Origin of the sequence: Gordonia soli NBRC 108243 (assembly GCF_000334455.1) — a bacterium.
Taxonomy (GTDB): Bacteria; Actinomycetota; Actinomycetes; order Mycobacteriales; family Mycobacteriaceae; genus Gordonia; species Gordonia soli.
Window position 1 is genome coordinate 1 of sequence record NZ_BANX01000044.1, and the last position, 44,921, is coordinate 44,921.

A 44,921-nucleotide genomic window follows, 5' to 3' on the forward strand; every position below is an offset into this window, starting at 1 on the left:
GCGCGGTCAGTCCTCACCCGATCACGCGGTGGCATACCGAGCCGAACCCGGCTGCGCCCGTCTAGCCGAGCCAGTTCGAGATCAAGGCCGAAGCGATCAATCACTTGCCAGACTGCTGAATCTCGGGTGATCAGTACGCACGTCTCATTATGATGCCGCGCATGCAGAAAGAAGTTGTCGTCGCGATCGTCGCGGCTGCTGCCGCTCTCCTCGCACCCATTGTCGCGTGGCTGCTCAGTCGCCAAGGCCAACGTGACCTGAGGTCGAGCATTCGCCGGGATCTGGACACTCTCAACGAGATGAACCCCCATTCGATGAGCGCTCATGCTCTGGAGTTCACCATCCACACGAACCTCCTGGTCGCTCTGATGAGGGATCAAAGGAGGAGCGTCATCAACGGCGCGATCATCAACTCGATTCTGTGTCTGAGTTTCGTGCTTCCTGGTTGGATCGTCCTACTTCTCTGGCCGGAGTTTCTGCCCGGCGTCTTTCTCTGGATCAATGCCAGCCTGACCGGGGTCTTCTTCGTTGTCTGGCTATCGGCCATGGTGCACACGATCACGTCGTGGTCGAACGTCGAACATGTGGTGACTAAGCTCGACTTCTGGCTGGACCACCACAACGTCGGTGAAGTCTGGACCCGGAACTTCGATGTCCATCCCCCCTTTCATGTGATCGATCGGATCTCGTGCCGCAAATACGAGGTGTCGGTCACGAGGGAGTTCACGCCCGATGCGGCCGACGCTTCGATGACCCACGATCAGAGTGTGACGCGATCCGACGACGAGAGCCCTCCAGGAGCGAGTCCTCGAATCTGAGGGCGCACACTCGCCCTGACATTAGGGACGAGCGTCCCCACCCCCATCCGACCCAGATCTCTGCGAACCTGGAACGGTGCGGTACGACGACGTCATCATCGGAGCGGGCCACAACGGCCTGACCGCAGCCGCCTATCTGGCCCGCGCTGGGCGGTCGGTGCTGGTACTGGAGGCCACTGATCACGTCGGCGGTGCGACCGTATCGGCCACCCCCTTTCCCGGGATGCCGGCGCGGCTGTCCCGCTACTCGTATCTCGTGTCGCTGATGCCGCGTGAGCTGATCGCCGACCTCGAGCTCGACATCGAGTTGGTGCGTCGCCGCTACTCGTCGTACACGCCGGTGCCCGAGAACCCCACGGTCGGCCTGCTGATCGACAACGCGGATGCCGATCGCACCGCCGACTCGTTCCGTCGGGTGACCGGGTCCGACACCGCGGCGACCGAGTGGCAACGCTTCTACGAGCAGATGGCGACCGTGGCCACACGTCTGTTCCCCACGATGACCGAGCCGCTCCGTTCGGCTGAAGATGTCGCCGATCTCGTCGTCGGGGACGACACCGACCTGGCCGCGCTGTGGGACCAATTGACCACGCGGCCGCTCGGGGAGCTGATCGAAGCACGCTTCGACGACGATCTGGTCCGCGGGGTGGTCGCCACCGACGCACTGATCGGCACGTTCGCCGACTTACACGACGACTCGCTACGGCAGAACATCTGCTTCCTCTATCACCTCATCGGCGGCGGCACCGGCGACTGGGATGTTCCCGTCGGCGGTATGGGTGCCGTCTCCGGGGCGCTCTACGAGGCGGCCCGGGCGGCGGGCGCGGAGGTCCGCACCGGCGCGGCGGTACGACACGTCGAGCCGTCCGACGGGACGATCGAACTCGACGGCGAGACGATCACCTCCGACATGATCTCGGCCGCCTGCGCTCCCGCCGTTCTCGACGCCCTCCTCGACGAACCACTCACGACGGAGCCACGGGCGCACGGTGCCCAGCTGAAGATCAATCTTCTACTGGACCGTCTGCCGAGACTCATCGACCGTGCCACGCCGGTCGACGCGGCGTTCGCCGGGACCTTTCACATCAACGAGAGCTACCGGCAACTACGGACAGCGTGGCAGCAGGCTGCACGTGGCGACGTCCCGGACACACCTCCCTGCGAGATCTACTGTCACACCGTGTCGGATCGCTCCATCCTCGGCCCCGAACTCGCCGGGATGCACACGCTCACCCTGTTCGGCCTGCATATGACTCCGTCGGTCCTGAGATCCGACGAGTCGGTGGACCACGCCGTCGCGGCCACCCTCGACTCACTGGATTCCGTACTGGCCGAACCGATCCGATCGGTCATCGCAGACGACGCCAATGCCGATCCGTGTATCGAGGTGAAGACGCCGCACGATCTCGAGGCTGCATTGTCGATGCCGGGCGGCAACATCTTCCACCGACCGTTACAATGGCCGTGGGCACAATCCCCCGACGAGGTCGGCACTTTCGGAGTCGAGACCCGTCACCCGAAGCTCCTTCTCTGTGGAGCAGGCGCCCGCCGCGGAGGCGGCGTCAGCGGCATCCCCGGGCGCAACGCGGCGCGCCGAATTCTCGGCGAATGACCGCCCGGTGGTGACTTTCCCACGAACGGACGATCTCCGGCCGAATCCACCTTCTTCCACCTGAGTGGGTCTACCGTTCGGACGTACAGGCGGTACACGCCTGTACCACCACTGCCCCTCGTCGTGAGATCGACCGCGCCCCAGCGGTACTGAGCGATTCACGCGCGTCGCTTCACCATTCGCGCGTGGCGCGTCGAGTTGTGCCCTGAAGTCGGGAAGTCCATGAACACACGTGTATCGAGCGTCCGGAACCGATTGGAAAGGATCAAGTTCGGCCCCACAAACTTTCGTCGCCCACTGATCGCCGCCGCGAGTGGGGTCGTCGCCGCAACGGCACTGGTCGCGATGCCGGCGACCGCCACAGCCGATCCACCTCAGATGATGCCCGCGCCGTCCTGGCTGCCGCCGGCGGTCGACCGGGCCATCCCGGCGCCGAACGTTCCGAAGTCGAAGACGATCCCGCGATCGGCACTGGCATCCGGATACGACCACCGCACACTGGAATTGCGCGCGGCCATGCTCCCATCGCCGACCGGCGATGTGTTCTTCGACCGATGGCCCGCCGACCTCGGACAACGCGCACCGGGTCAGGTGATCGCCACCCGCGATGTGACGCGAGCAGCGCAGATCGTTGTGACCGCTCCGATCTCGTCCGCCACGCAGGTCAAGTTCGTCAGTCGCGACGCACTCGGCTCGCCCATCTTCGGGACCGCGACCCTGCTGGTCCCACGGCAACCCGCACCGGCCCGTGGGCCGCGACCGATTCTGGTCAACAACGTCCCCATCGACGCACTCGGCGCGCAATGCACCGCTGGATACACGCTGGCGCACGGCTTTCGACTGACCACCGGTGTCACTGATCTCATCCCGCCATCCACCCAGCTCGCACTGGCGCGCGGCTATGCGGTGATCGTCCCCGACCACCAGGGACCGCGGATGTCCTACGCGGAGCCGACCCTGGCCGGCAGGGTCATCCTCGACTCCGTCCGAGCCGCCGCGATCGCCGATCCGACATCGTTCGGGAAGGGCCGCATCGCGATGACCGGCTACTCCGGGGGCGCGATCGCCTCCCACGGCGCGGCGAAGATGCTGTCGGTCTATGCACGCGAGCTCATCCCACGCGTCGCGGGGATTGCCATCGGTGGTGTCCCAGCCGACTTCCGAGTCCTCTCCGGCAGCATGAACGCCACGTTGGCCACCGGCCTCTTCCACGCGGCGATGCTGGGCATCGCCCGCGAGCGTCCCGAGATCCTCACGCTGGCAAACAATCTGGCGCAGCAGATGGCGGTGTCGCCGATGAAGGATCTGTGCACCATCCCGATCGCGCTGATGGGCCAGACGTTCCTGCCGACCCAGGTGTTCTCCAAGGATCCCGATCCGTTCCGGTCACCGGTGGCCAACCGCATCTACACCGAGACCAAGCTCGCGAACATCGGGTCACCGGTACCGCTGTACATCTTCAACGGGACCCAGGAATGGTGGATTCCCGCTGAAGCGGCACGCAACCTGTACCGCGAACAGTGCCGACTCGGCGCCAACGCACGCTACCGGGAGGTGTTCGGCGAACACGGGCTCGCCGCGGTGGTCGGGTACCCGGAAGCGCTGGACTGGCTCGACAAGCGGATGCGAGGCATCCCGTCGAAGAGCGAATGCCGTCGGTGACGGGGAGCGTGATCAGCTGGTGGAGCACTCGCCGACGAGATCGGCATCCGTTCGCACGTCCGGGCTCTCGGTCGATGGTCCAACGTCTCGGGCCGGGGTCGCGCGCTCCACCCGTGCCGAGACCGCGACGACGGCCAGGGCGCCGAGTGCGAGTCCGACCGCAACCCAGGTCGGCGCGACGACCCCGAGTCCGGCCGCGATGACCAGGCCACCCAGCCATGGCCCGAGCGCATTGCCGACGTTGAACGCCGAGACGTTCACCGCGGCAGCGAGAGTCGGTGCATCACCGGCGAAACCGAGCACACGACCGTTGATCGAGGCTGCGATGGAGAACGCCGACACACCCAACAGCACAACGGTGATCACCGCACCCACCGCTGAACCGGACACCAGTATGAGCAACAGCAGACTGGCGACGATGGCGATCAGGCTGACGACGACATTCAGGAGCATGTTGCGGTCGCCGTATCGTCCGCCGATGGTCACACCCGCGAACGCACCGAGGCCGAAGAGCAGCAGCACCACCGGCACCAGCCCCTCCGAGATCCCACTGCGCTCGGTCAACAGCACCGCGAGGTAGGAGAAGGTGCAGAACACGGCGCCCTGGAACAGAGCGGTCGTGGCGAGCGCGAGCCAGACCCGACGGTCGGCGAAGACGCGGATCTCCGTGCGCACGAGCGATGTCATCGAGACATCCGACCGATCGGCGGCGGGGATCCGGACGAAGGTCACCACGAGTGCAGCAGTCACCACTGCGGCGACAGCCACCGCGAGAAACGCCGATTGCCAGCCGAAGGTCTGTCCCAACCAGGTGCCGATCGGTACCCCGAGCACGTTGGAGATGGTCAGTCCGCCGACGATCGCCGCCATCGATCGGGCCAGGCGATCGGGTGGCGCGATCGAGGCGGCCACCACTGCACTCACCGCCCAGTACCCCGCGCAGGCGACTGCGGCGACGACCCGACTGATCAGCGTTGCCTCGTAGGTCGGTATCAGCAATGGGATCAGATGTGCGACACCGAAGATGCCGATGGCGCCCAGGAGGGTCGCCTTGCGCGGCAGTCGGATCGTCAGCAGAGCCGTCACCGGTGCACCGATGAGCATCCCCACCGCGAATGCGGTGATCAGATTTCCCGCCGCGGGGATGGAGATGTCGAGGTCGGTGGCGATCTCGGGCAACAGCCCGGCGAGCATGAATTCCGATGTACCCACGCAGAACACACCGAACGCGAGGACATAGGTCGCCAGCGGCAACCGGTCGCTCCTGCGTGTCTCGGCGACGGTCGTCATCGATTTCCCCCGATTCTGGTCGAATTCTGGACTATTCAATACATAATTCGGTCGTGCCGGAACCCCGCGACGGTGCGGGCGGTCAGGAAGAAGTTGCTTCGGATGGGGCGAGCACAGCGAGCATCGTGTCGACGGACCGCAGTACCTCGTCGCGGCCGGATGCGACACGAGCGGCCACCTGCAATCCGTTGATGACGGCGTGGACGAGTTCGGCGAGCTCTCGCGCCCCCCGGTCGGCTCGGATGGAACCGTCGTCCTGGCCTCGGGTGACGATGTCGGTGAGCATGTCGTCGAAGCCCGTCAGGTTGACCCGGGCGGCAGCAGCCACGCCGTCGTCGCTGGTGCCCATCTCGACGGCGGCGTTGATGACGAGGCAACCGCGACGGTCGGCGGTGTCGAACTGTTCGGTGAGCATGTCCACGGCGACCCGTCGGACGACCTCGAGCCCGGTCCCGGGAGTCGAGACGTACACGTCACGCGAGTCCTGTTTGATCTCGCCGTACCGCGTCAGCGACTCGCGGTAGAGCGCAGCCTTGGACGTGAAGGTGTTGTAGAGACTGCTCCGGGCCAGACCGGTGGCCTCGCATAGCTCTTCCGTGGAAGTCGCCGCATAGGTATGGCTCCAGAAGTGTCCGACGGCAGCATCGAGCGCCGCTTGCCGATCGAAGCTGGGTGGCCGGGGCATGGCAGCATGCTAACCCATTCTGGATGGATCTGTACAGAACCTGACCCCAGGTCGGCTCGGGCCGGGTCCGGGGACGGGTACCCTTTCCATCGATGTCTACAGAAGAGCTCCTGCCGATCACCACGCGCACGCTGGTCGGATGGTCACGGACCACCCCCACCGAGGGACATGTCCTGTCGACCCCCTACCCCGAGGTCATCGCCGAGGCGGTCGCACGCGTGGCCGACGACAACGCCGACAAGCCGGACTACCTCCGCCGCGGTGTGATCGCCCGTGGGCTCGGCCGCTCCTACAACGAGTCGGGACAGAACAGCGGCGGTCTGACCGTCGACATGACCCAGCTCACCCGCATCTACTCGATCGACGCCGACGCGGCGACCGTCGACGTCGACGCCGGCGTCAGCCTGGACACGCTGATGCAGGCGGCGCTGCCCTACGGCCTGTGGGTTCCTGTCCTCCCCGGCACCCGCCAGGTGACGATCGGCGGCGCAATCGCCCACGACATCCACGGCAAGAACCACCACAGCCAGGGCAGCTTCGGCAACCACGTCCTCGAGATGCAGTTGCTGGTGGCCGACGGTCGCATCCTGACGCTGACGCCGACCGGGTCTCCGGACGACACCGACGCGTCCCTCTTCTGGGCGACCGTCGCGGGCATCGGCCTGACCGGCATCGTGCTGCGTGCCAAGATCCAGATGAAGCGCACCGAGAGCGCGTACTTCATCGCCGACACGGCGCGGACGAATTCGCTGCAGGAGACCATCGACCTGCACCTGCAGGACGGGTTCGAGGACGGATACGAGTACGCCTCGGGTTGGTTCGACTCCATCAGCGCGCCGCCGAAACTCGGCCGGGGCACTTTCTCCCGCGGCAACCTCGCCACCCTCGACGAACTCCCGGAGAAGTACCGCAAGGACCCGTTGTCGTTCAACAACAAGCCGCTGGTGTCCTTCCCGGACGTGTTCCCGCGCGGTCTGGCGAACAAGCTCAGCTTCTCGCTGGTCGGTGAGGGCTACTACCGCATCGGACCACCCAGCGAGGGCAAGGTGAAGAACCTCGCCGGCTTCTATCACATGCTCGACGTGTTCGGCGGCTGGAACAACGCCTATGGCCGGGGCGGCGGCTTCGCGCAGTACCAGTTCATCGTGCCGACCGGCAACGAGAGCGAGTTCATCGCTCTCATCGAGCACATCCAGGCCTCCGGACACGTCAGCTTCCTCAACGTGATCAAACTGTTCGGCGACGGCAACAAGGCGCCGCTGAGCTTCCCGTTCAAGGGCTGGAACGTCTGCCTCGACTTCCCGGTGAAGGCGGGCCTGGCCGAGTTCCTCAACGATCTCGACCGCCGGGTCATGGCCATGGGCGGCCGCCTCTACACGGCCAAGGACTCACGGACCTCCGCGCAGAGCTTCCACTCGATGTACCCCCAGATCGACGAGTGGATCGCCACGCGACGTCGGATCGATCCCACCGGGGTCTTCGCCTCCGACATGGGCCGCCGGCTCGAACTGCTCTGACCGCGTCCCCTTCCTCGACCCGCAAGCCTCACTGAAAGCGAGAGCGACACCATGATCAACGCCGTCGGCGTGCCGCAATCCATCCTGGTCCTCGGCGGGAGTTCGGAGATCGGACTCGCCATCACCGCGGAGTACCTCAAGAAGGGACCCGCCCGCGTCGTGCTGGCGACGGTCCCCGGCGATCCCACCGCTGCGGCCGCGGTCGAGCAGGTCCGTGCCGCGGGCGCGAGCAGCGTCGAGCAGATCGATTTCGATGCACTCGCCACCGACAGCCATCCGGCCGTGTTGGACAAGGCCTTCGCGGGCGGCGACATCGACGTGGCGATCGTCGCGTTCGGTGTGCAGTTCGACGACGAAGAGGTCTGGCAGGACCATCGCAAGGCCGTCATCGAGGTCAACATCAACTACACCGCGGCGGTCTCGGTCGGCGTGCTCCTCGGGGAGAAGTTCAAGGCCCAGGGGCACGGCCAGATCATCGCGATGAGCTCGGTCGCCGGTGAGCGCGTCCGTCGCAGCAACTTCCTCTACGGCTCGTCCAAGGCCGGCCTCGACGGCTTCTATCTCGGTCTCGGCGATGCGCTGCGACCGCAGGGCATCGGCGTCCTGGTGGTCCGCCCCGGACAGGTCCGCACCCGCCTGTCGGCGAACGTGGCCGAGGCCCCGCTGACCGTGAACAAGGAAGACGTCGCGCAGCAGGCCGTCGCCGCGGCCATCAATGGCAAAGACATCATCTGGGTCCCCGGGCCGTTCCGATTCATCATGATCGTGCTGCGGCACATCCCGCGCCCGGTGTTCCGGCGGTTGCCCATCTGACCACCGACCCTGCTAGGACTGGACGCGTGAGCAGCACCGAAACCTCCGCATCGGAGACCGCAACGCCGGAGGGCACCCCGCTCGGCAGTCCCGGTGGCCACGGTTCGTCCGGCCGTCTACGTGGCCTGTTCGGCGACGTCGGCAATGTGGTCGCCGCAGTCATCGTCGGCGCGATCGTGGCCGGCGTCGGGCTGCGCGTCATCGACACCGTCGACTGGCCGGCGTTCAACTCGTCGAATGTCACGCGTGCCCTGACCACGGTCGGCCAGGTCGTCGCGATCGTGATCCTGGTGGTGGTCGCGCTGCTGTACCGCCGCGGTCGCGGCGGGATCGTCACCACCCTGGCATCGACGGTCGCCACCGCCGGGTTCGTCACCGTCACGCTGGGGATGCCGCTGGGTGCGACGCGGCTCTACCTGTTCGGTCTGTCGGTGGACCAGGAGTTCCGCACGGAGTACCTGACGCGGCTCACCAACAGTCCGCGCCTGGCGGACATGACCTACATCGACCTGGCGCCGTACTACCCGGCCGGATGGTTCTGGTTCGGCGGGCGCTACGCGACCGCCACCGGTGTGCCCGGCTGGGAGGCGTACAAACCATGGGCCATCCTGTCCATCGCGGTGGCCGCCGCCGTCGGTGTGATCCTGTGGAACCGCATGCTGGGCGCCGATCGCGGTGTCGCCGTGTCCCTCGCGGTCACCACGGTGACGCTGATGTTCGCCTCGCCCGAGCCGTATGCCGCCGTCCTGGTGCTGATCGGTGTCCCGACGATGGTCACGCTGCTCTACGCCTTGCGCGGTCGGTCCAGGGCCGCCGAGGGCGCGATCGGCGGACTGCGGTCGGGCACCAGTTGGCCCGCGGTGATCGCATCCGGTGTGTTCATCGGTCTGAGTGCCACGTTCTACACGCTCTACACCGGCCTGTTCGCCGGGACGGCCGTCCTGATGGCCCTCTACCTCATCGGCCAGGCATGGTGGTCGGCGTCCAACACGGCGGTACCCGACGCGGAGGTGCGTGCCCAGCGCCGCACGGTGATCGTCGCGATCGTGGTGCGGCTGGTGTCCGTCGGCGTCATCGCCGGGATCATGGCCCTCACCGTCTGGGCGCCGTATCTCCTCGCTCGCCTGCGCAGCCAGCCCGCGAGTGGCGGCACCGCCGAGCACTACCTGCCGGAACGCGGTGCGCTGCTACCGCTTCCGATGCTGCACCTCACCTTGGTCGGCCTGCTCACCTTCGCCGGCCTCATCTGGCTGCTGCTGCGCTTCCGTCAGCGCACGATCGCACTGGCGCTCGGCATCGCGGTGGTCGGCGTCTACCTGGTCTGTCTGCTGTCGATGCTCCTGACCGCGGGCGGCACCACACTGTTGTCCTTCCGGCTCGAACCGATCCTGGTGGCCCTGCTCGCCGCCGCCGGGGTCCTCGCTGCCGCGGAACTCGCACGGCGGGCGGTCCGCGCGTTCGGCGACATCCGCTTCGGTGTCGTCGCTCTCGCCGCCATCGCCGCCATCGCGGTGGGACAGGACATCCCGAACTTCCTCGGCACCGAGGTGAGCACCGCCTACACCGACACCGATGGTTACGGCGACCGTGCCGACAAACGTCCGGCGGGTGCGGAGTCGCACTATCCCGAGTTGAACCGACTGGTGACCGAGCAGACAGGGCGACCTGCCGACCAGAACGTGGTCCTCACCGCGGACTACGGCTTCCTGTCGATCTACCCGTACTGGGGATTCCAGGGCCTCACATCGCACTACGCGAATCCGTTGGCGGAGTTCGACAAACGCGCGGCAGCCATCGCCGAGTGGTCGACGTCGACCACCCCGCAGCAACTCGTCGACCGACTCGACTCCTCGCCGTGGAAGGCACCTAACGTCTTCCTGTTCCGCTACGGCGCAGACGGATACACCCTCCGGCTGGCCGAGGACGTCTACCCCAACGACCCGAACGTGAAGCGCTACACGGTGACCTTCGACCGCACACTGTTCGCCGATCCGCGGTTCGAGGTGACCGAGGTGGGTCCGTTCGTCCTCGTGGTGCGAAAGGACGCCCGATGAGCACCTTCCGTGTCGGCGCCGTCGAAGGTGATCACTCGACCGCCCATCTCGTGTACACCGATCACGTCAACTGGATTCTCCTGGAAGAGGGTTCGGATCTGACCCTCGTCGACGGAGGCTATCCGGGCAATGCCGCGGACGTGGTCGATTCGATCCGGCAGATCGGCCGCCGACCCGAGGACGTCCGCGGAGCCCTCCTCACGCACGCCCACGTCGACCATCTCGGCGGGCTGGTGTCACTCAGCGAGAAGTACGGATTCCCGGTCTACGCCGACCCTCGCGAGGTCGCGCACGCGCACCGCGAGGTACTGCATCAGGCCGGCCCTCGAGACATCGCCCCGATGGCCTACCGTCCGGCGGTGCTGCGTTGGCTGGCCGGGATCATCCCGCTGGGTGCGCTGTCGCGCAACGGAATCCCGGATGCCGCGCCCTTCCCGGTCGGCGAGTCGGCCGCGATCGACCTCCCGGGCCGCCCCGTCCCGGTGGCCGCACACGGCCACACCGAGGGCCACAGCGGCTTTCTGGTCGGCGACGGTGCCGTGCTGGTGAGCGGCGATGCCCTCGACACCGCGCACGGCATCTCGAAGCTGTCGGGGCCACAGCTGTTGCCCGCCTGCTTCCATCACGACATCGATGCCAATCGCGCCGCGGTCGAGTCGTTCACCCGCCTCGACGCCACCACGCTCTTCCCCGGTCACGGACCGATGCTCCGGGGATCGGTGGCCGAGGCCGCCCACCGGGCACTCGACCGCGACTGAATCGAGTGGCGTCGGCGAGGTCACGATCGATCCCGTGGCTCCTCGGCCAGCGACTTGATCCGTTCCAGACGACGGTCCCAACCGCCCGCGATGGTCTCGAGCTGCCGTGCGAGGGTGTTCAACCGAGCACCCACCGCCGCGTAGCGGACCTCGCGGCCGACCTTCTCCGCGGAGACCAAGCCCACCTCCTGGAGCACCCTGATGTGCTTGGCGATCGCCTGACGGCTGATCGGCAGCTCATCGGCGAGAGCGGAGGCGGATGCCGGAGAGTGCCCAAGTCGGACCAGGATCTGCCACCGGCTCTCGTCGGCCAGTGCGGCGAACATGTCCGTCGGCGCGGCGAGTTCAGCCACGGGTTGCGGCTCCGGCGAGGTGCCGCTTCGCCAGGTCGAGCTCGATGGTCCAGCCCTCGGCGTTCCCCTCGTACCGGGCGCGACGCTCGGCGGCAGAACCGGGCAGCGATGCGAACCCGCTCTCGGCGACCTTGAGCAGCACTCCGTCGCCGGTCTCGGTGATCCAGAACTCCACCAGGGTCGATGCGCTGTCGGGATCCTCGACGTCGGCCAGCCACCGGAACGAGGCGTAGCGGGGCTCGTCGAGTTCGACGGTCCGGAACGCGAAACGACCATGCTTTGGGTCCGTTACATAGGAGATGTCGCCGTCGCGTTCGATCTCGTGGTCGACGATCTCCTTGTCATTGATGTACCAGCCGGGCTCGGCGACGAGGCTCCAGACCCGCGACGCCGGGGCATCGATGGTGATCTCGCGCTCGATGCGGTCGAGTTCGGTGGTGGCGGTGCTCTCGGTCATCGTCGAAACCTTCCGTTGGTGCAACTGCCCGGTTGCAGTGCAACCCAAGAGTTGCACACGTCAACCGTTGAAGCAACCCCACGGTTGCGGATTACCGATGGGAGATCAGCGAGGCCAGGCGTCGCACCGCGAACTCGTAACCCTGTATGCCGCAGCCCGCGATGACCGCCGACGCGATGGGCGAGACATAGGAGAAGTGGCGGAACGGCTCGCGGGCGGCCACGTTGCTGATGTGCACCTCGACCACCGGCACCTCGGGTACCACCAGGGCGTCGGCGAGCGCCACCGACGTGTGCGTCCAGCCGCCGGGGTTGATGACGATGCCGCTCGCCTGGCCGCGGGCCTCGTGGACCCAGTCGATCATCTGGCCCTCGTGGTTGGTCTGCGCCGCGCGGATGCCCAGGCCGAGGTCGGCGGCTGTACGTTCGGCGAGTTCGACGATGTCGGCCAGCGTGGCCGACCCGTAGACATCCGGTTGTCGGGTGCCGAGCGCGTTCAGGTTCGGTCCGTTGAGCACCAGGATCGGCAACGGTTCACCAGGGTTGTCCGACGGCTCCTGCGACATGCGTTCACCTTAGCGTCGGGCGTCGCAGGTCCCGGGTAGGCCGGTCACCGGACATCGCACCCATAGGTCCAACGGTTACCATCACTCTTTGTGCCAGCGCCGAGTGTCCGACGAGCCAGAACAGTCGCCATCATCACCGGCCTGCTGGGCTTTCTCATGGCACTGGCCACCCCGCTCATGCCGGTCAACCAGACCACCGCCGAGATCTCGTGGCCGCAGGACGGCAAGGTCTCGTCGGTCACCGCCCCGCTGATCAGCTACGTGCCGATCGATCTCGACGTCCGTGTCCCGTGCGCCGCAGTCGACCGCCTCGGCCCTGGCGAGTCGATCCTGCTGTCGACCACGCCGAAGCAGGCCAAGAAATCCACCGAGCGCGGCCTGTTCATCCGCAAGACCGGCTCACCCGGTGACCCGCCGGACCGCCAGACCCTCGAGGTCGTCATCCGCAACGTCCCGCTGGTGTCGGCGACGCTGGCCCAGATCGAGCAGCAGGGATGCCGCGAGATCGTGGTGTCGGCCGACTCCGAGGAGGTGTCGGCCGAGTTCGTCGGGATGGTCGACGACGAGGGCGAACCGCTGACCGGCAGTACGTCGGGACGCGAGTCGGACACCTACGCCGCGGATCAGCGACCCGAGGTCACCGGTATCTACACCGACCTCGACGGGTCCACCGCCGACATCCCCGGGCTCCGCGCACACGCGACCATCGACTCCCGCTACAGCACCGCGCCGACGATCCTCAAGTGGATCGTCCTGGTCGTCGGCATCATCGCCACCCTGCTCTCGCTGGCGACACTGGCCCGGTTGGATGCCACCGACGGTCGGCGTCATCGACGGTTCCTGCCGGCACGATGGTGGCGGCTCAACGCACGTGACTACGTGGTCATCGGTGCGCTGATCCTCTGGCATTTCATCGGCCCCAACACCTCCGACGACGGCTATCTGCTGACGATGTCGAGGGTCGCGCAAAACAGTGAGTACACCGCCAACTACTTCCGGTGGTACGGCGCTCCCGAAGCACCGTTCGGCTGGTACTACCAGGTCTTCGGATTGCTCAGCCACGTGTCGGTGGCCAGCCCGTGGATGCGAATCCCCGCTCTGCTCTGCGGGATCGGGGTGTGGTTGATCATCAGCCACGAGGTCCTCCCCCGGCTCGGGCGCACCGCCATCACCCGCCCGGCGGTCGGCTGGACCGCGGCCTTCGTCTTCCTCGCATCCTGGTTCCCGTTCAACAACGGCCTGCGACCCGAACCGATCATCTGCCTCGGCGCACTGCTCACCTGGTGCTCGGTGGAGCGTTCGATCGCGACCGGCCGAATGCTGCCGGCGGCCGTCGCCTGTCTGATCGGTGCATTCAGTCTCGCCGCCGGTCCGACCGGCCTCCTGGCGGTTGCCGCGCTGATAGCCGGCGCGCGGCCGATGATCCTGGCGCTGATCAAACGTGCGCGGGTACTCGGCGGCGACCGGTGGTCCTACCTCGCCCTGCTCGCCCCGATCCTCGCGGCCGGCACCTTCGTGATCTTCGTGGTGTTCTCGAACCTGACGCTGCGATCGTTCGTCGAGGCATCACAGATGAAGTCCGCTCTGGGACCGTCGATGCACTGGTACAACGAGATCAGCCGCTACTCATCGTTGTTCGCGTACTCCGCCGACGGATCGATCGCCCGACGCTTCGCCGTTCTCGCGATGCTGTTGGCGTTGATCGTCTCGGCGGCACTGCTCATCCGCAAGCAGCGCATCCCCGGCACCGCCGTCGGACCGACCAGTCGGATCGTCGGCATCACCTTCGGTTCACTGGTCTTCCTGATGTTCACGCCGACCAAGTGGACGCATCACTTCGGTGTGTTCGCCGGTCTCGCAGCGGCTCTGGCCGCCATCGCGGCCATCGCGGCCAGTCAGGACGCGATGCACTCCCGACGGAACCGCACCCTGTTCGCGGCACTGGTGCTGTTCGTCTGCGGTCTCGCGTTCACCGCGCCCAACTCGTACTACTACGCCTCGGCGTGGGGCATGCCCTGGGGCGTCACCCAGGTCTCTTTCGGCGCGCAGCTGGGCAGTGTGCTGCTGTACGCGTCGCTGCTCCTGCTGCTGCTCGCCCTGTGGTTCCACTTCCGCGAGCCGTTCACCGGACGCGACCCGCACCCCGACGATCCCGCTGCGCCACCCGGGCGTCGGCGACCGTGGCACGCCGTGACGTCGGCGCCCTTGGCCTGGGCTGCGGCCGCGGTCGTCGTGTTCGAGATCGTCACCGCCGTGTTCGCCGGAATCCAGCAGAGCAGTTCCTATTCCGTGCCGCGGTCCAATCTGGAGGCACTGACCGGCAAGCAGTGCGGCATGGCCGACAAGGTCTGGGTGGAACCGGAACCCAACGCGGACATGCTCTCCCCGGTCGACGGCACCCTCCGCGATCCGCTGGCCGGTGCTCCGACCCGGCCCGACGGGGCATCGCGGCCGGCCACCACCGGCTTCACCGCCAACGGCGTCCCGACGGACCTCGACACACAGGCGTCCGAAGGGTCCCTCGGGGTGTTGTCGCAGAACGTCGCGGCATCACCAGATGTGTTGACGGCCAACACCGGTGGCACCGGCGGCGGATTCACCGGCGAGGCCGGGGTCAACGGGAGCTACGCGAAGCTGCCGTTCTTCCTCGACCCGAAGCGGACCCCGGTGATGGGCAGCTACTCGACCACCGATCAGGTCCCCGCCCGACTCACCTCCGGTTGGTACCGCTTACCCGACGAATGGCGCGACCGCCCGCTGCTGACCTTCTCGGTGGCCGGCGAGTACGACAACCCGAACCTGTTGCTGGAGTACACGACCGACCCGCTCGGGCCGAACACCCGCGATGCCGATCTGTCGGCGACCGGTGACACCGAGATGATCGACCCCGGCCCGCGGCCGTCGTGGCGCAACGTCCGACTGACCACGGATTCGCTGCCGAAGGACGCGACCGCGGTGCGGATCGTCGCCGACGACGACAACCTGTCGTCGGATCGCTTCATCGTCGTCACGCCGCCGCGTGTACCGGCCGTGAAGACCTTGCAGCAGGTCGTCGGCAGCAGCGACCCGGTCCACGTGGACTGGACATCCGGCCTGGTGTTCCCGTGTCAGCGGCCGTTCACCCATCACTACGGTGTCGCGGAGATCCCGAAGTGGCGGATCAAGCCGGGGGCCGACCTCTCGGCGGCGGTGTCGGCGTGGCAGGACTCCTTCGGTGGTGGCCCGCTCGGCTGGCTCGAGGTGTCGCAGGAGCCGAACACCGTGGCCACGTACCTGCAGGGTGACATCGGCCGCGACTGGGGATCGCTGGAGAAGTACGAGCCCTACGGCGACGTCGAGGAGAAGGCGCGCATCCGTACCGGGACCGAGACCCGCAGTGGGCTCTGGAGTCCGGCCCCGATCAGGCACTGAGGGTCTGGGCGGGGGTCGGGTCTGGCCCGCCCGAGTCCCGACCAAAAACTGCCGCCGCCCGACCCAGTTGCGACAAAAACTGCCGCCCAGCCGGGTGCCGCGTGCAATATCCACGCGACCGCCCGCTCAGCAGCAGAATATGGTCACCGAAGCCGCCTGCCGCGCCCGGACTCGCCCCCGACCAACAACTGCGGCCGCCCGCCCGAGTCCCGACCAAAAACTGCCGCCCAGCCGGGTGCCGCGTGCGATATCCACGCGACCGCCCGCTGGACGGCAGATTGTGACTGAGCGTAACCAGTCCCGGCCACGCAGCCCCGACCCTCAGACTGCCGGGCCCGGGTCAGTTCTTGATCGCTCGCATCGGGCCCGGGGTCCAGAGTCCGGAGTGGACGTCGTCGGTCACGGTGATCTCCGCATCGACCTGCGGCTTCAACGGCACCAGCCGCTGCAGGCTGCCCCAGTCCTTGGCCCAGCTGTTGCGTAGGTAGGCCGGGAGGACGATCGGGCGGAGTTCGTTCTCGACGATGCCCAGCGGACCGCCGTAGTCGCCGGCCATCCAGCGACGCGAGTTGACGCGCTCCCCCTCGGCATCGGGGGTGACCCGCCACATCGGGGTCTCGAGCACACCGTTGACCGCAGCCGCCGGACGCTGGCACGGGAAGGCCAGTGCGACCTCCCAGTCGAGCAACGTCGGATCCTCGTTGCCCACCAACGACTCCAGGGTCACCAACGGGGTGACACGCGGCGGGGTCACGGCGAGCCATTGCGCCGAGTTGGTCGACTCGTCGTCGGCGACGACACGCACGACCGATGCACGCGGCGGGGCCTGGTCCCGGGGGAACCGCAGGTTGCGCCACTCCGGTTCGTTGCCGGTGTCCAGCGGCATCATCGAGGCGACCGTGGTGACCCGACCGTCGGGCTCGACACGACCGAACTCCAGTCGGAGCTTCTGCCCGGGATGGACGACGGCGAGCTCGTCGATGTACTCGATCTGTCCGGCCACCGACATCGTGACCAGCGGGGTGTCGGGGCTGCGCGCCGGCAGCTGATACCAGTCGGACGTCAGTTGGCCACGGCCGGTGGGCGATCCGTAGGTGCCGAGCACCGGTACCCGACGCTGGTCGAGTCCGAACGGCAGCCGCACCGACGATCCGTTGACGCCGCGAGTGCTCGTGCGACCGCCCCCGGTGTCGGCTGAGCCCGCGGTACCGGTCGGCTCCGACTGCGCATCGCTGGGGTCGGTCTGGGTCCGGTCGATCTCGGTGGTCGTCGACGCCGAATCCGAGTCGTCGCCACCTCCTTCGGCATCGCTCTCCAGATTGGAGGAGACGCCGTCGGGGGTGAAGCCCTCGAGCGGCCGGACCGATCCGCCGCCGAGGGCAGCTCCCGGTGACGGGTTGCGCTGACCCGCGACATCGGCGGGTGCGAGCAGCCCGCGATTCGGATCCTCCTCGACGAGCACCGCATCGGCGAGCGCACAGGGCTGCCCCTTGAGGGCGGCGATGTTGGAACTCGTCCACGACCACGAACCACGTTGTGTCTGAGCGGCCTTGGCGAAGGACACGAAGGTGAAGAGCAGGATCGCGGCCGAGATGATGGCCAGCGAGTAGGTCGGGAACCGCTGAATGATGCTCCGCGCCCCACGATCGGGGATCTCCACAGCCTCACCACGCTGCGACGCACGATCGTCGCGGTAGTACTGCCACGCTCCGACGACGGTCAGCGCGACCGCGACCACGAAGATCGGCCAGAAGAGCCCGATGCCACGGACGTTCGGGGTGTCGTCGGCCCACGGGATGCCGTAGCTGCCGACATACCACCACTGATTGCGGCCGGCGAAGGCCACGGCGAGCGCGTAGGCACATGCCGCTGCCACGAAGGTGCGGTTGCATCGCCGCCGCATCACCGACGGACTCAGGACCGCAGTGGCGGCTGCCGCGAGAACACCGGTGAGGCAGGCGAATGCGCCCATCTGGTGGGTGGCCTTGGTCGGCACGAACGCCAACACCGCGACGGCACCGGAGGTCACCGCGACGAGTCGCCACAGCGGAGCACTCGCGATGCCCGGTACCCGACGTCGACTCAGCAGTGTCAGGGCGATCAACAGCACCGAGATGATGGTGACGAAGATGCCGACGCGTCGCGCGATGGAGCCGTCTGGGGTCGGATTCAGCAGGATGTAGTACCGCATCGCTTCGGTCCACCACTTGTTGGTGGGCCCGACGATCCCCTGCACCTCGACGCCCTCGAGGATCGATGCCAACGGCTGGTCGGCGAAGATCTCGTACAGGACGGCCAGTCCGGACGCGAGGATCGGCATCAGCAGCGGGAGCAGCCCGTCACGGGATCGGCGCGCGCGCAGGCGCTTCAGCAACGGACGTACGCCCGCGAGCAACACCAGTACGGCGATGGCACCTGCCGGATGGATGGTGAGGGTGAACGCGGCCGCGAGGATACCGAGGGTCAGTGGCACGAAACGCCCGGTGGCGATGGCACGTTCGACGAGTACCCAGGTGAGCAGGATGCCGACGCTCAACGCCGGCTCCACCCGCAGTCCGTTGTTGAACGGCAGCCACACCGCGAGGAAGGCCAATGCGGCGGTCCATCGCGCCGCGGACGATCCACGCACCGCGTCACCGAGACGCGGGATCGCGTAGCGGCTGATGAGGATCCAGCCTGCGAGTGCGAAGAGCAACGGGAGCAGTCGCAACCACGGCGTCGCGGTGCTGACCTGCATCCAGAGCGCAAGGTATTGGTAGTGCCAGCCGAAGGGGTCCTGCGGCACACCGAAGTAGCGGTAGTAGTTGTCGAGGTATCCCGCGCCGGGGGCCACCCGACCGACGGTGACCTGATAGCCGTCGTCTGCGGTGTTGCCACCGACGATCGCCCAGACCAGCAGCACCGCGGTGATGACCGCGTCGAGGAGCGTCGGCCGCCACCTGGCCGACGGACGGAACCTCCGGCGGGCGGGCCGCTCGGTGGCCTCGGACTCGGATTGCACGGTCGACGATTCAGAGCGCACGATCGACGATTCAGAGCGCACGGTCGACGAATCAGAGGGCACGGTCGACGCGTCGGCGGGCTCGTCGACGACCTTGGCGGCGGGTGTCCGACGCAGGCCCGGGATCAGGCGCAGCAGCCACCCGGTACGCCGACCGTCGCGGGCATCGAGCACGGCCAGCGCGATCAGTGACAGCACCGTGGCCAGGACACCGACCACCAGCAGCGTGCCCTTCAGCAACGTCGGGCTGGAGATGAACCGGGTGTCGATGGTCGACCGGAAGGAGAGCGCATCCGCGGGCGTCGTCTTCGGCAGGTCGGTGTAGACGCCGATGATCTGCGGACGCGAGTTCGGGTCGTCGAGCCGGAACGACTGCGGTTCCTTACCCGGCTCGGTGAATCCCTCGATACCGCCACGGGTTCCTGAGGTGTCGGCGTGCACGACGATGCGGCAGGCGTCATCGGACTGAGCGGCAGCACGCGGGACGCTGAGCAGTACCGCGTTGCGCTGGGTGACGAGGATGCGGTCGGTCGTCGCTCGCAGGAACAGCCCGACCTTGCCCGCTTCCGCGCCGTTCTCGGGCACGGTCGACAGCAGTACACCGCCGGCTGCGGGCAGATCGGCTGCCAGCGAGCACGGCACCGACACGTCCATCGACACCGGCACGTAGGAGACGTTCGGCGCGGCCACATTCTGCACCGTGTTCGCCTGTGGCCAGGTGAGTTCGGACTTCGTGAACTGCACCGGGAGGATGGGCGCGAGGATCGCGACTAACACACCGACCGCACCCGCGACGACCGCCACGATCTTCGCGATGCGGATCGTCCGCGGACTCAGGCGGTTGTCGGCGGAGTGCTCGGGGTCCGGCGTCTGATCTGGCTCTGCCGCCTGATTACGTTCAGTCATCCTGCGGCACCACCCTGATCGATCCCGGCCGGTCCCAGCCCCAGCTCGTCGCGTACCCCTTCGTCACCCGTGCGGGCACCGCGTCCGGCACCAGCGGTGTGAGTCGTTGCAGCCCACCCCAATCGCGGTACCAGTCGTTCTCGAGATAGGTGGCCACGGTGTCGGCACTCGTCAGCGATTCGGAGTTCGCGAGGATGCCGCCGTTCACCGAGGCCTGCCACGTCTTCGACTTGGAGTTCGTGGTGGTCTGGTCCGGGACGATGCGCCATCGGGGCACCTCACCGACGCCGTCGTGCGTGGTGATCGAGCGCTGGCACGGGAATTGGCTGCCGACCGAGAGATCCAGCAGTACCGGCGTGCGGTCGCCGACGATCTCCTGCAGCGTCGACACCTGGGGTGCGCGCGGCGGTGTGATGGCCAGCCACTGATCGGGACTGAGGTTGTCGTCGACGGCGACGACGCGCAGTGCAGTCGCCGACGACGGGATCGCCGCCATCGGCACACGGAGGTTGCGCCACGGACGGTTCGGGCGCTCGGGGCCCGGATCGATCGGGACGAACGGCGCGCCGACACGTTCGAACTCGCCTGCGGCGCCGGGCCGCCCGAACTCGACCGTGAGCTTGCGGCCCGGTTGGGGCACGCCGTCCTGGTCGATGGACAGGACGGGACCGGCCGCGGTGATCACCACCAGCGGCGACGACGCCCGGTCCGGCACCTCGTACCAGGACGAGGTGAGCTCTGCGGTGCCGTTGTCGTGGCCGTAGCTGCCCAGTACAGGTGTGCGGGCGGGATCGAGTCCGAACGGCAGGAGCGCTCGAGATCCGTTCACCGTCTCGGGACCGACACCACCGGTGGTACCGGGAGCGCCGCCGGTGACGACGAACGGTCGGGACAGGTCGCCGGAAGTGTTGATCGTGCCTGCGCCGAGGGAGGTCGCCTCCGGTGTGAGGTCGCCCGCGACACCGTCCGGGGTGAAGCCCGTCGACTCGCCGGCGAGGGCGCGGGAGACGTCGCGCGTCCCGATCGGCGTGAGCGCCCCGCGATTCGGGTCGGTCTCGACGAGGACCTGGTCGGCCATGCCGCAGGTGTCGCCGACCAGCGCACGCGCGTTGGCACCGAACGTGGTGTAGGTGTCGGTCCGTCCGGCCGCGGCCTTGGCGAAGAGCGCGAGCTCGGCGACCACCAGCAACGTCGCGATCGCGAGCATCGGCACGGAGGCGATCGCGACCTGGCGGCGGTTGGGGGCCCGGCCGGTGTCGCGATCGACACCGCGTTCGGCATCGACGTCGATGCGCAGGTGGAACCAGACCGCCACCGCCAGCGCGAGGACGGTGAGCACGAGGAAGACCGACGAGAGCGGCGTCCCGGCGAACACCGGCGCCTTGTCGAACCAGGAGATGCCGAAGTCGTAGCCCCAGCCCCAGGCATTCTCGCCGGCGACCGCGACCGCACACGCGAAGAGCAGCACGGCGATGTACATCCACAGGTTGCGCGGCGACCGACGTGCCGACTGCGCGACCGCAACGGTGGCCACCGCCGCCATCGCGGCACCGACCCCGGCGTACACGCCGAACTGGACGGTCCACTTGGTCGGGGTGAACGACAACAACAGGATGGTCAGCAGGATCGCTCCGACGAGACGCCATACGGGGCCGGGATCGACACCGCGGATGTGCTTGCGGCGCAGCATGACCGACAGCGTGACCACGACCGCAGCCAGCAGGAGCAGCAGCGGCACCCGGCGGACCAGCGAGCCGTCCTGGGTGGTGAGCGAGAGGTAGTAGAACCGGAGCAGTTCCTGGTACCAGACGAGTGTCGGGCCGACGGTGTAGCGAACCCGGATCGCCTCGGCCACCGCCGCCAGCGACTGGTCGCGGAAGACCAGGATCACCACGAGCCCGACGGCGGCACCGATCGGCGCGACCAGCGACACGATGCCGTGTTCTGCCCGGCGTGCACGGAGGTTTCGCAGCAGGGGGCGGGAACCAGCGAGCAGGAGGGCGACGGCGATGATCCCGTGCGGCGCCGTCGCGAGCGTCAGCGCGGCGGCGAACGCCGCTCCCGCGGCCGGGAGCATCCGGCGGGTCGCGATGGCCTGCTCGACCCCCCACCAGGTCAGCAGCGATCCCAGCACGATGATGCCCTCGCTGCGCAGACCGCTGCAGAACGGCATCCAGAAGGCGACGAAGACCGCGGCGGCGGTGAACATCGCCCACTGCGAGCGTCGGACCGCTCCGCCGAGTCGCGGCAAGAGGATGCGGCTGAGCACGAACCACGAGACCAGGCCGGCGACGAGTGCGGGCAGGCGCATCCAGACGCCGGCGGCCGACACGTGCGACCACAGAGACAAGAAGCTGTAATACCAGTCGAACGGTGCCTCGGTGATGCCGAAGAACCGGTAGTGGTCGGAGAGGTAGCCGGCGTCTCGAGCGTTGCGGGCCATCGTGAGGATGTAGCCGTCGTCGGAACTGCCTGCCCCGAGGAAGTGCCAGACCACCAGCACCGCGGTCACGGACACATCGGCTGCGCGGGGCATCAGCAAGCGCCGCAGATCGAGTCGGCCGACCCGCCGGTGGTACCCGTTGACCACGTCGAGGGCGGCGATGGCGATCAAGGCGATGAGCGCGGCCAGCACCCCGATGACCATGACCACGACCTTCAGGGCGGTGGGTCCGGTGTCGAAGCGGTTGTCGACCTCGACGTGCACGGCGAGTCCACCGGCGGCTGCGGCCCGCTCCACGGCCGGTCCGTCGAGACCGGTGAAGATGCCTGCCACCTGGGGCCGGTCGTCGGGGTTGCCGACCGCCGCCGGTCCGAGCCCGACGAACCGGGCCTCGACGGCGGTGCCGGAGGTGCGGACCTCGAGCCGTTCGCAGCGGGTCAGGTCGGTGCGCGGGGCCGAGATCAGCTCGGTTCCCCGCAGCGTGACGGCGACCCGATCGGCGGTCGCGGTCACGAACAATGCCTTGTCGGCGGCGTTGCGGCCGGCCGTGGGCATCGTGGAGACCACGACGGTGCGCTCGTCGGTCGGCGTCGCAGCCAGGGTCCGACAGCCGACGGTGACGTCGAGCGACCGCGCGGTCTGCGCGGCCAGCGGCGCGGTGACCGATCCGTTCGACCCGGTGAGCTGCTGCCCCTTCGGCCAGTCGATGGTCGCGGTGTGCCCGCTGACCGGGAGCAACGGCGTGAGGAGCGCAGCGATGATCGCGGCGAGTCCGGCCACGGCGGCAACGGTGGCCCAGACACGCGGGGACACCCGGGAGAACGAAGACATCAGAGGGGAACACTAATCGACGTCGGGTCGTCGACACGATCGGAGGCCGGTGGCCGGGGTGCGAACAGCAGCCCACCTCGCGACTATGACCTCTCAGGGAACTCCCATACCATCTGACATCGTGCCTGTGACTGCCTCGCCCGCCGAGCCCGGAGCCACCGAGCAGACCGATGTGGCGAGGGCGGGCACCGCCCGACTGGTGGCCGTCGTGGCCGGGATCGTCGGCGCAGTGCTGTGTGCCATCACCCCGCTGCTGCCGGTCACCGCCACCGACGCCTCGTTCGACTGGCCGCAGGGACAGTCCCTCACCGATGGGTCCGCATCGATCGTCGCGCCGCTCATCGCGCAGACCCCGCAGGATCTGCAGGCGACGATCCCCTGTCGGGTCCTCGCCGACCTGCCGACGGAGAACAGCCTGGTCTTCGCGACGATGCCGACCAACGCCCCCAAGAGCAAGGCGTCGGCGCTGTACGTCACCGGCAACTCCGAGGGCGTCACCGTCACCTTCCGCAACACCGTCGCGGCGTCGGCGACCGCCGCGCAGCTCGCCTCCCCCGACTGCCGGGAACTGAGGATCTTCGCCGATCCCGCCGGCCCCGGTGCGCAGTTCGTCGGCGTCGGGGACGCCACCGTGCTCGATCCGCAGAAGCGTCCGCAGGTCGACGGCATCTTCACCCCGCTCACCACCGCGCAGGTCTCGACCGCGGCCGGACAGGGCATGCGCGTCTCGGTCCGGATCGACAACCGGTACGTGAGCTCGCCGTCGGTGCTGAAGCTCATCGTGATGATCATCGCGGTCATCGCCGTACTCGTGGCGCTGATCGCGCTCGCCGTCCTCGACCGCGCGTACGGCTACCACCGACGTGTCGGTGCGCGGGTCCGATCACTCTGGCGTGCATTGATCCCGAAGGTCAGCGATCTCGCCGTCACCGGCGTCCTGGTCGTGTGGACCTTCCTCGGGGCGGGCACTCCCGACGACGGCTACATACTCACCATGGGGCGAGCCGCCGACGCATCCGGATACCTGGCGAACTACTACCGGTACTACGGCGCGCCCGAGGCTCCGTTCGACTGGTACTACAGCTTCCTCGCGCACTGGTCGGCGATCTCCCCGTCGATCCTGTGGACCCACCTGCCGTCACTGGCCGCCGGACTCGTCTCGTGGTTCGTCCTGAGCCGCGTGCTGCTGCCCAGGCTCGGAGTAGCGGTCCGGCGCAGCGGCTGGGCGGTGTGGGCTGCGGCTCTCGTGTTCACCGCGTTCTGGCTGCCGTTCTGCAGCGGTCTGCGCAGCGAGTCGATCATCGTGCTCGGATCGATGCTGACCTGGTGGGCCGCCGAGCGCGCGATCGCCACCCGCCGGCTGCTGCCGGCCGCCCTCGGGGCGCTCGCCGCCGGACTCACCCTCGCGCTAGCACCGCACGGCGTGATCGCCGTGGCCATCCTGTTGGTGGCCGCCCGGCCGTTGCTGCGGGTGTTGCTCGAACGTCGACGCGAGGTCGGTGTGACGGCACTGGTCGCACCGATCGCCGCAGCCGGCCTGCTGGTCCTCGTGGTGGTCTTCCGCGATCAGAGCCTGGCCTCGGTCGTGGAGGCCGTCAAGGTGCGCTATCAGGTCGGCCCGACGATCCCCTGGTACCAGGAGTACCTGCGCTACTACTTCATCACCGTCACCACCGACGACGGTGCACTCACCCGCCGCGTCCCGGTCCTGCTGCTGCTCGCCGGCACGCTCGTCACGGTATCGGTGATGCTGCGCCGCAACCGGATCCGGGCAGTCGATCCCGGCCCCACCTGGCGACTCATCGGCGCCATCGGCATCACGCTCGTGCTGCTGGCCTTCACCCCCACCAAGTGGACGATCCAGTTCGGTGTGTTCGCCGGTCTGGGCGCCGCGGTGGCGGCCACCGCAACCCTCGCGGTCGCCGAGTCGGCAGCCCGGTCGGCGCGCAACCTGACGGTCTTCGTCTCCGGACTCTTCTTCGCACTCGCCGCTGCGATGGCGGGCAAGAACGCCTGGCCGTTCGCCTACGACTACGGCATCTCCTGGTTCGACCGCTCCCCCGTGTTGGCCGGCTACCAGGTGTCGACGATCTTCCTGGTCCTCGCGGTGATCACCGCCGCGATCGCGGTCTGGCAGCATCTGCGCCTGGACTACGTGGCCAACAAGGGCCTCTCCCACGTCACCGACGGCCCGGGTGAATCTCGTGCGGATCGTCGACGGCTGTTCTTGGCGTCGTCCCCGATCGCCGTGGTGGCCGCCCTACTGGTCATCTCGGAGGTACTGGTGTTCGCCAAGGCCGCCGCGGCCCGCTACCCGGCCTTCACCGTGCTCAGCTCCAACATCGACACGGTGCGCGGTCAGCCGTGCGCGATGGCGGATCAGATTCTCGTCGAACAGAACCCGAACGCGGGTATGTTGCGTCCCGCCGACGGCCGGTCGGCGTCGGCGACACTGGCCGGCTCCGGTGCGGTCGGGTTCACCCCCGACGGCATCGCAGGCGATCTGACCCCCGAGCCCGGTAGTGCGCGTCCCGGACAGATGAATGTCGCGGCGAGCGTGGCCAAGCCCTTCGCGGTGGTCGGCGGTCAGGGTGCGGGGACCACCGGCGGCACCGGACCGCGAACGGTCAACGGCTCGACGGTGGCCCTGCCGTTCGGACTCGATCCGGCGACGACACCCGTACTCGGCAGCTACGGCTATGTCGGGGAGGCACGTCTGACCACCGGTTGGTACGACCTTCCGGCCCGCGACGCGTCTCCGCTGATCGTCTTCAGCGCGGCGGGTTCGATCGCGACCACCGACGCCAACGGCACTCCGGTCTTCGGCCAGCGGCTCGTCGTCGAGTTCGGTCGCCCCGGCGCCGACGGCGCCTTCGAGCAGATCGGTTCGGACGTGATCCCGATCGACCCCGGTCCGGTCGTGGTGAATCGCCCGTGGCGCAACCTGCGGGTCCCGATGTCGGCCGCACCCCCGGGGGCCAGCGTGGTCCGCTTGGTCGCACTCGACAACAACCTCGGCGACAAGCAGTTCATCGGTCTGACCCCGCCGCGCGCCCCGCAACTGCAGACGCTGCAGCAGGTGGTCGGCTCGCAGACACCGACACTCATCGACTTCCCGGTTGCCGCGCACTTCCCGTGCCAGCAGCCGATGCGGGTGCGCAACGGGGTCGCCGACGTCCCGCAGTGGCGTATCCAACCCGACTTCGTCACCGCCAACTCGCAGTCGAAGACCTGGCAGGCAGGCGTCGACGGCGGACTGCTCGGGGTGTCGGAGGCGGTGACCTCGGCACGGACGGTGCCGACGTACCTGAAGGACGACTGGCATCAGGGATGGGGAGTGTTGGAGAAGCTGACGCCACTGGTGGCGGACGCGGCGACGGTCGACGTCACCACCGCCGACCGGACCCGATGGGGCTGGTCACGCGCCGGATCGATCAGGGTGGAGCCCGATACCGATGACTGAGCCCACTGCATCACCCGAACCAGCAGCATCCGAACCATCTCCATCGCCTGAGGCGGGCGGGCCGGTCGATCCAGGTCGAGGTCGTCGACGTCCGAGTGCACGGGCGGTCAAGATCACCGCGGTGGTCACCGGTCTGCTCGGCTTCCTGCTCGCGATCCTCACCCCGCTGCTCCCGGTCGAGCAGACGACCGCCGAGTTGTCGTGGCCGCAGGCTCAGAAGGTCGACGACGTCGTCGCGCCGCTGGTCTCGTTCGTGCCGATCGACGTCGACGTGTCGGTGCCATGCGCCCGCGCCGCCGATCTACCAGCGTCGGGTGGTGTGCTGCTGTCGACGATGCCGGCAGCGGGCAAGGACGCCAACGCGCGTGCTCTCTTCATCCGCGCCTCGACCGACGCCATCACGGTCACCGATCGCGACGTCGTCATCCTGACCACCGATCGCGCTGCTGCGCAGTCGAACCCGAACTGCCGCATCGTGCTCGACGCCGACGGCACGGGCGTCCGTGCCCGCATCGACGGCACGACCGGCGAAGGACTGCACACCTTCGGCACCGGTGACCCCGACATGCGGCCGCAGATCGTCGGCGTCTACTCGGATCTGCCGGCGAGCGCCTCGATCGAGGGCCTGTCGCTGCGTGCGACCATCGACACCCGCTACGTCAGCACCCCCACGACGCTGAAGCTGATCGCGATCGTCCTCGGTATCGCGATGACGATCGCTTCCCTCGTGGCGCTCGGAATCCTGGATCACCGCGACCGTCGGGGCCATCGTCGTTTCCTGCCTGCGGGCTGGTTCACCATCCGCGGTCCGGACGTCGTGGTCTTCGTGATCCTCGCGATCTGGTGGTTCATGGGTACCAACACCTCCGACGACGGGTACAACTTCACCGTCGGCCGGATCGCCGGCGACGCGGGCTACGCGGACAACTACTTCCGCTACTTCGGTGTCCCGCAGGACCCCTTCGGGTGGCACTTCCAGGTGATCGCAGCGATGAGCCACGTGAGTCTGGCTGCGCCGTGGATGCGTCTGCCCGCCTTCTTGCTCGGGTTGCTTGGCTGGTGGTTGATCAGTCGCGAGGTGATCCCGCGACTCGGTCGCGCGGTGCGCCACAGCACGCCCGCCGTCTGGTCGGCCGCATTCGTGTTCCTCGCGATCTGGTTGCCGTTCAACAACGGTCTACGTCCCGAGCCCGCCGAAGCAGTCGGCGCGCTGCTGACCTGGTGCTGCGTCGAGCGGGCGATCGCCACCCGACGGCTGCTGCCCTACGCCGTCGCGGTGGTCGCGGCGGCCTTCACGCTCGCACTCGCACCGGGCGGCCTGATGGCGGTCGCCGCGCTGCTCGCCGGGGTGCGACCCATCGTCAAGACGCTGGTGACCCGACGCAGACGCGACGGGCTGCTGCCGCTGTTGGCGCCGATCCTGGCCGCGGGCACCGCCGTGCTGTTCCAGATCTTCGCCGATCAACCACTCATGCCGCTGCTCACCGGCAACCAGGTCGCCTCCGACGTCGGCCCGACGCTGGAGTGGTGGCAGGAGCCGGTGCGGTACTACTACCTGATCCTGCCCACCGCCGACGGCACCTTGTCGCGCCGCTTCGGCATCCTGGCGATGATCCTCTGCCTCGCGGTCGTGCTGTTCCGGCTGCTGCGGCGTGAGCATCCGAACGGCATTGCGCGCGCACCGATCTGGCGCCTCATCGCGGTCATCCTCGGAACCATGTTCTTCATCTCGTTCACACCGACCAAGTGGACGCACCACTTCGGTGTGTACGCGGGCATCGCCGCAGGTCTGGCGGCGGCGGCCGGCGCGATGATGGCACCGGCCATCCTCCGTTCGCGGCGCAACCGCACGTTCTTCGCGGCGGCCGTGCTGGCGATCACCGGCATCTCCTTTGCCGGCACCAACGGCTGGTGGTTCGTCGGCAGTTACGGGATCCCGTGGTGGGACCGTCCGCCCGCGGTCGCCGGTATCCAGTTCTCCTGGGTGTTCCTCGCGCTCACCGTGATCACCGCGCTGGTGGGACTCTGGTACCACTTCCGCGACGACCACGTCGACGAGCAGACCAGGACACGCGGGGGCCACAACCTGCTGTCCCGACTGAAGTTCTCGCCCCTTCCGGTGATCTCCGCGTTCGTGGTGCTGTTCATGGTGGCGTCGTTCGCGAAGGCGGCCTACGTCCAACGCGACAGCTGGTCGTGGTTCAACTCCAACGCCCGCGCACTCACCGGCAATTCGTGTGGTCTCGCCAACGACGTCCTGGTCGAGGAGAACCCCAATGTCGGGCTGCTGGCACCAGCCGCCGTCGACGGCCGCCCGGCTCCCGACATCGCCGCCGCACTGGCCGGCCCCGACCCGGTCGGCTTCACACCCAACGGGGTACCGAACCGGCTGTCGGTGGATGCCACCGAGAGTCAGGACACCAACTCCGGCACGTCGACGGCCACCAACACCGCGCAGAGTGGTGCCGGCGCCGACGAGTCGGGGCAGACGAGTGAATCCGCCCAGGGCGGCACGGAGGGCGGGCAGGGCGCCCGGGGCGTCAACGGTTCGACCGTCCGACTGCCGTTCGGGCTGAACCCGGCCAACACCCCCGTGCTCGGCAGCTACGGCGCACCGAGCGGTACCGGCCGGCTCACCACGGACTGGTATCAGCTACCGCCGTCGGATACCGATTCGCCGCTGCTCACCATCGCGGTGGCCGGTTCGGTGCAGGCCGTCGACGGTATCGGCGTGGTGCACGCCGGTCAGCAGGTGACGGTGGAGTTCGGTCGGTCCGGACCCGGTGGCCGTGTGTCGCCCGTCGGATCGATGTCGCCCATCGACATCGGCGAGGTCCCCACGTGGCGCAACCTCCGCTATCCGTTGGCCTCGGCACCTCGTGGTGCCGACGTCGTGCGGGTCGAGGTGCGTGACACCGCGGGCGCCCCGTCGGAGTGGGTGGCCGTCACCCCGCCGCGCGTGACGCCGTTGCGCACGCTCAACGACGTGGTCGGCACCACCGATCCGGTGTTCATCGACTGGCTGCCCGGCATGGTGTTCCCGTGTCAGCAGCCGATGAAGGTCCGCAACGGGGTCCTGGAGGTCCCGGACTGGCGGATCATGCCGGATGCCGAGGCGACCCGGAAGAACAGCCAGACCTGGATGGCCGGCACCGCAGGTGGTCCGCTCGGGATCACCGAGGCGCTGCTCACGCCGACGCTGTTGCCGACCTACCTGCGCAACAACTGGGGTCGGGACTGGGGCGGCCTGCAGCGGTTCACCGAGATAGCGCCGGCACCGCCGGCGCAGCTCCAACTGGGGACCGAACGGAGATCTGGCCTGTTCGACCCCGCGCCGATGCGATCCAGCGGATACTGAGCGTCCCGGCGGCGCGAGCGGTGTCCCAGCCTGCTCGCGCCGTCGGGCTTCGGACCACCTGACGACTCATGTCGGGTTCACATCGTCACGGAGCGACTCACGGAGCGACGTCGGCACGGCTGCTGCGGGGAGCTCTGCGCAGGTTGTCCGCCCTCACGCGAATCGCCGCCTGCACGCCATCGACAGAGTGCGTGGCGAGAATGCTGTGGACCAGGGATTCCGAGTAGATCGCGATCACGTGCCGTTCGGGCAGCAACAGGTCGACCCGGTTGCGGCTCTTGTAATCAGGACTCAGGTGGGCGACGGCGCGAATCCAGCCGTTGTCCAGCATCTCCACGGCGCTGACTGCGATGGAACCAGGAATCGAGTTGTTCTCGACGAGGTATGCGGGCGGTCCGGTCCGCTCGGTGCCCGACTCCTCGGGATCCCATGCAGGCCAGGATTCGAAACGAAGTTTGAGGGCGTCGACTGCCTCGGTGGTCAACACGATCGTCGAGATCGGGTGGTCGTCCTCGTTACTCTGCGGAGCGTATGGGAAATGCACGCTGGCAAATTCTACATAGATAGACATCACCGTCTAGCTTGAGGTTGAGCCACCGCGAGCGGCTCGCCCCTGTGACCGGTCCGTGACCTCGATTGCGGTTCCGTTGCCATCAGCGACGAAGGTGGCCACCAGTCGTGCGCGTGCCTAACGTTGGGGACATGACCTCATTCACAGCCCCCGGACTCAGCACCGAAGCGGCCACCGAGGTGACCGCCATCCTGCAGGAGCGCCTCAGCGCGCTCAACGACCTGCACCTCACCCTCAAGCACGTCCACTGGAACGTGGTCGGGCCCAACTTCATCGGCGTCCACGAGATGATCGACCCGCAGGTCGAACTGGCCCGCGGATACGCCGACACCCTGGCCGAGCGCATCGCGACCCTCGGCGGGTCGCCCAAGGGCACCGCGAACGCCATCGAGTCGGACCGCAGCTGGGCCGACTACTCGATCGGCCGGGACACCGTGCAAGCACATCTGGCCGCCCTCGACCTCGTCTACGACGGGTTCGTGAAGTCGCATCGTGATGGCATCGCCCGCACCGGCGAGCTGGACCCGATCACCGAGGACATCCTCATCGGACAGACTGCCGAGCTGGAGAAGTTCCAGTGGTTCGTCCGCGCCCACCTGGAGAACTCGACCGGTCAGCTCGTCAATGCCGGCGCAGACTCGGAGAAGGCGGCAGCCGACTCTGCTCGCTGACCGACAAGACCTGCTCGAGAAGCTCGAGACGACGAACGCCCCCGCACCTCCATCAGACGCCGTGAATCGAACCGGCGGATGATGAGTGCGGGGGCGTTCGTCGTGTCGTGAGAAGTGGCCGTGACGCCGATCAGATCGGCATCAGGTTGTGTTTGCGCGGGGTGCGCCACTCCTTCTTGTCACGCAACTGCGCCAACGCCTTCCGGAGCTGCAGGCGGGTCTCCGACGGCTCGATCACCGCGTCGACGTAGCCGCGCTCGGCCGCGAGGTACGGCGTCGCCATGTTCGCGTTGTAGAAGTCGATGAAGTCCCGACGCACCTTGTCGGCGTCCGCCGCCGACATCCCGTCGGTCTGGCGGCGGGTCAGGACGGCCGCCGCGGACTCGGCACCCATGACCGCGATCTTGGCTGTGGGCCAGGCGAAGTTGATGTCGGCTCCGAGCTGTTTGCATCCCATCACCGCGTAGGCGCCGCCATATGCCTTGCGTAGCACTACCGTCACCTTGGGGACGTCGGCCTCCACATAGGCGTACAGGAACTTGCCCGACCGTCGGATGGTGCCCTTCTGCTCCTCGGCGAGGCCCGGCAGAATGCCGGGGGTGTCGACGAGGAAGACCAGCGGGATGTCGTAGGCGTTGCAGATCCGCACGAAGCGGGTCGCCTTCTCCGACGAATCCGTGTCCAGCACACCGGACATCACGCTCGGCTGATTGGCGATGACGCCGACCGAACGACCGTCGACACGCGCATAACCGGTCAGGATGTTCGGCGCGAAGAGCTCACCGACCTCGTGGAAGGCACCATCGTCGAACAGCTTGATGATGATGTCGTGCATGTCGTAGCCGGCGTTGTCGTTGTCCGGCATGAAATTGTCCAGCGCGAGATCGGATTCGGTGATCTCCGGCTCGAGACCGGGGTTGATCACCGGCGGCTGCTCGTAGGCACTCGACGGCATGTACTGCAGGTACTCGCGTACCCACTCGAAGGCGTTCGCCTCATCCGGCGCGACGTGGTGGATGTTGCCCCAGCGTGCCTGGTTGTGGGCGCTACCGAGGTCCTCGGCCGAGATGTCCTCTCCGCTGACCTGCTTGAGCACGTCGGGACCGGTGACGAACATGTAGCTCTTGTCCTCGACCGCCACCAGGATGTCGGTGTTGGCCGGGGTGTAGACGGCGCCACCGGCACACTTGCCGAGGATGACCGACACCTGCGGCGCCAGACCGGACAGCAGCAGGTTGCGGCGACCCATCTCCGCATACCAGGCCAGCGAGGTGACCGCGTCCTGGATGCGCGCACCCGCGGAGTCGTTGATACCGACCATCGGGCAGCCGATCTTGCCCGCCCACTCCATGAGCGCGGACACCTTGCGGCCGAACATCTCGCCCACGGTGCCGCCGAAGACGGACTGGTCGTGCGAGAACGCGGCGACCGGACGACCGTGGACCAGACCATGTCCGGTGACGACGCCGTCGCCGTAGCCGGAGTCGGCGGCACCCTGCATCTTCGCCAGAGCACCGATCTCGACGAAGGTGCCCGGATCGAACAGCATGTTCAGGCGCTCGCGGGGCGAGCAGATGCCTTTCGCGGCACGCTTGGCCAGCGCCTTCTCGCCGCCCGGTTCCTGGGCGGCGGCCAGCTTCTCACGGAGGTCGGCGAGTTTCGCCGCGGTCGTCTCAGTCACTGTCGTTCACTTTCGCCGTGCGTGATCACTTGCGAGCCGTGGAATCGGCCTGGTGCTGTACCCCCGCAAGTCGTTTCGTCAGATCGGCCCCGATGGTGGAGATGTAGGGCTCGTCGACCATCGACAGATGGTCGCCGCCGACGTGCACGATCTCCAGGTCGCTCACCAGCGGACCCCAGCCGCCGTGCTCGTCGACCTTCGCCCACTGCGGATCGAGTTCGATGGCCCCGTCGTGCATGCGGTCCGCGCGGTAGAGCACCACCTTGCCGTCGAACTCCGTCGGCGCGATGTTGGTCAGCGCGCGGTTGTCCAGGAAGGACGTCCGCTGGTGCTCGATGATGCCGCCCGGGATCTTGGTGGTGCTCATGGACATCATCTCCATGATGATCTGGAACTGACCCTCGTCGTCGGCCTTCACCAGTCGGTCCATCGGGATGGGCACATCATCATCGAGGTCGTAGTTGCGGATCGCGAAGTTCTTCCAGCGTTCCAGTCGGGCCCGCTTGGTGTCCTCGTTCTCGATCGTGCGCTCAGCGGGCATAACGGCGTCGATGAGTCCGACGAACGCCACGTCCTCGCCCTCTTCCCGGAGGACCTGGGCGCATCCATAGGCGAGACCGCCGCCGAGTGACCAGCCGACCAGCACGTACGGGCCGTGCGGCTGGACCTCGCGTAGTCGCGGGAGGTACTGCCGCACACGCTCTTCGATGGTGCCCTCGACGCGGTCGAAGCCGATCACCGGTTGCGAGTCCGGCAGACGCTTCAGCAACGTCTCGTAGGCCGAGGTGTTGCCGCCGGCCGGGTGGAACAGCAGGACCGGCGTCGGGTCGCCCGCAGTCGGGTCGTAGCTCCGCTTGCCGTTCGGCACCAGCCGCAGGAACCGCAGGAAGCCGTCGGTGTCGGCACTCGCGTCGAGGTACTCGCGAACATAGTTCGACATGTCCTCGATGGTCTCCGAGTCGAGGATGTCCTCGACGTCGATGTCGCCGCCGGTGCGCTCGTTGAGGCGATCGGTGAGCTTCTGCGCGGTCTCCTCGTCGAGGACGGCCAGCTTGTTGAAGATGCCGCCCGCGGACTTGCCCGCGACCACCGCGTAGGCGCCGAAGGTCAGACGCTCCGCGGCATCTCGCGGCGGTACGTCCGACCCCGCGGCCTCGGCGACCTTTGCCTGGTCACCGAGATCGGTGGCAGGTGCAGTTGCTGCCGGGCCAGCATCCGTGGGCGTCACCGCAGGCGCAGCGGTCGCGGCGGGAGCAACGGTCTCGGCGGGAGCAGCGGTCTCGGCGTCCGCAGGTGGCGCTCCACCGCCCTCGATCATCTCTGCCAGCGCCGCGGTGTCGATGTCGCCCTGTCCCGCCGATCCCTCGGCCAGTGCGGCGACCTCGTCGCGGTGCTCCACCGCGTAACTGACGAACTTGACGACGTCGGAGAGATCGGCGTCGCGCATCGCCTGCAGCTGCAGCTGGGGGATGTCGAACTCGTACTCGACGCGGTTCTTGATCCGCACCGCCATCAGCGAGTCGAGCCCGAGCTCGATCAGCGGGATCTCGCGCGGGAGGTCGGCAGGGTCGTAGCCCATCGACTCACCGACGATGGTGGCCAGCCGATCCTCCACCGACTCACCGGAATCGGGCGACCAGCGGCGACCGATGTCCTCGACCACCTCGTCGTCGACCGGCAGCGGCGAGCCGTCGGCGACACCGCCTGCCGGCGCGGCCTGCACGGCGTCCTGGGTCTCGCCGGTGGGAAGAGCCGGGGTGGCCCCGCCGGCGAGGGCGCCGGTGACCGCGGCCTCGAACAGCAGCCGGAAATGGTCACCGTCCTTGGCGTGCACCGCTACCGCGGCACCGCCCGGATGGCGGGTCAACGTGGTGGTCAGCGTGCCGGTCTTCGGCAGATCCGCATACGACTGTGCCGCACCGACGGTCGCGTCGGAAAGCACCTGCGCCGCGGCGGACTGGACCAGCGCGCGCGGATCGGTGACAACCGAGGCGTCGACCTCCCACGCATGCCGACCGTCGGGCAGCGAGACGTGCGAGCCGGGGGCCCGCCCTGCCGAACCGCCACCGGACACCGACGCGGTGAGCCAGAACTCCTTGCGCTCGAAGCGGGTTCGCGGGATGTCGGCGAACGACCCCTTGCCGAACAGCGACGCGACGTCGACCGGGTGCCCGTGCACGTAGAGCTTCATCAACGCGGTGACGAGGCCGATGCTCTCGTCCTCCTTGCGCTTGAGCGTCTCGATCAGTTCCGCATCGTGCAGACCCAGCGAGAAGGTCACCGCTGCAACGGATATGAGCACGGCCGGGTTCGGCGACAGCTCGATGAAGGTGCGATGGCCGTTCTCCACCGACTTCGCGATGGCCTGGGAGAACCAGACGCTGTGGCGAAGACCCTTGGTGAAGTAGTCGATGGTGTGCACCGGGTCGGAGCCGGCCCGATAGAAGGTCTCCCGGTCGACCGAGCTGTAAAAACCGACGGTGGGACGCTGCGGCTCGATACCGGTGAGCTCGTAGGAGAGCTCACCGAGCAGCGGATCCATCTGCGAGGTGTGGCTCGCGCCCTTGGTCTGCAGCTTGCGACCGAGCTTTCCCTCGGACTCGGCGCGCTCGACGATGGCGTCGACCTGCGCCTCGGGTCCGCCGATGACCGTGTGGGTCGGTGCGGCGTAGACGCAGATCTCGAGGTCGGGGTAGTCGGTCAGGACGTCGGTGATGTCGTCGGCGCTGTACTCCACGAGTGCCATCAGCCGGATGTCATCGCCGGAGAGCGTCGACTCACCCTCACCCATCAGGCGGGAACGCTGACAGATGACGCGGGTGGCGTCTTCCAGCGACAGGCCCCCGGAGATGTAGGCAGCAGAGGCCTCACCCATCGAATGCGGAACCAGCACACCGGGTTCGGCGCCATGATGGCGGAGTGTGTCGGCCAGTGCGACCTGGATCGTGTAGATGCCGACCTGGGCGGTCTCGATCCCGTAGGTCTCTTCGTCGTCGAGGAACTTCTCGACGATCGAGTATCCGAGCTCGTTCTGCACGAACTCGTCGACACGGTCGGCGTACTTCGCGAAGATCGGGTTCTCGGTGTAGATCTGCTTGGCCATCTTGCGGTGCTGGGACCCGAAACCGGACAGCAGCCACACCGCAGATGCGGCATCGGGAGAGTCGACCGACAGGACGAGGGGATTCACCTTGCCGTCGGCCACCGCGCGCACACCGGTGAGCGCGTCTTCATGGGTGCGGGCCAGCACCACCGATCGCGAGCGGCCGTGGTTGCGGTGCGCGAGCGCACGGCCGATGTCGGCCAGCGGCGTCGCGCGCGCCTCGTCGGTCTCGAGCCAGGCGGCGAGGTCCTCGGCGGCCTTGCGGCGACGTGACGGGATGAACCCGGACAGCACCAGCGGGACCACGCCACCCTCGACCGCGGCGGGCGCGAAGCCGTCGGTGGGATCGACCTCGACCTGAGCGGCCGCCGCGGGCGCGGCTGTGGCCTGCGCCGCGAGCACCGCGCGCTCGGCCTCGGTCAGGTAGTCATCGTCGTCGTCTGCATCTGCATCGACCGCCGCGACCTGTGCTGCGGCAGGCTGCACGGCGTCGGCGGGGATGGTCTCGACCAGATCGGTGGGGAGCACCTCGCGCACCACGATGTGGGCGTTGGTACCGCCGAAGCCGAAGCCCGAGACACCGGCGATGGCGTGACCGCTGTAGCGCGGCCAGTCGGTTGCCTCGGTGGTGACCTTGAGATTGGTCGCCTCGAACTGGATGTACGGGTTGGGCCCGGTGTAGTTCAGCGACGGCGGGAGGGTGTTGTTCTGCAGCGAGAGCACGACCTTGGCCAGCGCGCCGGCGCCGGCAGCCGACTCCATGTGACCGAAGTTGGTCTTGGCCGAGCCCAGCAGCATCGGCGCGTCAGGGGTACGACCACGTCCGACCACACGCCCCAGCGCGTCGGCCTCGATCGGGTCACCCAGCACGGTTCCGGTGCCGTGCGCCTCGACATAGTCGACCGTGCGCGGATCGATGGCCGCGTCGGTGTACGCCGAACGCAACACCTTGACCTGGGCCTCGGGATTCGGCGCGGGCAGCCCGTTGGAGCGACCGTCGGAGTTGACGGCCGACCCGGCGATCACGGCCAAGACCTCGTCACCGTCGCGGCGGGCGTCGGACAGACGCTTGAGGATGAACAGACCGCCGCCCTCGGCGCGGATCATGCCGTCGGCGTCGGCCGAGAATGCCTTGATCCGGCCGTTCTTTGCCTGCGCGCCGATCGAGTCGAACCCGAGTGTGGCCGCCGGCGTGATGAGCATGTTGACGCCACCGGCCACGGCGACGTCACTCTCCCCGGTACGCAGGCTGCGTACGGCCTGGTGGACGGCGACCAGCGACGACGAGCACGCCGTATCGATCGCAACCGACGGGCCGTGGAAGTCGAAGTAGTAGGAGACGCGGTTGGCGACGATCGACGTCGAGGTGCCGGTCAGCGCGTAGGCGGCGGTGTCGGTCGCGCCGTCGCCGAGTCCGAGCGTGGCCAGCAGCTGGTAATCGTTGGTGGAGGTGCCGACGAAGACGCCGACCGCCTCGCCCTTGAGGTCGCTCGGCGGGATGTGGGCGTTCTCCAACGCCTCCCAGGTGAGCTCCAGCACCAGACGCTGCTGGGGGTCGACCATCTCGACCTCGCGCGGGCTCATCTGGAAGAAGTCGGCGTCGAAACCCTTGACGTCGTCGAGGTAGCCGCCGTGCACGTTGGCCGATTCGATGACCTCGCGCAGCCGCGGGTCACCGGTGAACTCGGTCCAGCGGTCGGCGGGCAGGTCGGAGATGCCGTCCCGGCCCGAGATCAACGCCTCCCAGGTGGACTCCGGGGTGGCACCCGCCTTCGGGAAGCGCGTCGACAGACCGACGATCGCGATGTCGTCGGCGCTGTCGCGCTCGCGGATCCAGAACTGGTCGGCCTCGAGGTCGAGCCCTGCGTTCGGATCGCCCTCGATGATTCGCTTGGCCAGCGACGCGATCGTCGGGTGCTGGAAGACGACCGTCGCGGTGAGGATCACCCCGGTCTTGTCCTCGACGTCGGCACCCAGGGCGACGGCGTCACGGGAGCTGAGCCCGAACTCCTCCATCGGCCGGTCCTCGGAGATCTGGGACTCCGGGATGCCGGTGGCCTCCGCGACCCACGAGCGCAGCCAATCACGCAGTTCGCCGACGGTCAGATCCCCCGCGGTCTCCCCATCGGTGGGGACGGCCGTGCCGGTCGTCTCGTCGCCGACCGGGGTGGTGTCGCCGGGCTGATCCTCATGCAGTTCAGACATCATTTCCAGACTACTGATCGGGCACACCGCACGGGGGTGGCCAGGTGGATTCGTGGCTCGGCGACCCGTGCACCCGCACGGGTCGCACTCCATGTCCGGTCACCCGCCGCTTCCCACGAGCTGTGTGGGACGCGGTCGGCGACCATCGGCAGACCCTGAAGACGGATCAGCTCTCCGCGTCCGGGAACGCAGTCTGCTTGTACCCACCGCGCAGGGTGCCGTCGATGTAGGCGGCCTTGGTGGCCCGACGTGCGATCTTGCCGCTGGACGTGCGCGGGATGGACCCGGCGGGCACCAGCAGCACGTCGCGGGTCATCACGCCGTGTCGCTGCGCGATGGCGGCGCGCACGGTGTCGGCAGCTTCCTGCGGGTCGCTCTTGCGGCCCGGACCACGCTCGGCGACGATGACCAACTGCTCGGAGGCATCGTCGACGTCATAGGTGAGTCCACCGGTGGCGAACTCGAAGACGTCCTGCGGCAGTTGGTTGCTCGGCACCGCGAAGGCGGCGACGAAGCCCGGGCGCAGCGCGTCGCTGGCCTCCTGCGCACTGAACTCGAGGTCCTGCGGGTAGTGGTTGCGACCGTCGACGATGACGAGGTCCTTGACCCGGCCGGTGATGTAGAGCTCGCCCTCGAGCCAGACCCCGTAGTCGCCCGTCCGCATCCAGTGTGCCCCCTCGGGAGCACCGTCGGAGTGGCTGTTCTTGGCCAACGGGTGGTCGAGGGTGTTCTGGAACGTCTCCTCGGACTCGGCAGGCTTGTTCCAGTAACCGGCGCCGATGTTCAGTCCGTGCAGCCAGATCTCGCCTACGTGGCCGTCGGCCTGCTCGGTCGAGGTCTCGGGGTCGACGATCGTCGCCCACTGGCTGAGCGCGACCTGGCCACAGGAGACCTGCGCGACGGCGTTCTCCGCGTCGGCGTCGACCAGCGTGAAGCGACCCGCGTTGAGCTCGCCGCGGTCCACGTGGATGATCTTGGCCTCGTTGTCGCGCTTGGTCGCCGACACGAAGAGCGTGGCCTCGGCCATGCCGTAGCACGGCTTGATGGCCGTCTTCGGCAGACCGTAGGGGCCGAAGGCCTCGTTGAACTTGCGCATCGAACTCACCGTCACCGGCTCCGAGCCGTTGATCAGACCGATCACATTGGACAGGTCGAGTTCTTCACCCTCACGCGGCAGACCGCGGGCGGCGGCGTGCTCGAAGGCGAAGTTCGGCGCGGCGGCGTAGGTGTCCGCACCGTCGGCGGCAGCAGCGAGCTCCTTGATCCAGCGCCCCGGACGGCGCACGAAGGCCGCCGGGCTCATGATCGTGATGTACCGGCCGCCCAGCGCGGGCAGGATGACCGTCAGCAGTCCCATGTCGTGGAACATCGGCAACCAGGTGACACCGCGGGCGGTGGGGCTGATCTCGATGGTGTCCTTGATCTGCAGGACGTTCGCGGCGACCGCCTGGTAGGTGATCTCCACGCCGGCAGGCACGCGGGTGGATCCCGAGGTGTACTGCAGGTAGGCGATGGTGTCCTTGTTGTGATCCTTGCCGGCCACCGGGGCGACCCAGCTCGAACCGACCGAATCCGGCACGGCGTCGACCGCGATGACGCGGGGACGTTCCTTGGCGGGCAGCGGCTTGAAGAAGTCGCGGACCGCCTCGGCGGACTTGGTCGACGTCAGGATCGCCTTCGGCTTGCAGTCACCGAGGACGGCGTGCAGACGGTCGGTGTGACCCGGCTCGTCCGGCGAGAACAGCGGCACCGCCACGTTGGTGGCGTAGAGCGCGGCGAAGAACCCGATGACGTACTCCAGCGACTGCGGCGCGAGGATCGCGACGCGGTCACCCGGCTCGGTGACCTGCTGCAGCCGGGCGGCGACGGCACGGAGCCGCTTGCCGAACTGGGCCCAGGTCAGGTCCTGCGGCTCACCGTCACGCTCGCGGCTGTAGTCGATGAATCGATAGGCAAGGGTGTCGGCCTGCTCGCGTACGTTCTGCTCGACGTAGTCGACCAGGGTGTAGTCCTCCGTGAAATGGAGATTCCCGGTGTCGTCGAGGAACTGTTCGAGTTCAGTGCTCAGCATTTATTCTCCTGTGTCCCCCACTTGGGCAGCGCCCCCTGGGCTCGCAGTTCGACGCCCCCGCTGTCTACTGCGCAGCACCACGCTGCCTGCATTCGGCCGGCCCCCGTGGTCACGGTAACCAGCTCATGTCGGAATCGAATCGGTCGGTGTCGTCACGTCTGTCTTCGTCGTGGTGCACATCGTCCCGGCGGATCACGCCGGATGATTCACCACGATGTCCTCCTCGTTGGCACGAGATCGACGGTCATCCTACTCTCCCTTGAGAATCTGGATGACGGGCGCAAACGCGTCCATCTGGGTCGGGAACACGCCCACGTAGGACATGGAGGTCCGGCGCCGGACCTCTCGGATCTGGTCGGCGATCTGTTCGAAACTGCCGATGGCCAGGTAGGGCGACGACAAGATGTCCTCGACGGTCAGCTGGGTGTCGTGCGCGATGTTGGGCGGGTAGCCCTGTTCGAGCGCCTTCAGTGCCATTTCGGCGGTCGCCTCACGGTCGTCGGTGATGACGATCGTCGCGATGGTCCAGTTCAGCTCGATGTCGTCGAACCGCTCACCGGCGGCCTCGCGGATGCGGTCGACACGCTCGATGGTCTTCTCGATGGTCATGTCCGAGAGACGCAACTTGCCCTCGGCGGTGGTCGTCGTCGCGACCGAGATGATGTCGGCGTACTTCGCGGCCAGGGCGAGCATCTTGGGTCCACCACCACCGACGGCGATCGGCGGGCGAGGTCCCTGCCGCGGCCGAGGCGAGCCGACCAGGCCGTTGATCTGGTAGAACTCGCCGTCGAAGGTGACCTCGTCGCCACGGAGCAGTCCGTCGAGGATGGTCAGGGCCTCGTCGAGCCGGCGGATTCGCTTGCCCGGCGACTCGAACTCCAGCCCGGCCTTGTCGAACTCCTCTTTCATCCACCCTGCGCCGATGCCCAGCTCCAGACGTCCCTTGGACAGGACGTCGATGGTGGTGGCCTCCTTGGCCAGCAGGGCCGGATGCCGCCATCCGTTGGCGAGCACCGAGGTGCCGAGGCGGATGCGGTCGGTGGCCTGGCTCAACGCACCGAGCGCGGCGAGCGGACCGACCTGGTTGCCGAGGTGGTCGGGAACGGCGAAGGTGTCGTATCCGTACTCTTCGGCGGTCTGCGCCAGCTTGACGAACTTGCGCGCCCCGCCCTCGTCCTTGTTTCCCTCGCCGCCTGCCCCGAATCGGAACTTGCGGGGCTCCTTGGCCCCGGTGGTACCGGTCGGCTCTTGGCTCATCGATGTACTCCTCGTCGGGCTGGTCGGCGCCGACCCGCACGCACGGGCGGCTCGCGTGGGCACAGACCTACTCGGTCCCCCCGGTCAGGTCTTCTCGGGTCCGGACGATCGACGCTCGCCGTCCTCTGAACAGACTCCTCTGAACAGACGAAGGGATCCCCGGACCGGGCAACACGTTAGTGCAGGTCGGTCGATGACCCAAACCCCTGCCCGACGTATCAGCGCATGTCAGGCCAGAACAGTCGCTCGGTCCACGTCGCCGATGCTCAGTTGTGCGCCGGGCGGGGCGCCTCGTCGATGACTCCGTCGGCCCATCGGTACATCCATTGGGTCGCACTCTGGCCGTCCAGTTCCCAGTAGCGGGTCGTCGCGTACATCGCGTGCACCGGGTTGTTGGCGGCACCCGCCAATTGTCCGATGGCCCGCAACGGATTGGTGACCGTCGGCGAATCGCAGATGAGATCGCCCCCGGCACAGATGGACTGGACGCGATCCTGCAGAGTGCCGAATCCGCCGTTGCGCGGACCGGTCATGCTGATGCCCGGCACGATGTTGCCCATGCCGCCGAGAGCGACCTCGGCACCGACGCCCTGCGGTGACGGCCCGATGTCGTTCTGTTGGCCGGCCTGTCGTCGACCGTCGGCGATCAGTCCGACCCCGAGCACGAGGTCCTGATCACCGGCGTCCAGGACGCCGCGGCCGTTGCCGATGTTGCTCGCGAGATCACCCGCGATGACCGCACCCTGGGAGAAGCCCATGATCACGTAGCGCGTCAGCGGACACTTCTTGTTGGTGTCGATGATCTTGCCGGCGGCGCGCTTGTATCCCTGTGTCCGCGAGACGTTGTAATCGGTCTGGCGATCGGCGAGGTTCGTGGGATTCCGGAACTGCGCGACGTACGGCACGGTGTACACGCTGGTCCGCGATGTGGGGAACTGCTTGTCGAGCGCGGACGACACCCGCAACATCAGCGACCGCGGGTTGCTGGTCGGGTTGTACGGGTCGTCGTCGGCCGCCGATTCCCAGGTCCCCGGGATCACCAGGGTGAGGACGTCGGGACAGTCGGCCGACTGCGCGTCGGGGCGTTCCCTCGGCTCCGATGTCGACGGACCTGTCGGACCGCCCGGCAGCCGCGGCGGGCCCGGTTGGAGCAGGACGACGACCAGGATCACGATCAGGACGATCGCGATCAGGGCCAGCAGCGCCAGGAACAGGACGAATCTACGGATGCGGCGGGGTTTGCCGCGCTGAGCTGCCACGGTCAGCAGTAGTTGTCGTCGGCGGCCTTGATCACCTTGTCGGCCTTGGTGTTCGCTTCCGCGACGGTCTTGGTGCCCGGGCCGACGGACGCGGTCACGTACGCCTTGACCGTGATCGGGTCGGTGCCCTTCTTGCGCTCACTGCAGATGTACTCCGCCATCGTGAGCGCGATGTTGTTGTCGGTGTCGCCCATGAACTCGACACGCTGGGACTTCAGGGCCGCGAGATATTTCTTGCCCTTGTCGGTCACCGGCTGTCCGTTCGGCCCCGGGAAGTTCTGTGGCACCGATGTGCGGGTGTTGGCCGCGGTCGCGGGGAGACTGCGGCTACCGGTCTCGTCGGATGGGGTCGCGGCCGGTGCAGACGCCTCGCTCGAGGCGTCCGCGCTCTCGCCGGAGCTGGACGGCGACGAGTACATGGCGGTGGTGGTGACCGGGTTGCTGGTGATCGGAGCGGTCGCGGTGGAGTCGTCGGAGCAGGCCGACACCGACCCGACCGTCAGCGCGACTCCGGCTGCCAGCATCGCCAACTGGAGAATCTTCCTCATCGTCACTTCCTCGTGATGCCGCGTCGTCTCGGTGCGGTCTCTCGTCGATCCGGCGTCGTCGTCACTGACGACGACGGCATGATCCCGGCGGGTCCGCGGGCGTCGGAAACCTGTTCCGGCGCCGTTGCATCCGCCCTGCGTCAGGCTACCCGCTCGCCGGGGTCGCGACGCCGTCACCGACGTCGCGACCTGCGGAAACGCTTGGATTCCTCAGCGAGATCTCAGCCCTCGCTCACCTGACTCCTCGTTCTGGCCGGGATTCACCGTCCGACGCGTGCACCGTCCTTGGGCGTCCAGGTGATGATGCCGCGTTCGAAGGTGGTGAATCGTCCCTTGCCGTCGCGCGTCGGCAGCTCGTCGCTGGTGGGCTTGCCCAGGCGCCCCCCGGGCCCACCGGCCGCCACGTAGGCGCCACCGATGCCGCCGCCGACCATCTTCGGACCCTTGGGACCGCTGATGATGCGAGCGTTGCGGAAGTCCTGCGCCTTGCCGCCGGGCACGCCGTACTCCGGCGTCAGGCACTCGCCGAGCTGGCGGCGGTTGGCGTCGTAGACCTTGCGGAAGGCGTCGGACACGCGGCAGGCCGGACGGTCGCCGGCGAGCCCCAGCGCGCTGGCCGCCTGGGGCCAGGACTGGGTGAGCTCGAACTGCCAGTACGGCCAGGTGTGGGTACCCGACGGTCGGTACACGGCCTGTCCGGGGATGCCCTTCTGGTTGAGCCGGATCGCGAACTGCTGTGACGTGACACGACTCAGGATCTCCAGACCGACGCCCGAGTAGTTGGTGGCCAGCACGGGGATGTCGGATGGCTTGTCGTGCGGACCGACGAGTCCGTTGCCCGACGAGATGTACAGGCTGGTGCCCTGCAGCTTGTCGGCGAGCACGTACGGGTCGTGCTCCTTCCAGGCCGGGTCGCTGGGCGGCCCGAACATCTTCATCGAGTCGTATCCGCCACCGTCACGCAGAGCGAATTGGATGGCCTGCGGCATGCCGTAGGAGGTCATCTGGAGGATGCCCGAGTACGACGCGGCGAACTTGTAGAAGCCGGGGTTGCGCGCGGCCAGCATCATCGCGGCCGAGCCGCCCATCGACAGACCCTGGATGCCGCGGACGTCGGAGGAGCGCCACTGTCCCTCGAGGACGGGCGGTAGTTCCTTCTGCAGGAACGTCTCCCACTTGTAGTTCTTGCCCTTGTCGGGCGACTTCCAGTCGGTGTAGAAGCTCGACTCGCCACCGATCGGCAGGACGACATTGACGTTCTTGTCCTTGTAGAAGTCCTCGATGTTGGTGTTGATGATCCAACCGCTCTGGTTCTCCTGCGCACGCAGGCCGTCGAGCGTGACCAGCTGCGGGAACTTGTCGCGCGGCTTGGAGTTCCAATCACGCGCGAGCAGGATCTGTACCTGGACGTTGATGCCCATCGACGGCGAGTGGACCCACAGGGCCACCCGACGATCGGAGTACCAGAACGAGTTCACGACCTTCGCCGGCTCGGCAGCCGGGGCCGCCGCGGGTGCAGCGGGTGCCGCGGGTTCGGCCGGGGCGGGCGAGCGCGGTG

Annotated in this window: 26 protein-coding genes; 11 read left to right on the top strand and 15 right to left on the bottom strand. The window is 67.8% G+C overall.

What is annotated here, in order from left to right:
* The first annotated feature begins 161 nt into the window (after positions 1–161).
* From GS4_RS23680 to GS4_RS23690, 3 genes are all read left to right on the top strand, one after another.
* The gene (locus GS4_RS23680; protein WP_007625398.1) at positions 162–818 is read left to right on the top strand and encodes a hypothetical protein; all 657 of its coding nucleotides are present in this window, start codon (positions 162–164) and stop codon (positions 816–818) included.
* Between the two features lie 76 nt (positions 819–894).
* The gene (locus tag GS4_RS23685) at positions 895–2,430 is read left to right on the top strand and encodes a phytoene desaturase family protein (protein WP_007625400.1); all 1,536 of its coding nucleotides are present in this window, start codon (positions 895–897) and stop codon (positions 2,428–2,430) included.
* Positions 2,431–2,808: 378 nt separating this feature from the next.
* Positions 2,809–4,092 carry a lipase family protein gene (locus tag GS4_RS23690; RefSeq protein ID WP_040511724.1) on the top strand — a complete coding sequence of 428 codons (1,284 nt, stop codon included), beginning with the start codon at positions 2,809–2,811 and terminating at the stop codon, positions 4,090–4,092.
* A 12-nt stretch (positions 4,093–4,104) separates the two neighbouring features.
* On the opposite strand, the gene GS4_RS23695 is transcribed toward GS4_RS23690, so the two are convergent.
* Both GS4_RS23695 and GS4_RS23700 read right to left on the bottom strand, forming a co-directional pair.
* Positions 4,105–5,382, bottom strand: coding sequence for a Cmx/CmrA family chloramphenicol efflux MFS transporter (locus GS4_RS23695; RefSeq protein WP_007625403.1), 1,278 nt, complete (start codon positions 5,380–5,382; stop codon positions 4,105–4,107).
* An 82-nt stretch (positions 5,383–5,464) separates the two neighbouring features.
* The gene (locus tag GS4_RS23700) at positions 5,465–6,067 is read right to left on the bottom strand and encodes a TetR/AcrR family transcriptional regulator (protein ID WP_007625405.1); all 603 of its coding nucleotides are present in this window, start codon (positions 6,065–6,067) and stop codon (positions 5,465–5,467) included.
* A 92-nt stretch (positions 6,068–6,159) separates the two neighbouring features.
* On the opposite strand from GS4_RS23700, the gene dprE1 reads away from it, so the two are divergent.
* Genes dprE1 through GS4_RS23720 form a run of 4 tightly spaced genes read left to right on the top strand, consistent with a single transcriptional unit; the run spans position 6,160 to position 11,209 of the window.
* Positions 6,160–7,584 carry a decaprenylphosphoryl-beta-D-ribose oxidase gene (gene dprE1, locus GS4_RS23705; protein ID WP_007625416.1) on the top strand — a complete coding sequence of 475 codons (1,425 nt, stop codon included), beginning with the start codon at positions 6,160–6,162 and terminating at the stop codon, positions 7,582–7,584.
* 51 nt (positions 7,585–7,635) lie between these two features.
* Positions 7,636–8,397: a decaprenylphospho-beta-D-erythro-pentofuranosid-2-ulose 2-reductase gene (gene dprE2, locus GS4_RS23710; protein WP_007625418.1), complete on the top strand. Its 762-nt coding sequence runs from the start codon at positions 7,636–7,638 to the stop codon at positions 8,395–8,397.
* 26 nt (positions 8,398–8,423) lie between these two features.
* A complete protein-coding gene (locus tag GS4_RS23715; RefSeq protein WP_007625420.1) occupies positions 8,424–10,451 on the top strand; it encodes a galactan 5-O-arabinofuranosyltransferase in 2,028 nt (675 codons plus the stop codon).
* Entirely contained in the window at positions 10,448–11,209 is a 762-nt protein-coding gene (locus GS4_RS23720) for an MBL fold metallo-hydrolase (RefSeq protein ID WP_007625421.1), read from the top strand. The genes GS4_RS23715 and GS4_RS23720 overlap by 4 nt, the downstream gene beginning before the upstream one ends.
* A 20-nt stretch (positions 11,210–11,229) precedes the next feature.
* Here GS4_RS23720 and GS4_RS23725 read toward each other — a convergent pair whose 3' ends face one another.
* From GS4_RS23725 to aroQ, 3 genes are all read right to left on the bottom strand, one after another.
* Positions 11,230–11,535, bottom strand: a complete 306-nt coding sequence (locus GS4_RS23725) for an ArsR/SmtB family transcription factor (RefSeq protein ID WP_040511726.1) — start codon at positions 11,533–11,535, stop codon at positions 11,230–11,232.
* A 19-nt stretch (positions 11,536–11,554) separates the two neighbouring features.
* A complete protein-coding gene (locus GS4_RS23730; protein WP_007625423.1) occupies positions 11,555–12,019 on the bottom strand; it encodes an SRPBCC domain-containing protein in 465 nt (154 codons plus the stop codon).
* Between the two features lie 91 nt (positions 12,020–12,110).
* Complete coding sequence (aroQ, locus tag GS4_RS23735; RefSeq protein WP_007625425.1) at positions 12,111–12,584, bottom strand: type II 3-dehydroquinate dehydratase; 474 nt, start codon at positions 12,582–12,584, stop codon at positions 12,111–12,113.
* A gap of 90 nt (positions 12,585–12,674) precedes the next feature.
* On the opposite strand from aroQ, the gene GS4_RS23740 reads away from it, so the two are divergent.
* Complete coding sequence (locus tag GS4_RS23740) at positions 12,675–15,995, top strand: arabinosyltransferase domain-containing protein (RefSeq protein WP_007625427.1); 3,321 nt, start codon at positions 12,675–12,677, stop codon at positions 15,993–15,995.
* Between the two features lie 340 nt (positions 15,996–16,335).
* On the opposite strand, the gene GS4_RS23745 is transcribed toward GS4_RS23740, so the two are convergent.
* Positions 16,336–19,902, bottom strand: coding sequence for an arabinosyltransferase domain-containing protein (locus tag GS4_RS23745; RefSeq protein ID WP_007625429.1), 3,567 nt, complete (start codon positions 19,900–19,902; stop codon positions 16,336–16,338).
* Entirely contained in the window at positions 19,895–23,176 is a 3,282-nt protein-coding gene (locus GS4_RS23750) for an arabinosyltransferase domain-containing protein (RefSeq protein ID WP_007625431.1), read from the bottom strand. Before GS4_RS23750 ends, GS4_RS23745 begins: the two co-directional genes overlap by 8 nt.
* Before the next feature lie 121 nt (positions 23,177–23,297).
* Between GS4_RS23750 and GS4_RS23755 the strand changes: the two genes are divergently transcribed.
* Together GS4_RS23755 and GS4_RS23760 are read left to right on the top strand one after the other, a co-directional pair.
* Complete coding sequence (locus GS4_RS23755) at positions 23,298–26,639, top strand: arabinosyltransferase domain-containing protein (RefSeq protein ID WP_439644640.1); 3,342 nt, start codon at positions 23,298–23,300, stop codon at positions 26,637–26,639.
* Positions 26,632–29,997 carry an arabinosyltransferase domain-containing protein gene (locus GS4_RS23760; RefSeq protein ID WP_007625434.1) on the top strand — a complete coding sequence of 1,122 codons (3,366 nt, stop codon included), beginning with the start codon at positions 26,632–26,634 and terminating at the stop codon, positions 29,995–29,997. The genes GS4_RS23755 and GS4_RS23760 overlap by 8 nt, the downstream gene beginning before the upstream one ends.
* Before the next feature lie 97 nt (positions 29,998–30,094).
* Here the strand turns inward: GS4_RS23760 and GS4_RS23765 are convergent, their stop codons facing one another.
* A complete protein-coding gene (locus tag GS4_RS23765) occupies positions 30,095–30,541 on the bottom strand; it encodes a hypothetical protein (RefSeq protein ID WP_040511720.1) in 447 nt (148 codons plus the stop codon).
* Positions 30,542–30,699: 158 nt separating this feature from the next.
* Here GS4_RS23765 and GS4_RS23770 point away from each other — a divergent pair, with 158 nt between their 5' ends.
* Positions 30,700–31,239: a Dps family protein gene (locus GS4_RS23770; protein ID WP_040511722.1), complete on the top strand. Its 540-nt coding sequence runs from the start codon at positions 30,700–30,702 to the stop codon at positions 31,237–31,239.
* A 130-nt stretch (positions 31,240–31,369) separates the two neighbouring features.
* Here GS4_RS23770 and GS4_RS23775 read toward each other — a convergent pair whose 3' ends face one another.
* The 7 genes from GS4_RS23775 to GS4_RS23805 all read right to left on the bottom strand — a co-directional run.
* The gene (locus tag GS4_RS23775; protein WP_007625437.1) at positions 31,370–32,920 is read right to left on the bottom strand and encodes an acyl-CoA carboxylase subunit beta; all 1,551 of its coding nucleotides are present in this window, start codon (positions 32,918–32,920) and stop codon (positions 31,370–31,372) included.
* 25 nt (positions 32,921–32,945) lie between these two features.
* Positions 32,946–38,228: a polyketide synthase Pks13 gene (pks13, locus tag GS4_RS23780; RefSeq protein WP_040511733.1), complete on the bottom strand. Its 5,283-nt coding sequence runs from the start codon at positions 38,226–38,228 to the stop codon at positions 32,946–32,948.
* Between the two features lie 166 nt (positions 38,229–38,394).
* Positions 38,395–40,299 carry a long-chain-fatty-acid--AMP ligase FadD32 gene (gene fadD32 / locus GS4_RS23785; protein ID WP_007625439.1) on the bottom strand — a complete coding sequence of 635 codons (1,905 nt, stop codon included), beginning with the start codon at positions 40,297–40,299 and terminating at the stop codon, positions 38,395–38,397.
* Between the two features lie 249 nt (positions 40,300–40,548).
* The gene (locus tag GS4_RS23790; RefSeq protein ID WP_007625440.1) at positions 40,549–41,556 is read right to left on the bottom strand and encodes an LLM class F420-dependent oxidoreductase; all 1,008 of its coding nucleotides are present in this window, start codon (positions 41,554–41,556) and stop codon (positions 40,549–40,551) included.
* A gap of 266 nt (positions 41,557–41,822) precedes the next feature.
* Positions 41,823–42,815: a cutinase family protein gene (locus GS4_RS23795; protein ID WP_007625441.1), complete on the bottom strand. Its 993-nt coding sequence runs from the start codon at positions 42,813–42,815 to the stop codon at positions 41,823–41,825.
* 2 nt (positions 42,816–42,817) lie between these two features.
* Positions 42,818–43,363, bottom strand: coding sequence for a DUF732 domain-containing protein (locus tag GS4_RS23800; RefSeq protein ID WP_007625442.1), 546 nt, complete (start codon positions 43,361–43,363; stop codon positions 42,818–42,820).
* A 260-nt stretch (positions 43,364–43,623) separates the two neighbouring features.
* Positions 43,624–44,921, bottom strand: a 1,298-nt coding sequence (locus GS4_RS23805) for an alpha/beta hydrolase-fold protein (RefSeq protein WP_007625443.1), incomplete at its 5' end; no start/stop codon positions are given.

What these genes read in the sequence shown, in the direction of transcription:
- GS4_RS23680 (WP_007625398.1), top strand. Translation starts at nt 162, where the DNA reads ATGCAGAAAGAAGTTGTCGTCGCGATCGTCGCGGCTGCTGCCGCTCTC.
- GS4_RS23690 (WP_040511724.1), top strand. Translation starts at nt 2,809, where the DNA reads ATGATGCCCGCGCCGTCCTGGCTGCCGCCGGCGGTCGACCGGGCCATC.
- GS4_RS23695 (WP_007625403.1), bottom strand. Translation starts at nt 5,382, where the DNA reads ATGACGACCGTCGCCGAGACACGCAGGAGCGACCGGTTGCCGCTGGCG.
- GS4_RS23700 (WP_007625405.1), bottom strand. Translation starts at nt 6,067, where the DNA reads ATGCCCCGGCCACCCAGCTTCGATCGGCAAGCGGCGCTCGATGCTGCC.
- dprE1 (WP_007625416.1), top strand. Translation starts at nt 6,160, where the DNA reads ATGTCTACAGAAGAGCTCCTGCCGATCACCACGCGCACGCTGGTCGGA.
- dprE2 (WP_007625418.1), top strand. Translation starts at nt 7,636, where the DNA reads ATGATCAACGCCGTCGGCGTGCCGCAATCCATCCTGGTCCTCGGCGGG.
- GS4_RS23720 (WP_007625421.1), top strand. Translation starts at nt 10,448, where the DNA reads ATGAGCACCTTCCGTGTCGGCGCCGTCGAAGGTGATCACTCGACCGCC.
- GS4_RS23725 (WP_040511726.1), bottom strand. Translation starts at nt 11,535, where the DNA reads ATGTTCGCCGCACTGGCCGACGAGAGCCGGTGGCAGATCCTGGTCCGA.
- GS4_RS23730 (WP_007625423.1), bottom strand. Translation starts at nt 12,019, where the DNA reads ATGACCGAGAGCACCGCCACCACCGAACTCGACCGCATCGAGCGCGAG.
- aroQ (WP_007625425.1), bottom strand. Translation starts at nt 12,584, where the DNA reads ATGTCGCAGGAGCCGTCGGACAACCCTGGTGAACCGTTGCCGATCCTG.
- GS4_RS23745 (WP_007625429.1), bottom strand. Translation starts at nt 19,902, where the DNA reads ATGACTGAACGTAATCAGGCGGCAGAGCCAGATCAGACGCCGGACCCC.
- GS4_RS23750 (WP_007625431.1), bottom strand. Translation starts at nt 23,176, where the DNA reads ATGTCTTCGTTCTCCCGGGTGTCCCCGCGTGTCTGGGCCACCGTTGCC.
- GS4_RS23760 (WP_007625434.1), top strand. Translation starts at nt 26,632, where the DNA reads ATGACTGAGCCCACTGCATCACCCGAACCAGCAGCATCCGAACCATCT.
- GS4_RS23770 (WP_040511722.1), top strand. Translation starts at nt 30,700, where the DNA reads ATGACCTCATTCACAGCCCCCGGACTCAGCACCGAAGCGGCCACCGAG.
- pks13 (WP_040511733.1), bottom strand. Translation starts at nt 38,228, where the DNA reads ATGTCTGAACTGCATGAGGATCAGCCCGGCGACACCACCCCGGTCGGC.
- fadD32 (WP_007625439.1), bottom strand. Translation starts at nt 40,299, where the DNA reads ATGCTGAGCACTGAACTCGAACAGTTCCTCGACGACACCGGGAATCTC.
- GS4_RS23790 (WP_007625440.1), bottom strand. Translation starts at nt 41,556, where the DNA reads ATGAGCCAAGAGCCGACCGGTACCACCGGGGCCAAGGAGCCCCGCAAG.
- GS4_RS23800 (WP_007625442.1), bottom strand. Translation starts at nt 43,363, where the DNA reads ATGAGGAAGATTCTCCAGTTGGCGATGCTGGCAGCCGGAGTCGCGCTG.